59 protein-coding genes (2 of these 59 running past the window's edge) are annotated in these 56,133 nt (G+C 53.5%); 23 read left to right on the top strand and 36 right to left on the bottom strand.

Features of this window, described 5'->3' with window-relative positions:
* From pgeF to GOV45_RS12985, 3 genes are all read left to right on the top strand, one after another.
* Nucleotides 1–38, top strand: the final stretch of a protein-coding gene (pgeF, locus tag GOV45_RS12990) for a peptidoglycan editing factor PgeF (protein WP_170478449.1). It extends 721 nt beyond the left edge of the window; 38 of the gene's 759 nt are visible here — the last part of the coding sequence; its start codon lies off the left edge, out of view; its stop codon occupies nt 36–38.
* A 271-nt stretch (nt 39–309) separates the two neighbouring features.
* Complete coding sequence (locus GOV45_RS23485; protein ID WP_302477842.1) at nt 310–438, top strand: hypothetical protein; 129 nt, start codon at nt 310–312, stop codon at nt 436–438.
* 327 nt (nt 439–765) lie between these two features.
* Entirely contained in the window at nt 766–1,548 is a 783-nt protein-coding gene (locus GOV45_RS12985) for a Hint domain-containing protein (RefSeq protein WP_170478447.1), read from the top strand.
* A 118-nt stretch (nt 1,549–1,666) separates the two neighbouring features.
* Here GOV45_RS12985 and GOV45_RS12980 read toward each other — a convergent pair whose 3' ends face one another.
* Nucleotides 1,667–2,167, bottom strand: a complete 501-nt coding sequence (locus tag GOV45_RS12980) for an Lrp/AsnC family transcriptional regulator (protein WP_170478444.1) — start codon at nt 2,165–2,167, stop codon at nt 1,667–1,669.
* A 226-nt stretch (nt 2,168–2,393) separates the two neighbouring features.
* Between GOV45_RS12980 and trxB the strand changes: the two genes are divergently transcribed.
* The 3 genes from trxB (at nt 2,394) to GOV45_RS12965 (ending at nt 7,064) form a co-directional block, all read left to right on the top strand.
* Complete coding sequence (trxB, locus tag GOV45_RS12975; protein ID WP_170478441.1) at nt 2,394–3,335, top strand: thioredoxin-disulfide reductase; 942 nt, start codon at nt 2,394–2,396, stop codon at nt 3,333–3,335.
* Nucleotides 3,336–3,465: 130 nt separating this feature from the next.
* Entirely contained in the window at nt 3,466–5,151 is a 1,686-nt protein-coding gene (locus tag GOV45_RS12970) for an adenylate/guanylate cyclase domain-containing protein (RefSeq protein ID WP_170478439.1), read from the top strand.
* 197 nt (nt 5,152–5,348) lie between these two features.
* Nucleotides 5,349–7,064: a bifunctional sulfate adenylyltransferase/adenylylsulfate kinase gene (locus tag GOV45_RS12965; protein WP_170478436.1), complete on the top strand. Its 1,716-nt coding sequence runs from the start codon at nt 5,349–5,351 to the stop codon at nt 7,062–7,064.
* A 121-nt stretch (nt 7,065–7,185) separates the two neighbouring features.
* On the opposite strand, the gene GOV45_RS12960 is transcribed toward GOV45_RS12965, so the two are convergent.
* The 3 genes from GOV45_RS12960 to GOV45_RS12950 form a co-directional block, all read right to left on the bottom strand.
* Nucleotides 7,186–8,064: a PhzF family phenazine biosynthesis protein gene (locus GOV45_RS12960; RefSeq protein ID WP_170478435.1), complete on the bottom strand. Its 879-nt coding sequence runs from the start codon at nt 8,062–8,064 to the stop codon at nt 7,186–7,188.
* A 118-nt stretch (nt 8,065–8,182) separates the two neighbouring features.
* Entirely contained in the window at nt 8,183–8,407 is a 225-nt protein-coding gene (locus tag GOV45_RS12955; RefSeq protein WP_170478432.1) for a DUF1150 family protein, read from the bottom strand.
* A 5-nt stretch (nt 8,408–8,412) separates the two neighbouring features.
* Nucleotides 8,413–8,826: an Hsp20 family protein gene (locus GOV45_RS12950; protein ID WP_170478429.1), complete on the bottom strand. Its 414-nt coding sequence runs from the start codon at nt 8,824–8,826 to the stop codon at nt 8,413–8,415.
* 163 nt (nt 8,827–8,989) lie between these two features.
* Here GOV45_RS12950 and GOV45_RS12945 point away from each other — a divergent pair, with 163 nt between their 5' ends.
* From GOV45_RS12945 to GOV45_RS12935, 3 genes are all read left to right on the top strand, one after another.
* Nucleotides 8,990–9,214: a YdcH family protein gene (locus GOV45_RS12945; protein WP_170478426.1), complete on the top strand. Its 225-nt coding sequence runs from the start codon at nt 8,990–8,992 to the stop codon at nt 9,212–9,214.
* A gap of 75 nt (nt 9,215–9,289) precedes the next feature.
* A complete protein-coding gene (gene purE / locus GOV45_RS12940) occupies nt 9,290–9,778 on the top strand; it encodes a 5-(carboxyamino)imidazole ribonucleotide mutase (protein ID WP_170478423.1) in 489 nt (162 codons plus the stop codon).
* On the top strand, nt 9,771–10,838 hold the full coding sequence (locus GOV45_RS12935) for a 5-(carboxyamino)imidazole ribonucleotide synthase (protein ID WP_170478421.1): 1,068 nt from the start codon (nt 9,771–9,773) through the stop codon (nt 10,836–10,838). Before purE ends, GOV45_RS12935 begins: the two co-directional genes overlap by 8 nt.
* A 37-nt stretch (nt 10,839–10,875) precedes the next feature.
* Here GOV45_RS12935 and GOV45_RS12930 read toward each other — a convergent pair whose 3' ends face one another.
* The 6 genes from GOV45_RS12930 to GOV45_RS12905 form a co-directional block, all read right to left on the bottom strand.
* Complete coding sequence (locus tag GOV45_RS12930) at nt 10,876–12,027, bottom strand: alpha-D-ribose 1-methylphosphonate 5-triphosphate diphosphatase (RefSeq protein WP_170478418.1); 1,152 nt, start codon at nt 12,025–12,027, stop codon at nt 10,876–10,878.
* Nucleotides 12,024–12,797: an alpha/beta fold hydrolase gene (locus GOV45_RS12925; RefSeq protein WP_170478416.1), complete on the bottom strand. Its 774-nt coding sequence runs from the start codon at nt 12,795–12,797 to the stop codon at nt 12,024–12,026. Before GOV45_RS12925 ends, GOV45_RS12930 begins: the two co-directional genes overlap by 4 nt.
* A 38-nt stretch (nt 12,798–12,835) precedes the next feature.
* Nucleotides 12,836–13,678 carry a DMT family transporter gene (locus GOV45_RS12920; RefSeq protein ID WP_170478413.1) on the bottom strand — a complete coding sequence of 281 codons (843 nt, stop codon included), beginning with the start codon at nt 13,676–13,678 and terminating at the stop codon, nt 12,836–12,838.
* A 166-nt stretch (nt 13,679–13,844) separates the two neighbouring features.
* Complete coding sequence (gene groL, locus GOV45_RS12915) at nt 13,845–15,488, bottom strand: chaperonin GroEL (protein ID WP_170478410.1); 1,644 nt, start codon at nt 15,486–15,488, stop codon at nt 13,845–13,847.
* A gap of 54 nt (nt 15,489–15,542) precedes the next feature.
* Nucleotides 15,543–15,830, bottom strand: coding sequence for a co-chaperone GroES (gene groES, locus GOV45_RS12910; protein WP_170478407.1), 288 nt, complete (start codon nt 15,828–15,830; stop codon nt 15,543–15,545).
* A gap of 165 nt (nt 15,831–15,995) precedes the next feature.
* On the bottom strand, nt 15,996–16,670 hold the full coding sequence (locus GOV45_RS12905) for a DUF2161 domain-containing phosphodiesterase (RefSeq protein ID WP_170478405.1): 675 nt from the start codon (nt 16,668–16,670) through the stop codon (nt 15,996–15,998).
* 127 nt (nt 16,671–16,797) lie between these two features.
* Between GOV45_RS12905 and GOV45_RS12900 the strand changes: the two genes are divergently transcribed.
* From GOV45_RS12900 to GOV45_RS12870, 7 genes are all read left to right on the top strand, one after another.
* Nucleotides 16,798–17,778 (top strand): TraB/GumN family protein, encoded by a 981-nt coding sequence (locus tag GOV45_RS12900; protein ID WP_170478401.1) that lies wholly within the window; start codon nt 16,798–16,800, stop codon nt 17,776–17,778.
* A gap of 106 nt (nt 17,779–17,884) precedes the next feature.
* Nucleotides 17,885–18,805 carry a manganese-dependent inorganic pyrophosphatase gene (locus tag GOV45_RS12895; RefSeq protein ID WP_170478398.1) on the top strand — a complete coding sequence of 307 codons (921 nt, stop codon included), beginning with the start codon at nt 17,885–17,887 and terminating at the stop codon, nt 18,803–18,805.
* 218 nt (nt 18,806–19,023) lie between these two features.
* On the top strand, nt 19,024–19,899 hold the full coding sequence (locus tag GOV45_RS12890; protein ID WP_170478395.1) for an HAD family hydrolase: 876 nt from the start codon (nt 19,024–19,026) through the stop codon (nt 19,897–19,899).
* A 101-nt stretch (nt 19,900–20,000) separates the two neighbouring features.
* The gene (locus GOV45_RS12885) at nt 20,001–20,444 is read left to right on the top strand and encodes a MaoC family dehydratase (protein ID WP_170478393.1); all 444 of its coding nucleotides are present in this window, start codon (nt 20,001–20,003) and stop codon (nt 20,442–20,444) included.
* A gap of 190 nt (nt 20,445–20,634) precedes the next feature.
* Nucleotides 20,635–21,567, top strand: a complete 933-nt coding sequence (locus GOV45_RS12880; RefSeq protein ID WP_170478390.1) for a bifunctional riboflavin kinase/FAD synthetase — start codon at nt 20,635–20,637, stop codon at nt 21,565–21,567.
* On the top strand, nt 21,564–22,037 hold the full coding sequence (locus GOV45_RS12875; RefSeq protein ID WP_170478388.1) for a YcgN family cysteine cluster protein: 474 nt from the start codon (nt 21,564–21,566) through the stop codon (nt 22,035–22,037). The genes GOV45_RS12880 and GOV45_RS12875 overlap by 4 nt, the downstream gene beginning before the upstream one ends.
* Entirely contained in the window at nt 22,037–23,077 is a 1,041-nt protein-coding gene (locus GOV45_RS12870; protein WP_170478385.1) for a threonine aldolase family protein, read from the top strand. The genes GOV45_RS12875 and GOV45_RS12870 overlap by 1 nt, the downstream gene beginning before the upstream one ends.
* Before the next feature lie 56 nt (nt 23,078–23,133).
* On the opposite strand, the gene GOV45_RS12865 is transcribed toward GOV45_RS12870, so the two are convergent.
* Complete coding sequence (locus GOV45_RS12865) at nt 23,134–23,733, bottom strand: 2-hydroxychromene-2-carboxylate isomerase (RefSeq protein ID WP_170478383.1); 600 nt, start codon at nt 23,731–23,733, stop codon at nt 23,134–23,136.
* Between the two features lie 107 nt (nt 23,734–23,840).
* On the opposite strand from GOV45_RS12865, the gene GOV45_RS12860 reads away from it, so the two are divergent.
* On the top strand, nt 23,841–24,860 hold the full coding sequence (locus GOV45_RS12860; RefSeq protein ID WP_170478380.1) for a ribose-phosphate pyrophosphokinase: 1,020 nt from the start codon (nt 23,841–23,843) through the stop codon (nt 24,858–24,860).
* A gap of 51 nt (nt 24,861–24,911) precedes the next feature.
* On the opposite strand, the gene GOV45_RS12855 is transcribed toward GOV45_RS12860, so the two are convergent.
* From GOV45_RS12855 to GOV45_RS12825, 7 genes are all read right to left on the bottom strand, one after another.
* Nucleotides 24,912–25,226, bottom strand: a complete 315-nt coding sequence (locus tag GOV45_RS12855) for a hypothetical protein (RefSeq protein ID WP_170478377.1) — start codon at nt 25,224–25,226, stop codon at nt 24,912–24,914.
* Nucleotides 25,227–25,675: 449 nt separating this feature from the next.
* Nucleotides 25,676–26,086, bottom strand: coding sequence for a F0F1 ATP synthase subunit epsilon (locus GOV45_RS12850; protein WP_170478374.1), 411 nt, complete (start codon nt 26,084–26,086; stop codon nt 25,676–25,678).
* 12 nt (nt 26,087–26,098) lie between these two features.
* Nucleotides 26,099–27,523, bottom strand: coding sequence for a F0F1 ATP synthase subunit beta (gene atpD / locus GOV45_RS12845; RefSeq protein WP_170478371.1), 1,425 nt, complete (start codon nt 27,521–27,523; stop codon nt 26,099–26,101).
* An 18-nt stretch (nt 27,524–27,541) separates the two neighbouring features.
* Complete coding sequence (locus GOV45_RS12840; protein ID WP_170478368.1) at nt 27,542–28,417, bottom strand: F0F1 ATP synthase subunit gamma; 876 nt, start codon at nt 28,415–28,417, stop codon at nt 27,542–27,544.
* Between the two features lie 12 nt (nt 28,418–28,429).
* Nucleotides 28,430–29,968 carry a F0F1 ATP synthase subunit alpha gene (gene atpA, locus GOV45_RS12835; RefSeq protein ID WP_170478365.1) on the bottom strand — a complete coding sequence of 513 codons (1,539 nt, stop codon included), beginning with the start codon at nt 29,966–29,968 and terminating at the stop codon, nt 28,430–28,432.
* On the bottom strand, nt 29,969–30,529 hold the full coding sequence (locus GOV45_RS12830; RefSeq protein WP_170478363.1) for a F0F1 ATP synthase subunit delta: 561 nt from the start codon (nt 30,527–30,529) through the stop codon (nt 29,969–29,971). It lies immediately after the preceding gene.
* A gap of 312 nt (nt 30,530–30,841) precedes the next feature.
* On the bottom strand, nt 30,842–31,576 hold the full coding sequence (locus GOV45_RS12825) for a class I SAM-dependent methyltransferase (protein WP_170478360.1): 735 nt from the start codon (nt 31,574–31,576) through the stop codon (nt 30,842–30,844).
* A 61-nt stretch (nt 31,577–31,637) separates the two neighbouring features.
* Here GOV45_RS12825 and gloB point away from each other — a divergent pair, with 61 nt between their 5' ends.
* Together gloB and clpA are read left to right on the top strand one after the other, a co-directional pair.
* On the top strand, nt 31,638–32,405 hold the full coding sequence (gene gloB, locus GOV45_RS12820; RefSeq protein ID WP_170478356.1) for a hydroxyacylglutathione hydrolase: 768 nt from the start codon (nt 31,638–31,640) through the stop codon (nt 32,403–32,405).
* A gap of 171 nt (nt 32,406–32,576) precedes the next feature.
* Nucleotides 32,577–34,901 (top strand): ATP-dependent Clp protease ATP-binding subunit ClpA, encoded by a 2,325-nt coding sequence (gene clpA, locus GOV45_RS12815; protein ID WP_170478353.1) that lies wholly within the window; start codon nt 32,577–32,579, stop codon nt 34,899–34,901.
* Between the two features lie 69 nt (nt 34,902–34,970).
* Here the strand turns inward: clpA and GOV45_RS12810 are convergent, their stop codons facing one another.
* The 3 genes from GOV45_RS12810 to GOV45_RS12800 form a co-directional block, all read right to left on the bottom strand.
* Nucleotides 34,971–36,692, bottom strand: coding sequence for a peptidoglycan -binding protein (locus GOV45_RS12810; protein ID WP_170478351.1), 1,722 nt, complete (start codon nt 36,690–36,692; stop codon nt 34,971–34,973).
* A gap of 3 nt (nt 36,693–36,695) precedes the next feature.
* On the bottom strand, nt 36,696–37,874 hold the full coding sequence (locus GOV45_RS12805) for a biopolymer transporter ExbB (protein ID WP_170478349.1): 1,179 nt from the start codon (nt 37,872–37,874) through the stop codon (nt 36,696–36,698).
* 69 nt (nt 37,875–37,943) lie between these two features.
* Nucleotides 37,944–38,474 (bottom strand): gamma-glutamylcyclotransferase, encoded by a 531-nt coding sequence (locus GOV45_RS12800; protein ID WP_170478347.1) that lies wholly within the window; start codon nt 38,472–38,474, stop codon nt 37,944–37,946.
* A gap of 66 nt (nt 38,475–38,540) precedes the next feature.
* On the opposite strand from GOV45_RS12800, the gene GOV45_RS12795 reads away from it, so the two are divergent.
* On the top strand, nt 38,541–39,542 hold the full coding sequence (locus tag GOV45_RS12795) for a DUF2125 domain-containing protein (RefSeq protein WP_170478345.1): 1,002 nt from the start codon (nt 38,541–38,543) through the stop codon (nt 39,540–39,542).
* On the opposite strand, the gene GOV45_RS12790 is transcribed toward GOV45_RS12795, so the two are convergent.
* The 4 genes from GOV45_RS12790 to GOV45_RS12775 all read right to left on the bottom strand — a co-directional run bounded on the left by GOV45_RS12790 (nt 39,539) and on the right by GOV45_RS12775 (nt 43,866).
* The gene (locus GOV45_RS12790; RefSeq protein WP_170478342.1) at nt 39,539–40,387 is read right to left on the bottom strand and encodes an extensin-like domain-containing protein; all 849 of its coding nucleotides are present in this window, start codon (nt 40,385–40,387) and stop codon (nt 39,539–39,541) included. The genes GOV45_RS12795 and GOV45_RS12790 overlap by 4 nt on opposite strands.
* Nucleotides 40,384–41,304, bottom strand: coding sequence for a prephenate/arogenate dehydrogenase family protein (locus GOV45_RS12785; RefSeq protein ID WP_170478340.1), 921 nt, complete (start codon nt 41,302–41,304; stop codon nt 40,384–40,386). Before GOV45_RS12785 ends, GOV45_RS12790 begins: the two co-directional genes overlap by 4 nt.
* Complete coding sequence (hisC, locus tag GOV45_RS12780) at nt 41,301–42,386, bottom strand: histidinol-phosphate transaminase (protein WP_170478337.1); 1,086 nt, start codon at nt 42,384–42,386, stop codon at nt 41,301–41,303. The genes GOV45_RS12785 and hisC overlap by 4 nt, the downstream gene beginning before the upstream one ends.
* A gap of 64 nt (nt 42,387–42,450) precedes the next feature.
* On the bottom strand, nt 42,451–43,866 hold the full coding sequence (locus tag GOV45_RS12775; RefSeq protein ID WP_170478334.1) for an aminotransferase class V-fold PLP-dependent enzyme: 1,416 nt from the start codon (nt 43,864–43,866) through the stop codon (nt 42,451–42,453).
* A gap of 101 nt (nt 43,867–43,967) precedes the next feature.
* Here GOV45_RS12775 and GOV45_RS12770 point away from each other — a divergent pair, with 101 nt between their 5' ends.
* The gene (locus tag GOV45_RS12770) at nt 43,968–44,429 is read left to right on the top strand and encodes an Lrp/AsnC family transcriptional regulator (protein WP_170478331.1); all 462 of its coding nucleotides are present in this window, start codon (nt 43,968–43,970) and stop codon (nt 44,427–44,429) included.
* On the opposite strand, the gene GOV45_RS12765 is transcribed toward GOV45_RS12770, so the two are convergent.
* From GOV45_RS12765 to GOV45_RS12750, 4 genes are all read right to left on the bottom strand, one after another.
* Nucleotides 44,426–46,066 (bottom strand): N,N-dimethylformamidase beta subunit family domain-containing protein, encoded by a 1,641-nt coding sequence (locus tag GOV45_RS12765; RefSeq protein WP_170478328.1) that lies wholly within the window; start codon nt 46,064–46,066, stop codon nt 44,426–44,428. The two genes, GOV45_RS12770 and GOV45_RS12765, sit on opposite strands and share 4 nt — an antisense overlap.
* Nucleotides 46,067–46,177: 111 nt before the next feature.
* A complete protein-coding gene (gene rpsD, locus GOV45_RS12760) occupies nt 46,178–46,798 on the bottom strand; it encodes a 30S ribosomal protein S4 (protein WP_170478325.1) in 621 nt (206 codons plus the stop codon).
* 206 nt (nt 46,799–47,004) lie between these two features.
* Nucleotides 47,005–47,508: a hypothetical protein gene (locus GOV45_RS12755; protein WP_170478313.1), complete on the bottom strand. Its 504-nt coding sequence runs from the start codon at nt 47,506–47,508 to the stop codon at nt 47,005–47,007.
* A 160-nt stretch (nt 47,509–47,668) separates the two neighbouring features.
* Entirely contained in the window at nt 47,669–49,951 is a 2,283-nt protein-coding gene (locus GOV45_RS12750; protein WP_170478311.1) for an adenosylcobalamin-dependent ribonucleoside-diphosphate reductase, read from the bottom strand.
* 129 nt (nt 49,952–50,080) lie between these two features.
* Here GOV45_RS12750 and GOV45_RS12745 point away from each other — a divergent pair, with 129 nt between their 5' ends.
* Nucleotides 50,081–50,512: a DUF1489 family protein gene (locus GOV45_RS12745; protein ID WP_170478308.1), complete on the top strand. Its 432-nt coding sequence runs from the start codon at nt 50,081–50,083 to the stop codon at nt 50,510–50,512.
* Here GOV45_RS12745 and hisG read toward each other — a convergent pair.
* From hisG to hisS, 3 genes are read right to left on the bottom strand one after another with little or no spacing between them, the layout of a single operon-like run.
* Nucleotides 50,509–51,204 carry an ATP phosphoribosyltransferase gene (hisG, locus tag GOV45_RS12740; RefSeq protein WP_170478306.1) on the bottom strand — a complete coding sequence of 232 codons (696 nt, stop codon included), beginning with the start codon at nt 51,202–51,204 and terminating at the stop codon, nt 50,509–50,511. The genes GOV45_RS12745 and hisG overlap by 4 nt on opposite strands.
* Nucleotides 51,201–52,289, bottom strand: coding sequence for an ATP phosphoribosyltransferase regulatory subunit (locus tag GOV45_RS12735; protein ID WP_170478304.1), 1,089 nt, complete (start codon nt 52,287–52,289; stop codon nt 51,201–51,203). Before GOV45_RS12735 ends, hisG begins: the two co-directional genes overlap by 4 nt.
* 3 nt (nt 52,290–52,292) lie before the next feature.
* Complete coding sequence (hisS, locus tag GOV45_RS12730) at nt 52,293–53,780, bottom strand: histidine--tRNA ligase (RefSeq protein ID WP_170478302.1); 1,488 nt, start codon at nt 53,778–53,780, stop codon at nt 52,293–52,295.
* Nucleotides 53,781–53,915: 135 nt separating this feature from the next.
* Here hisS and GOV45_RS12725 point away from each other — a divergent pair, with 135 nt between their 5' ends.
* The gene (locus GOV45_RS12725; protein ID WP_170478299.1) at nt 53,916–54,110 is read left to right on the top strand and encodes a SlyX family protein; all 195 of its coding nucleotides are present in this window, start codon (nt 53,916–53,918) and stop codon (nt 54,108–54,110) included.
* A 79-nt stretch (nt 54,111–54,189) separates the two neighbouring features.
* Here GOV45_RS12725 and GOV45_RS12720 read toward each other — a convergent pair whose 3' ends face one another.
* From GOV45_RS12720 to dnaE, 4 genes are all read right to left on the bottom strand, one after another.
* Nucleotides 54,190–54,618, bottom strand: a complete 429-nt coding sequence (locus tag GOV45_RS12720) for a GFA family protein (RefSeq protein ID WP_170478296.1) — start codon at nt 54,616–54,618, stop codon at nt 54,190–54,192.
* 89 nt (nt 54,619–54,707) lie between these two features.
* Complete coding sequence (locus tag GOV45_RS12715) at nt 54,708–55,076, bottom strand: hypothetical protein (RefSeq protein ID WP_170478293.1); 369 nt, start codon at nt 55,074–55,076, stop codon at nt 54,708–54,710.
* 14 nt (nt 55,077–55,090) lie between these two features.
* On the bottom strand, nt 55,091–55,309 hold the full coding sequence (locus GOV45_RS12710) for a hypothetical protein (RefSeq protein ID WP_170478291.1): 219 nt from the start codon (nt 55,307–55,309) through the stop codon (nt 55,091–55,093).
* An 86-nt stretch (nt 55,310–55,395) separates the two neighbouring features.
* Nucleotides 55,396–56,133, bottom strand: the final stretch of a protein-coding gene (gene dnaE, locus GOV45_RS12705; protein ID WP_170478288.1) for a DNA polymerase III subunit alpha. It continues 2,763 nt past the right edge of the window; only the last 738 of its 3,501 coding nucleotides appear in the window; the start codon falls outside the window, past its right edge; its stop codon occupies nt 55,396–55,398.

The following is a 56,133-nucleotide window of genomic DNA, read 5'->3' as shown; positions in this document are numbered from 1 at the left end:
CAGACTATGGGCGCTTGATTGCGGCGATAAGACTTTAATTTCGGGCGTAAATATGGCAACTCCGCCACTTTTCCGCCACAATTATTGTGTTTACCTGACTCAGAATCGTTTCAATTTTTCACAAGTGGTCAGGGTGTTACCTTGGATTTTGGTCTGAGAGTACCCGTCAGGTTAACAAAGAGGTACACGAAACCTTCAATTTGTCCTCAATTCATCCCGGATCAGCCTTATCCCTGCCGCAAACCCGCGTCAGATTTAGTGTTGTAACGGAAACAAGGGCGCTAGCCCGATGCAGAGCAGGACAAGAAAATGAAGCCAAAATCACGCTTTCTGACCGCCGTTGTTGCGGCCGTAATGGCGCACGAACCGGAAATGCCATGGAAGCGGGTTTCAAGCCATTCTGCCAGAGTTGCGCGCCGCTTGGCAGGTCGGCTCTGATGCGGGCCCCTTCGGAACTAAGCTGTCAGTTCCAATGGGCAAAACGCACGCCAAACTGTGCTCCGGTCTGGTGTGCGACGTCGCAGATGGGTTTGCGTCGTTTTTTTTCGGAGCATGTGCGCGCAGGTGGTCAAAGCCTGCAGTTAAAGAGTTTGTCTGGGGAGTCATTAAATTGGCCAAAACAAAGTGTTTCTTTTTGCGGTTCGGTTTCACTGTGAAATCCGTTCTGCGGCTGCCCTGTTGATCGAAGGCAATGAACAAGACCGTCTGGCGGGTATGCGAGGGGTTCAGCCCGCCTGCACGGAAGTACAAGAGGGGACGGAATAAATGGCTATTCCAAATTCACTGGCCCGCGCGGCGAGAAACGCCGTCGAGACATCGCCTCTGCTGCGCGAAGCACCTCAGCCAGGGGCAAAGCAAAAACCGCAACTGCGGCGCTATGAAGTCAGTGCGTTACTGGAAAACGGGGACGTTTCGCAAACACGCCACATTGCACCCGCATTGCCAATGTTCGAAGATGCATTCTGTGCCTTCACGCGCGGTTCCTTAGTGGAAACGCAACAAGGGCCTATGGCTATCGAAGATCTGTTGCCCGGCGATTCAGTTCTGACGCATGGTGGATCATCTGAAACGGTGTTGTGGAAAGGCTCCGTTACGCTGATTCCGGGGCGCGAAGACTCACGCGGCCGAACTAGGCCTCTGACGCGAATCATGGCGGACACCTTTGGGATGCAAAAGCCGATGTCTGGCGTTATCGCTGGCCCAGCTGCTCGACTATTGAGCACACCGCCTCATCTGCGGCATTTGAATGGTGGTCAGCCGATGCTTACCCCAGTAAGCGAGTTTCAGGACGGAATGGGTGTAATCCAGACCCTCCCGCCGACGCCTGTCGAACTGTTTCACATCTGCTTGCGAAGACACTCTGTGATCCGCGTCGACGGACTGCAGTTTGAAACCTATCACCCTGGCTCAAATGCCGTTCGAACGATCAGTCATTCCTTGCGCTCCATTTATCTCAACTTATTTCACCACATAGATTCGTTGAGTGATTTCGGGCCGTTGCTGGTGCCGCGCGCCGGAGACGGCGAAATTGATGCAATAACCGCGTAATGCATTGATCATTAATGCTAGTGCGGGGGCATGATGCAGATTTTATTTAGTTGGGTGATCTATTTGACTGTGGTTTCATTGCTGCCGCCCTGCAAAGCTGACCAAACAAAAAACACGGTCAGGCGGTCCGGTTCATCCGTTCTTCCAAGACGTCAAATGGCACGCCTGGCTCGTCTTTTGCGCCTCGGATAACAAGTGACGTTTTTACGCTGGCCACATTGGGTGTCGTCAACAATTCACCCGTTAGAAACTGTTGGAAGCTGCTTAAATCTGGCGCTACGCATTTCAGGATAAAGTCCACTTCGCCATTCAACATATGACATTCCCGAACCAGCGGCCATGCGCGGCATCGTTCTTCAAAAGTGCTCAGTTCGGTTTCAGCCTGGCTCTCCAGTCCAACCATAGCAAAAACCTGAACTTCAAAACCCAATTCGCGGGCATCAACCTCAGCGTGATAACCACGTATATACCCTGCGTCTTCCAACGTGCGCACGCGCCGCAGGCATGGAGGTGCGGAAATACCAACACGTTTTGCAAGCTCGACATTAGTCATTCGACCGTCGGACTGCAGTTCAGCCAGAATTTTTCGATCGATCTCATCCAGCCGCGTCGTAACCATCAATGACTCCTGAAATGTACCAGTTCTTATAACAGCGCCCTGCTAATGCGCAATAATCTTTCGCCTCAGCGCAACATTCTGCATTTTGATCGCATTCCATCTCTTTTCTACGAAAACCTGGCATATCAACTTCATTGTTCAAAAGGGCTTTAAGCCCCCTGCTGCCGTCGCTATATCCAATCGCGGCGGGCTGCAGCCCGAGGCAGGCAGATTGAGTGGGGGCACCATGGCAGAGACACGACACACGAAGGTTCTGATTATTGGATCAGGGCCGGCCGGATACACCGCAGGCGTTTATGCAAGCCGCGCAATGTTGGAGCCCATATTGGTACAAGGAATTGAACCAGGCGGCCAATTGACCACCACGACCGAAGTGGAAAACTGGCCAGGCGACACCGAAGTCCAAGGCCCGGACCTGATGGTACGCATGCAGGATCATGTCAAGGCAATGGGCTGTGAGGTCATCGGCGACATCATCAATGACCTAGACCTAAGCAAACGCCCTTTCACAGCCACTGGTGACAGCGGTACGATTTACACTGCTGATGCGGTGATTTTAGCCACTGGCGCCCGTGCAAAGTGGCTCGGCTTGCCATCCGAAGAAAAATTCAAGGGCTTTGGAGTTTCAGCTTGTGCCACCTGCGACGGGTTCTTCTATCGGGGAGAGGAAATCGTGGTAATTGGGGGTGGCAACACTGCCGTCGAAGAAGCTTTGTTTCTGACAAATTTTGCCAGCAAGGTGACCTTAATACACCGCCGTGACGAATTGCGCGCCGAAAAGATCCTACAGGATCGGCTCTTGAAGAATGAAAAAATAGAACCTCTTTGGTTCCATGAGCTGGAGGAGGTCGTCGGCACTGATACACCGTTGGGTGTCGAAGCAGTTCGTGTGAGAAACGTGAATAGTGGGGAAATAACAGAGATACCCTGTAAAGGTGTCTTTGTCGCGATCGGTCACGCACCTGCGAATGAGCTGGTTAAAGACAGCCTCGAGACGCACATGGGCGGCTATGTCGTGACTAAGGCGGGCTCGACCGAAACATCGATTCCGGGCGTTTTTGCGGCGGGTGACTTAACGGATCATATTTATCGGCAGGCGGTCACCAGTGCCGGGATGGGCTGTATGGCCGCGTTGGATGCGGAAAAGTTTCTGGCGGAGCACGATTAAAAATTTTTCCTGCGCCTAATAGCAGGTTCACTGACCCAAGTGCGTCGGCAAACTGCGGTTGGGGTCTATTGACCCCTGCCCTTCACCATATCAGACTCGGCGTTAGTAGGGCACGATATGGATGATTTCATTGGAAAACGCACTTTGGCGCGGCGGATGGGCAACCCGACTTAGGATCGCAACTGGCCTGGTGCTGTTTGTGTTCGCGTTTTTCCACTTTATTAACATAGGCTTGGGACTGTTTCATACCGACCTGTTGCATGGGATGCAAGAAAGTCGTCAGTTGGTCTCGCGACATAATGTGTTCAGTGCCATATTTTATGTTGCTTTATTTATCCATGCTGCACTGGCTTTGCTATCTTTGGCCCAACGTCGGACGCTTCGGATGCCATTCAGTATGGCGTTGCAAGCTGTTCTCGGATTACTGATTCCCGTTCAGCTGATCGCGCATATTGTGCAAACGCGTTACGCTCATGAAATCTATGACGTCAATGACGAAATGGGATACATCATAATCTTGATGTGGCCCAGCACTGCCATCTGGATGCAGAGTTTGCTGATCCTACTGGTTTGGATACATGGGTGCATTGGCTTGCATATGTGGCTTCGTTTAACCGCTTGGTGGCGGGCAATTGTGCCATACCTAATTGGATTTGCCGTTTTTGTTCCGGGTTTTGCGCTCGCAGGGGTGTTGACCGAGGGGCGCCGATTGTGGGCAGACTTTGCCGACCCGTTATTACGCGAACAATATATTGAGCATTACAATTGGCCTTCTCCAGAAGAGTTCGATGCATTATTTGGCGTCACCGACACATCGATGACGGTATTCTGGTTGGCACTGGCTTTGACCGGATTGACTTATCTAGGACGCAAGTTTTGGCGCCGACGGCATTCCGTTCGGGTGCGTTATGTTAATGGCCCCGAGGTCGTTTCAGAAAAAGGCATGACCTTGCTGGAAATATCCCAGGCAAATGGCGTGCCCCACACGGCGTTGTGCGGCGGCAAGGGGCGTTGCACCACTTGCCGAATATTTGTCGAAGACGGCGGAGACCAATTACCGGCACCAAGTGACATTGAGGCCCGAAGCCTGTCGGCCGTCGGCGCACCAGATGGTATGAGACTGGCCTGTCAGGTACGCCCGACTGCACCTTTGACTGTGTTCCGAGTTTTTCGTCCTGACGGAGGGCGCGGCAGGGCTCATGCCAGTCAAGGGCAGGAAAGGCAGCTAGCGGTTCTTTTTTTGGATATGCGCGGCTTCACCGCCCTAACTGCCGGGCAGTTGCCATATGATATCGTCTTTCTGCTGAACCGGTTTTTCGACGCCATCGTACCTGCGATCACCGCAAATGGGGGCACAGTAGACAAGTACATGGGCGATGGTCTGTTGGCGATGTTTGAAACCCGAGACGCGGCCAGCTCCGCGTTGGCAGGCCTGAATGCCGCAGCGGGGGTTGGGCATGCCCTTGAGCGTTTCAATCAACAACTAAAGGCTGAGGGTAGTCCAGAAATCAGAATAGGCATGGGACTGCATTCAGGTGATCTGGTTCTGGGTGAGATTGGCGCAGCCAAACACGCGCCCCGAACAATAATCGGAGACGCAGTCAATGTGGCCAGCCGCCTCGAAGCAGAAACCAAAGCCCTGCGGGTCGAACTCCTCGTTTCCCAATCGGTCTTGCTTGCAGCTGGCCTTGATACAAACCCAGACGAACTGCGCGATTTCCAGCTTCGCGGCGTTTCCGAATCTGTGCCAGCGTTACCGGTAGAGAGGGCCTCGGATCTTGAACTACGATTAAAGCAAGAAGAACAAATTGCCTAACAGACGACCCCCAAGCTGAAAACAAGGGAAAATTCACCTGTCAAAAACTCCAGGTTTAGGAATTTTTCCCAAGTCCCGTAAAAACCTCATATTTCATCCTTTGTTTCGGGGGTTCTCTGGACTTTGTCGAAAGTCCGGGGCACATCGTTTGGCAACACTTCGAAAAACGTGAAAATCTAACAGATACGAGTATTCCTATGACGATGTTAAGCAACCTGGCACCAATCCCTGAGCTTTACGTGTCTTATGAGTCAGCTCAAAAACTTAAGGCCGAAGCAGCAGATCTGACAGGCTGGGATCTGACGCCGCGCCAGATCTGCGATCTGGAGCTGTTGATGAATGGCGGTTTCAATCCATTAAAAGGGTTCCTGAGCGAAGCTGACTACGACAACGTCGTAGATAATATGCGGCTTGCTGACGGTACCTTGTGGCCGATGCCAATCACGTTGGATGTCAGCGAGGATTTTGCCGAGCGGATTCAACTGGGACAGGACATTGCTTTGCGCGATCTCGAAGGGGTTATCCTGGGCACAATGACCGTGACCGACCGCTGGATGCCGGACAAGCATCACGAGGCCAAGATGGTCTTTGGCACAGATGACCAAGCGCACCCTGCGGTGAACTATCTGCACAATGCGGCCGGGAAAGTTTACTTGGGCGGCCCAGTTACAGGTATCCAACAGCCTGTCCACTATGACTTCAAAGCTCGCCGGGACACACCGAACGAGTTGCGTGCTTATTTCCGTAAACTGGGTTGGCGTCGCATCGTGGCATTCCAAACGCGAAATCCACTGCACCGGGCGCATCAGGAACTGACTTTCCGCGCTGCAAAAGAAGCTCAGGCCAACTTGTTGATCCATCCTGTCGTTGGGATGACCAAACCGGGCGACGTAGATCACTTTACCCGCGTGCGTTGTTACGAGGCCGTTTTGGACAAGTACCCTGCATCCACGACCTCAATGTCTTTGGTGAACCTAGCAATGCGCATGGCCGGCCCACGTGAGGCCGTCTGGCATGGCCTGATCCGCGCCAATCACGGTTGCACCCATTTCATCGTTGGCCGCGACCATGCTGGCCCTGGCAAAAACAGCAAGGGCGACGACTTTTACGGCCCGTATGACGCTCAGGATTTGTTCCGCAAATTCCAAGATGAAATTGGCGTCGAAATGGTTGATTTCAAACAGATGGTTTATGTGCAGGAACGGGCGCAATACGAACCTCATGACGAAATCCTGGACAAAGACCAGGTTACGATCCTGAACATCTCAGGCACTGAACTACGTCGCCGTTTGCGCGAGGGATTGGATATTCCGGAATGGTTCTCTTTCCCCGAGGTCGTACAGGAGTTGCGCAACCGCTTTCCACCACGCTCGCAACAAGGCTTTACCGTCTTTTTCACCGGTTTTTCCGGCTCGGGTAAATCCACTATTGCCAATGCGTTGATGGTCAAGCTGATGGAGATGGGTGACCGCCCAGTGACGCTGTTGGATGGCGATATAGTCAGGAAAAACCTTTCGTCCGAGTTGGGCTTTTCGAAAGAACATCGCGACCTGAACATCCGCCGGATCGGCTATGTCGCCAGTGAGATCACCAAAAATGGCGGAATTGCAATTTGCGCCCCAATTGCACCCTACGAGACCACCCGTCGCGCGGTTCGTGAAGAGATTGAGAAATTTGGCGCTTTCTGTGAAGTGCATGTTGCAACAAGCATTGAAGAATGTGAACGCCGCGACCGTAAAGGTTTGTACAAACTTGCCCGCGAGGGGAAAATCAAGGAATTCACCGGAATCTCTGACCCTTATGATGTTCCAGCAGATCCTGAGTTGCGCGTTGAAACAGAAAATGTCGAAGTGGACAATTGCGCCCATCAGGTTCTGCTTAAACTGGAGAGTATGGGCCTGATTGCAGGGTAAAATTAGGGTGGTGTCTTCATAGACACCCTTTTCAGGACAAAGCGACAGCATGGTACCAAGCGTTGGACATGCATCGGTGACTGTGCTGATGAAAAGGAACAGGCTGCTCTTGATATGTTGCCTAAACCGGGAGATCCACCTGCCCACGCATCAGGACGAATCCTTGACCAGCTACCTTTACGCCAGTCATTGCATCTGTTGGTCCTACACGGGTCACCGTTGCTTGCCCAGGCCGACCCATATCGTGTCCTTGCTCGGCTATGAAGGTATCTTTTTGCATTAAACCGTGACGCCAAAGATAGGCGGCCATGGCTCCAGTAGCGGAACCTGTAAAAGGGTCCTCGGGCGGGCTGGGCGGTACCATAAGAAGGCGTGAAAAGGTATCCCCTGCGATAGTCGCACCTTTCAGTGTCACCAGGAAAGGTTCGGCCAAATCCGAACCGGAAAGACCTACCGACTCTGCGATTTTGGACAATGGGTCCAAAGCAAGCCGCGCGGCGCGCAAGGCATCGTGGTCGCGCAGAATCGTGACGCAACAGGGCAGTCCGGTAGAAACAAATTGCGGTGGTGAAATTATAGCCTCTGCGGGTAGGCCTATCGCAGCAGCGACAAGATCAACCGGGACATAATCACCAAACTCGGGCGCGACCTGCGTCATCTCAATTTCATCACCTTTCAGGTGGATAGAGACGATTCCCGCACCTGTCTCCAGAGTTAAACTGTCGCCTGAAAACAGGTTACGTGCACGAAGTGCTTGAACCGTGGCAATCGTTGGATGCCCGGCGAAAGGAATTTCCCTGCTGGCCAAAAAATACCGGACACGAACATCAGCGATGTCGGATGGTCCGGTAAAGGTGCACTCCACCAAAGAGGTTTCGCGCACGAATGACGTGCAAACGTCATCCGGCAGATGCGCCGCATCATGAACCACGGCGCACCCGTTTCCACCAAATGGGCGGTCGGTAAACGCATCTACCCAATCAAAATCAAACCAGCTCATGATTATTCCCGCGTCTCCTTAAGTTGGCTCGGGGTCGCACCCCATCAGGGCACATCCATTGCCCGACCCGGCAGGAATGTCACGTCATTTATATAGTGAATTTTACCTCGTCGACGATTCAGTGTACCGGGACAGGAGACATATCATTCTGGCGCGCCAAAACGAATGCAAGCTTTCGGTCCGCTACCAGCGCCAATCGTTGTCCATCAGAATCGTGTACGGCATAAAGTTGGTCCAAATCGCCCGCCTGATCCCTAAGATCGCTTGGCAGGTCAGCAACCTCGACCGTTTTGACGTAAACGATGCGGTCACCTTCGGTGTTGAGTTCAATAGGTGTATTCATAGCCCTTACCCCTTTTTTATGTTGATTGTTTGCACCACGGTTTCAGGAACGGCGCGGGTCAGATCCACGTGCAACAGACCATTTTCCATTATCGCTTCGCCCACTTCGACCCCGTCGGCCAACACAAACATGCGCTGAAACTGACGTGCCGCAATACCACGATGCAAGAATATACGACCCTCGCTGTCGTCGTTTTGACGGCCACGGATCACAAGTTGACGATCCTCGATCGTAATCGACAGGTCCTCTTCGGCAAACCCTGCCACCGCCAGAGTAATTCGATATGAAAAATCAGAAGTCTGCTCGATATTGTAGGGTGGATATCCTTCGTTTCCGGCCTTTGCTGACCGCTCCAAAAGGCGTTCCAACTGCTCGAACCCCAAAAGATGCGGGTATGAGCCAAGAGTAAGTTTCGACACGTATATTCGTCCTTTTTTGCCAAAGCGACGTATGTGGCGGCCCCGTTCTGGCAACCGCTTGCAATAACATATGGGAACAATTCAGGATGTCCACAAGGGCTGGCCCGATTCAAATCAAGACACTATCTTGTGTGGGAAGCACCGCCAAAAACATGAGTCGCCCATGAATGCGCCCACTGACATTTCCATGAAGACTGACGAGGTTTTGAGGGTCGAACTCGAAGTATTTCGACGGCAACACCGCGATCTTGACGAAGCGATTGAAGCACTGCAGGCCAAGGGTACATCAGATCAATTAACAATAAAACGGCTGAAAAAGCAGAAACTTCGCCTCAAAGACATTATTAGATTGATCGAGGATCGTCTGACCCCAGATATCATCGCCTGAAAACCCTGCTCTACATTGCCACCAAGGTGGATTTGGCTATAGTGCGCGCTCTTTCTAAGGGCGGAGTGCTGGCGGATGGGCGAGATCAAAGTTGGAATCATCATGGGCAGCCAGTCGGACTGGTCCACCATGAAGGAAGCCGCCAATATTCTTGATGAACTGGGCATCGCTTATGAAAAACGCATTGTCTCAGCTCATCGTACCCCGGATCGGTTATGGGAATACGGAAAAAGCGCTGTGTCACGCGGGTTGCAGGTGATAATCGCCGGCGCAGGAGGAGCAGCCCATTTACCCGGCATGATGGCTTCGAAAACACGGGTACCGGTTCTCGGTGTTCCTGTGCAAACCCGCGCGTTGTCGGGCGTTGATTCACTTTATTCAATCGTTCAGATGCCCAAGGGCTTCCCGGTTGCAACAATGGCCATTGGATCGGCTGGAGCATCAAATGCAGGGTTGATGGCAGCAGGCATTCTTGCCTTACAGGACGAAGAGCTCGCCAAACGGCTGGACGCCTGGCGTGACGCGTTGTCCGCTTCTATTCCTGAGGAACCTGTTGATGAGTAAGGCACTGCAACCAGGGGCGAAAGTCGGGATTTTGGGTGGTGGTCAGCTTGGGCGGATGCTCTCGGTTGCTGCAGCCCGACTGGGATTTGCAAGCCACATCTACGAGCCCGGCCCTAACCCGCCTGCGGGCCAGGTGGCTGCCCATGTAACAACTGCCGCGTATGACGATGCCGATGCGCTGACATCCTTTGCTGCTTCGGTGGACGTCATCACTTACGAGTTCGAAAACATCCCGACCGAAACCTTGGACCTGCTGGAGGCTCACCGCCCAATCCATCCGGGACGCGAGGCTTTGCGTGTTAGTCAGGATCGTCTGACCGAAAAAGCCTTTCTGCAGGGTCTTGGGCTCCGAACAGCACCGTTCGCCGATGTCACCGATCTCGAAAGTTTGCGTATTTCAATTGAACAGATTGGTGCTCCAGCAATTCTAAAGACCCGCAGGTTTGGCTATGATGGAAAAGGTCAGGTCAGGCTGCTAAGACCCGAAGATGCTGAAACAGCGCTTTCGGAGATGGCCGGAGCGCCTGCCATCCTCGAAGGTTTCATCGACTTCAGCCATGAAATTTCAATTATTGCCGCGCGGGGATTGGACGGCCAAGTTTCATGTTTCGATCCGGGCGAAAACGTTCACCGCAATGGCATCTTGCATACGACGACAGTCCCGGCTCGTCTCCCACCCGCGATGCGCACAGACGCGGTTTTACTTGCGGCCAACATATTGAACGCGTTGGATTACGTGGGCGTAATGGGAGTCGAGCTGTTCGTGACAGCAGAAGGCCTGATCGTGAACGAGATCGCGCCTCGGGTGCATAATTCTGGACACTGGACGCAGAATGGATGTGCTGTGGATCAATTCGAGCAGCATATTCGAGCGGTTGCAGGGTGGCCTCTGGGCGATGGACAGCGTCATTCGGATGTGGTGATGGAAAACCTGATTGGCGACGACATGAATAGGGTGGCTGACCTTGTGCGGGAACGAGATGTGGCCTTACATCTTTATGGCAAGGCTGAGGTCAAGGCCGGTCGAAAGATGGGACATTTCAACCGCGTCATTCGCTGACGCGCCCTAAGAATACCCAGTAGGCCGTCATTGGATTTTAGGCAGCAAACCGTGTGGCAATGTCGCCCGACATATAACTTACCCGCCCAGCGGACAAAGTGGCCGCAACCCGGAACGTTTTGGAGTCCAATATCACCAAATCTGCACGTTTTCCGGTTGATAAAGACCCTCGATCAGTCTTTCCCAACACGCGCGCGGGGCCAGAAGATACGAGATTCCAAGCGCCAGCCAAATCCATAAGCCCGCTATTTGCCAACATCAGAGCCGCGCGACGCGGGCTTGGGTAATGGTAATCAGAAGCAAGGGCATCGCACAGACCCATCGAAATTAAGTCAAGCGCGCTCACGTTTCCTTTGTGCGATCCCCCGCGTACTACATTTGGGGATCCAAGTACGATGAAATCCCCTTCTTGCCGCGCCGCTTCTGCGGCAACAAGTGTTTCAGGGAACTCAGATATTCGTACTCCGCGCGTACGCCATTGCGATCTGGTTTCAGCGGTCGCGTCGTCGTGGCTACCCAATCGGACACCATTCGCGGCAAGGGCCATGCAAAGTTCATCCAATGCCGCAGGAACTTCGTTTCGGCGCGCATGTAAGGTCTTCAGCAACTCAAAGTGGTTCTCTGGACTGCGACCAGCTTTCAATGCTTGCCCGGTAAGTCGCGGTGGCGTGCGCCCTTCGGCCAGTCGGTCATGCGGCAAGTGATCATTGAAAACCAAATAGGGAACCTCCCACGCGGCGACGCGTTCAGGTAGTCCCGCGAAATCGTCAAGCATATGCGTTTCAAATCGCAACTGCGGGATCAGATCGGTAACAACACTATCTTTGACCTCAGAGATACCCCTGAAAACTTGATCAGCAAATTCCGGGCCGCGAACCCCGCCCTCCCAGCTGTGGAATTGGGCCAAGACAGCAGTCGTAATTCCATTTGCGGCCAGTTCCGCCTCAACCGAAAGTATGCCTTCGGCAATCTGCTTCATTGCTCCACGTCGCGGAGCAATATGGCGCTCGAACCCGTCACCATGCAGGTCAACTATTCCGGGTAAAACGATATACCCGGATAAATCTATGCAACGCCCAGTTTGTTTTGACTGCACCAAACCATCAGCAATGCTAAGGTCAGCGCGAGCTAAGCCATACTCCGGCAACAGCACATCTGCACCGGAAAACGTCAACTCCAGTGCCGTCATCTAGTCGAATCCGAAGCTGGTTCTGCACAATCTTGGCCAATACAGATTTCGTCGATCACGTCCAAAACCCCATCCAGCCAAGTAATTTGGGGGTCGAACTCTCCAAACTCGATAAAGTGAAGCGCTTGCGCCATCACACGTGGGTTATTCATCATAAAAGTATGTGTCACCGGCATTACGATGTGATCGGACATGCCGTCGACCTTGGTGGTCTCCACTGAGACTTTGCCATCATCTGGTCCATCAATCAGCGAGGAAAAGAAGGGATTCAGCGAGTTTTCACCGGCAATTACCCCGAGCTCAAATTCAACCGGCGGCAGGAGGCGTGGAACGCCTTCTGGACCGGTCCCCAATGCCAGCCCCGCAGGGCCGTGCAGCAGGCCAAAGACTTCCCAGTCCCCCAACTCGTCTACCAATTGACTACCCTGATTTGGCGGACCCAACATTACCACTCGGCCCAGATTTTCCGGCTGATTGTCTTGCATCCAGTAACGCAAAAGGATGCCGCCCATGGAATGCGCAACCACGTTGGCTTTGTCGTCCCCACAACCCATAAATGCTTCGGGCAACGTCTGGTTGGCCAAATCATATATCGGCAGGTCTGTCGAAGGATATCCGGGCCGCACAACTGTGTAGCCGTGCGCTTTGAAGAGCTGCTCCATAACAGAAAATGAAGCCTCAGTGCGTGCCAAGCCGTGCAACAGGACAACGCATTTCGCGCTGACCGCTGCCGGAACTAAAAAGAAACACGTGGCGAGAAGCAACTTCATGCCCGCTAGTTAAGGGCTGCGCCGTCCTGATGGAAGCCCTAGCGGCGCGGCAAGCGGCCCACCGCCAACCCAATACCGCCCAAAACCATGACTGCACCGAGTAACAGTTCAAAAGATGCGACCTCGCCTAACAACAGCACGCCTCCGATGATGGCAATGACGGGAACACTAAGTTGTACGACCGCAGCTATTGCGGGCGAAAGTCCGGGCAGAACACTATACCACAAGGCATATCCCATCCCAGATGTCACTGCGCCAGACAAGGCAGCCAGGACAAAACCCATACCTGTCATTTGCCAGTACATGCCCGAGATTTTCAAAGCGATGGCGGTCACTGGCAACGCCACGACAAAGTTTGCCGCAGTGCCAGACAACGCATCAGGTTCGGACCGCCCAGCCAACGAATACGCCGCCCATCCTATGCCAGCACTGGTCATTAAAAGAGCGCCTTTGGTGTCAACTTGCACAGCGCCGGTCGGCCATAGAACGTATGCAAGCCCGAACAAGGCTATACCCGCGCCGATCAGTTGACGGGACGTGGGCACCAGCCCAGTCAATGCCGTAAAAGAAAACATAGAAATCTGCACGACCCCAAACAGGATCAGTGCGCCCAGGCCTGCATCAAGCGTTACATAAGCCAATGAGAAACCGACCATGTAGACAGACAGCGCGCCTGCTCCGATCACGCGTCGACGATGTAGCACGGGCAGTTTTTTACCGCTCCAAAGCACCAACGCAGCAAGCGTCAACGCACCTGTAAGAACCCGAACCATCGCAAAACCAGAGGGATCGGCCGCCCCGCTGTCAATCGCCAAGCGATTGAGGATAGAGTTCGCCGCAAATGCACACATAGTCAAAGCGGTCAAAAGGAACAGTCTCATATCCACCACATATCGGTTCAGGCCACCTTTGCACACTCTGAATCGGCGGACAGCGATGCCGGTTTGATTGTTGGTATTTCGGAACTTAATCTGAAATCGGTTGTGCCAAAAACGAAACGGGGCCGCCCAAGGGCGACCCCGCGGACAAGTCTGAGACCTGAGCAGATTACATCATGCCGCCCATTCCGCCCATGTCAGGCATACCGCCGCCTGGCGCTGCACCTTCTTTGGCAGGTTTGTCTGCAACCATCGCTTCGGTGGTAACCAACAGGCCCGCAACCGATGCCGCATCTTCCAGAGCGGTACGGACAACTTTGGCCGGGTCGATGACGCCGAACGAGAACATGTCGCCATATTCTTCGGTCTGTGCGTTGAAGCCGAACGCGGCATCTGAGGACTCGCGAACCTTGCCAGCAACTACGGCACCGTCCACGCCAGCGTTTTCAGCGATCTGACGCATCGGCGCCTCGATCGCCTTGCGGACGATGTTGATACCAGCGTTCTGGTCCGCGTTTGCGCCTTCCAGTTCGTTCAGTGCTTTGCCTGCCTGAACCAGCGCAACACCACCGCCCACAACAACACCTTCCTGAACGGCAGCGCGGGTTGCGTTCAGAGCATCGTCAACACGGTCTTTACGCTCTTTCACTTCAACTTCGGTCATGCCGCCGACGCGGATAACAGCAACACCTCCTGCCAGTTTGGCAACGCGTTCTTGCAGCTTCTCACGGTCGTAGTCAGAAGAGGTTTCTTCGATCTGGGTGCGGATCTGAGCAACACGTGCTTCGATCTCGGCTTTCTCGCCTGCACCGTCAACGATGGTGGTTTCGTCCTTGGTGATTTCGATCTTCTTGGCAGTGCCCAGCATGTCCATTGTGACATTTTCAAGCTTCATGCCCAAGTCTTCGCTGATGACCTGACCACCGGTCAGGATCGCGATATCCTGCAGCATGGCCTTGCGACGATCGCCAAAGCCAGGTGCTTTGACAGCCGCGATTTTCAAGCCGCCACGCAGTTTGTTCACAACCAAAGTTGCTAGCGCTTCGCCTTCAACGTCCTCTGCGATGATCAGCAGCGGCTTTTGCGACTGGATCACCTGCTCAAGCAGCGGAACCATTGGCTGTAGCGAAGAGAGTTTCTTTTCATGCAACAGGACGATGCAGTCGTCGAGTTCTGAGATCATCTTGTCTGCGTTGGTGACAAAGTAAGGCGACAGGTAACCACGGTCGAACTGCATACCTTCGACAACGTCGGTCTCGGTTTCCAGACCTTTGTTTTCTTCGACGGTGATAACACCTTCGTTACCAACCTTCTGCATCGCGTCTGCAATCTGCTGGCCGATCTCTGCTTCGCCGTTGGCCGAGATGGTACCGACCTGTGCCACTTCTGCCGAGTCTTTGACTTCGCGCGAAGCCGCTTGGATTCCCTCAACAACCTTGGCGGTCGCCAGGTCGATACCGCGCTTCAGGTCCATCGGATTCAGTCCGGCAGCAACCTGCTTCAGGCCTTCTTTGACGATAGCCTGAGCCAGAACGGTTGCCGTAGTGGTACCGTCACCGGCTTCATCATTGGTGCGGCTGGCGACTTCTTTCACCATCTGCGCGCCCATGTTTTCGAACTTGTCTTCCAGTTCGATGTCCTTGGCGACAGTTACGCCATCTTTGGTGATGCGAGGTGCACCGAAAGACTTGTCCAGAACCACATTGCGCCCTTTAGGGCCCAGGGTCACTTTTACCGCGTCGGCCAGGATGTTTACACCCGCCAGCATACGGTTACGGGCATCGGTGTCGAACTTGACGTCCTTTGCAGCCATTTCGTTTCTCCTTGAGAAATTATGTTGTGATGAAGATCAGAGAAAGCATTCGGCTTACTCAATGATCCCCATGATGTCGCTTTCTTTCATCATCAGTAGCTCTTCGCCGTCGATCTGAACCTCGGTGCCCGACCATTTGCCGAACAAAATCTTGTCGCCAGCTTTAACAGCCATCGCGATCAATTCGCCGCTGTCCTTGCGTGCTCCCTCGCCGGTCGCAACGACTTCGCCTTCACTTGGCTTTTCTTTTGCGCTGTCGGGAATGATCAGGCCGCCTGCGGTTTTTTCTTCGCTTTCCACGCGACGAACCAGCACACGGTCATGAAGCGGTTTCAATGCCATCTTTGCAGCTCCTTGGGCTCAAAGTTTGTTTATCCTCCCCTCGCCAAAATGCGAGGCGTTAGCACTCGACGTCTCCGAGTGATAACGACGCATAGCTAGGGGTTGATCGGGGACGAGTCAACAATGTCAGGAAAATTTTTTAGTGTACGCTCGTCAACGGATTGCTCAGCTGGTTTCTTCCCAGCTATAAGCCCAGTGTTTCAAACCTTCGGACCCGGCGGCGGTCAGGGTATAGATGCCTATTTCTACCTTTTCAAACCATCCGTAGTGATTGTCACGCATCAACCGAGTCGCTCCACTTACACCGGTTGAGCCTGCGACTTCTGAGCCTTTTGTCGCCCCATGTTCGGCCAAATAAGCGGCGCACTTCAGAGCATCCTGACGATACGCCGTCACAATTCCATGCCGCGTTGCCCCTCCCGCGTTCGGATCGCCTGAGAGCCGGTCAAATTCGCGTAACAATCGGACAGACTTGCTTCGATTTTTACGCGGCGCATATGGTCCGGGGTCACATTGTACTTCGACCCTGCCATCGGGTTTAACTGTAATCAGCCCAAGCCCTAGTCGACGGCACAAAGACAGATTATCTCGGAGAGCACGCCGAGCAGTGCGACCTTTAGGTTTGCAAACCGCTATATATACCTGATCCGTTATCGTGAGTCGCGAAATTGCCTGATGAAACAAGGCCAAAGTGAACCTCAATTTCAACTCTACAATAATGGGCGGATCATCGCCCTTGACGGCGACGATATCTGCAGCGCCAACCTCGCCTTTAACTGTGTACCCCTGACGCTCTAACAGAGCCTTGACGGGGGGATAGAGATCCTGCTCGCGGTCCATGGGACCATGCTAGGCAGATTGGCAGGGAATGCCAGACCCGGTCCTGAAAACATATCGTCTTGCATGGATTAAAGTCAGGGGGCTAAAACCTCACTGTGACCATCGTGGACAAGGCAGAAAGATAACTATGCGCGTGTTGACTCTACTCACTTGCTTACTTCTGCCGATTTCGGCTTACGGAGCCTGCGAAGGACGCGATCTGCGGCTGGAAATGTCATCTGAGGAAAGGGCAGCATTGGACAAAGCGTTGTCTTCAATTGTCTTCCCCGAAGGCAACCATTGGATAGCTCGGAAAGACAATACGGTGTTACATTTGATCGGCACGTTGCACACCAATGACGAAAGGATGGGCGACGTGGTCGAAAGGCTGACGCCAACCTTGTCAAAGGCAGATGCCTTCTACTTCGAAATCACTCAGGAAGAAATGGACGCTTTCGAGCGGGATCTGGCGCAGGATTTTAGCCCAGTAATGATTACCTCGGGCCCAACACTGATCGATCTGATGGCCGAAGAAGAATGGGCGGCCCTATCCGCAAATCTGGCAGAGCGTGGAATTCCAGGGTGGATGGCCGCCAAAATGCGGCCTTGGTTCCTGAGCATGATGCTAGGCATTCCACCTTGCCTGATGGAAACACCGGATTTCGACCGAGGCATGGATGCCCGCCTGACTGAGATAGCCAAAGAGCACGCGATCCCAAGACACTCTCTGGAAAGCGTCGAAGAGTTAATTGCCATGTTCGACAGCCATTCACTGGAAGAACAGGTGCAGTCTTTGGTCAGGCTGGCAGGCGCGCTGCAGTCAGGTGATAACCAACTCATAACCATGGCAAATACTTATCTCGAGGAAAAGCACGCGGAAATCATTCAATTGGCGAAAATACAGGGACAAAAGGCCTCAGGCCTGACGCCCCAGGAATTTGAGGCAGAGTGGGAAGGTTTTGAAGACCAGCTGCTTGTGCAACGAAACAACAATTGGCTGCAAAAAATTCTGCCTTTGAAAGACCAAACAGTAGTCATCGCAGTAGGCGCCGGGCATCTGGCGGATACTCACGGCCTGTTGCGCCAACTTGAGTTGGCTGGATACAAACTGGAAAGAGCACCGTTCTAACCTGCGGTCCAAGCCAGACCAACCGTCGCAGCCCCGTCCTGTCACGTGACAACAGGTTCTGCCAGCCCTATAAGGCCCGCAAATCGTACATCCTCAGGACACTGATATGACAATCCAAGTTTTTGGCCATAAATCACCCGACACTGACTCGACTGGTTCTCCTATAGTTTGGGCTTGGTATCTGAACGAAGTAAAAGGCGAACAGGCCGAAGCCGTGCTGTTGGGCGAACCCAACACCGAAGCTGCCTTTATGCTGGATCGTTGGGATCTGCCAAAGCCACGCATTATCGACGAGGTTACCGAAAGCGCGCCTGTTGTCATCGTTGATACGAACAATCCAGCAGAGTTGCCCGACAACATAAACCAAGCTGATATCCGCGCGATCATCGACCACCATAAGTTGGTTGGTGGGCTGGAAACGAAGGGTCCGATCGACATCACCGTACGCCCACTGGCATGTACAGCGACCATTCTGGTTGATCTGATGGGCGAAGACGCGGCTAAAATGCCTGACTGGGCCAAGGGCGCAGCGCTGACTTGCATCCTGTCCGACACTCTGGAGTTCCGCTCACCCACAACCACCCCGCACGATCGTAAAGTGGCCGAGAGCCTTGCAGCGGAACTTGGATTAGATATCTCGTCCTATGCCGCTGAGATGTTTGCGGCAAAATCCGATGTCTCTTCTTTCTCGGACGCCGAGTTGATCCGAATGGATAGCAAGGAATATGAGGTCGATGGAACCAAGTTCCGAGTCTCAGTTCTGGAAACTACCGCGCCTGGTGTCGTACTGGATCGCAAGGCGAGCTTGGTAGAAACTATGATCGAGGTGTCGAAAGAAGACGGTGTCGATCAAGTCCTTTTGTTCGTTGTCGACATCCTGAATGAAGAGGCAACCTTGTTGGTGCCCAACGACGTGGTCAAATCAGTGGCTCACAAGAGCTTTGGCGTGACAGTGGAAGGCGACTCTGTTGTTCTGCCGGGCATCATGAGCCGGAAGAAACAAATCATACCAAACCTTAAAGTGTAATACGCGATCTCAAAGCGCCCTACATGGGCGCTTAGTCTTCTTAATGCATCCGCGCGCGAAAGCCTTTCAGCATGATGAAAAAAGATTTCTCGTGAGTCTTTCTGAGTGCCAAAAAATTTCTGTTGTTGTGCGGAAGATAACAAGGCCTCCTATAGCCAATCATAGAAGCCTCTGTCATAGGGATCGGTACATGATACGTCCCGCCCCATGAGGAACCCATGACCCAAATCATCTCCACGCTTTCGGAAATCTCCAATCGATACAAAGCACTCTTTGTCGATTTGTGGGGCTGCGTTCACAATGGTATTACAGCCTATCCCGAGGCCGTAGCAGCATTGCAAGCCTATCGCGCAACAGGTGGTCGTGTAGTTCTGGTGACCAATTCCCCTAAGCCCCGCGCAGGTGTTGCAGAACAACTTGTCCAATTCAATGTGCCGCGCGACACTTATGATACCATCGCTACAAGTGGCGACTCGGCGAGGTCAGCAATGTTTCGCGGCGCGGTCGGTGAAAAAGTCTATTTTATGGGCGAATGGGAACGAGACGCCGGTTTCTTTGAACCGCTGAAACTGCTGGATCATCCATTGCATATTGAACGCGTACCACTTGACCAGGCTGACGGGATCGTCTGCTGCGGACCTTTTGATCCAATGGCAGACCCGGCGGTAAACAGACCGGACTTCCTTTATGCCAAACAGAAGGACATGAAGTTACTTTGCGCGAACCCCGATATCGTCGTTGACCGCGGCGAGGTGCGCGAATGGTGCGCGGGGGCGTTGGCAAAGCTTTACACCGAGATGGGCGGTGAGAGTCTGTATTTTGGAAAACCACATCCGCCTATCTATGATCTGGCGCGGCGCAGGCTATTGGAACTCGGGGCAGACATTCCGGACTCAGATATTCTTGTGATCGGAGACGGGCCGCAAACTGATATTGCTGGCGGCATGGGCGAAGGCCTCGATTCTTTGTTCATTACTGGCGGATTATCCGCTGTTGAAACGAAAACGTCGCTCCACCCCAACGAAGATGCCTTAAGATCCCACAACGAAAAAGAAAATATCAATCCAACTTACTCGATTGGGCGTTTGCGGTAGATAAAAAAGACTTGATTTTCTGCAACTGCGAAGTAATAAAGTTGCCAACTGAGCGCAATTGACGGTCTTTTGTTGCTCAGACCATTCTTGATGAGGGCATCATGTTGGACAATCTTCCTCGCGGGACGATCTGCATAGAAGACATCGAAATGGGTATGACCCGGTACCTGCGCAAAGTAGTAACCGACGAAGATATCGAGATGTTTGCGCAGGTCTCGACCGACAGAAACCCTGTGCATCTGGACGATGACTACGCGCGCGACACGATTTTTGAAGGTCGTATTGCTCATGGCATGCTAACAGCCGGTTTGATCTCAGCCGTAATTGGCGAACAGCTTCCCGGCCACGGAACGGTGTATATGGGCCAATCCCTGAAGTTCCTCGCACCCGTTCGCCCCGGAGACATGGTTTATGCCGAGGTCAAAGTGATCGATATCGACTTTTCCAAGCGTCGGGTTAAGCTGGATTGCCATTGTTCGGTTGACGGTAAGAAGGTATTGGTTGGCGAAGCCATGGTGCTTGCGCCTTCTCGCAAGTTCGACTGATTTTCGTACAAAACAACTTTGTTTTGGGCGCTTTAGACCCCGCAGGTTTACCCATTGCGGATGGATTATCCTTTCAAAGTTGGTCGATAAGACAGATAGTTTGGGTTTTGCGCCACAAATGCAAAATTCGGAGTGTGCTCAGCGCAATGAGATGCTTGAACCCTGTTCTCAGTCCCGCTAGGCAGTCGTTATGCAGATCATCCGTGACTTTCAGTTTGTCGAGCCAGAGAATCGAGGCGCAAGCGTAGCGATCGGGAATTTCGATGGGGTGCATTTAGGCCATCGGTCAGTAATTGAAATGGCTCGCAATGTGGCGCCGGATGCGCCACTGGGTGTTCTGACCTTTGAACCACACCCACGTGAATTTTTTGCGCCTGACGCGCCGCCATTTCGCTTGATGCGTGGCAATGCCCGGGCACACCGATTGGAAAAGTTGGGTGTCCAAAAGCTGTACGAGCTACCGTTTAATGCTGGGCTCGCCGGGCTCACACCTAAAGAGTTTGCACAAAACGTGATATGTAACGGATTAGGCTTGTCGCACGTGGTCGTTGGGGCCGATTTCTGCTTTGGCAAGGCAAGGAGTGGGACAGCGGCCGACTTGGTGAAGTTTGGGCGGGAAATGGACTTTGGGGTAACCATTGCTCCGCTGAAAGAACGTTCGGAAAACGTTGTGTCGTCGACAGCAATTCGGGAGGCATTGAGCGACGGGAGGCCGCGTGATGCTGCTGCAATGCTCGGACATTGGCATCGGATTGAAGGCGAAGTAATCGGTGGCGAGCAACGCGGGCGTGAACTTGGATTTCCTACCGCCAACATGTCAATTGAAGGACTTCATCCCCCAAGGTTCGGAGTATACGCCGTGTTGGTCGACGTACTCGGCGGTCCGCATCAGGGCAGCTATCGCGGCGCAGCGTCCGTCGGCACGCGACCTATGTTCAAAGGTGAAATTCCAAATATTGAGACTTATCTTTTCGACTTCTCGGGCGATCTCTACGGCGCGACTCTATCCGTTGCTTTAGTTGAATATCTGAGGCCGGAAATGACTTTCGACGGGCTTGATAATTTGATCGCAAGAATGAATGACGACTGCGCGCAAGCCCAAGATATTCTGGCGGCTCTATGACAGCTGATCCGATTGATCGATCTGGCCTGACCCCAAAGTTTTGGGAGCGTAAGCCCCTGCAGAAGATGAGCCCGAAGGAATGGGAGGCGCTGTGCGACGGGTGCGGGAAGTGCTGTCTGAACAAACTTGAAGATGAGGATACCGGTGAGGTTGCGCTTACTTGCGTAGCCTGCCGCTTATTTGATGATGAGACCTGTCGCTGCACCCAATACGATATTCGGCATCAATTTGTACCGGAGTGCATCGTAATGAGGCCGGACAATATTGACGATCACGCCTACTGGCTGCCGCAAACTTGCGCCTACCGTCTTTTGTGGGAAGGCAGGCCCCTTTATGATTGGCACCCGTTATTGTCTGGTACGCCGAACAGCGTTCACAAAGCCGGAATCTCGGTTCAACGTCGCACTGTCTCGGAATTTGAGACCCCCACAGAGGAATGGGAAGATTACATTATTGAGGAGCCGACCTAATGCATTTCGCCTCTGACAATTCCGGCCCAGTTCATCCCGAAGTTCTGGTTGCCCTGGCCAAAGCAAATGATGGCTATCAGATGGCCTATGGCGCCGATACTTTGATGAACGAAGTTCGAGATCGAATTCGCGGGATATTCGAGGCCCCCGGCGCGGCGGTTTATTTGGTTGCTACTGGCACCGCAGCGAATTCTCTGGCTCTGGCCACTCTTTCCAAACCATGGGAGACGGTATTCTGCTCTCCCGTAGCTCATATACACGAGGATGAGTGCAACGCGCCGGAATTTTACAGCGGTGCAAAGCTGACCCTCGTGCCTGGCGGCGACAGAATGGCACCCGATGCCCTGCGCCAATCCATCACTGGCGAAGAAACCCGTGGCGTGCACGGGCCGCAACGTGGGCCGGTTTCGATCACTCAGGTAACGGAACGGGGAACGGTGTATACTCTGGAAGAGCTGCAATCACTTTGCTCGGTAGCCAAGGAATTCAACCTGCCCGTTCATTTGGATGGTGCCCGATTTTCTAACGCCTTAGTCGCGCTGAATTGCTCGCCCGCAGATATGACATGGAAGGCCGGAGTTGACGCGGTTAGTTTTGGCGGTACAAAAAATGGGCTGATGGGGGTCGAAGCCGTTGTTTTCTTTGACGAAAGTAAAGCCTGGGAATTCGAATTGCGCCGAAAGCGCGGGGCACATCTGTTTTCGAAACATCGCTATTTGTCGGCGCAGATGGCAGCCTATCTAAAAGATGATCTTTGGCTGAAGTCCGCGCGTCAGGCCAACGCCAATTGTAACAGGCTAGCAAATGGCCTACGCGACGCGGGTGCTGAATTTCCGTATGAACCGCACGCCAACATGATTTTTGCAAACCTTACTCGTAAACAGCACAAACGCCTTCACCAGGCTGGTGCGGTTTACCATTTGTGGGCCGGTACGCTAGATGGCTCTGACGAAGAAGAATTGCTGACATGCAGATTGGTTTGTGACTGGTCCAATACAAACGAACAGATCGATCAATTTTTGAGCCTGTTGCAGGGGTAAGGGGCTTTACCCCCTACCTGATCAGTTGTTCGGTTGAACACGTCCGAAAACAGGGACTACTTCATCTCGGCCAAGTGCCGGTCCAAATCGTCCAGACGATCCTGCCCCCAAAACCTCTGGTCATCCGGGGTGATGTAAAAGGGCGCACCAAAGACTCCCCTGTCTACAGCCTCTTCCAAATTGGCTGCATAGGTTTCCGCACCAACCAAAAGACCACTGTCGGCAAGATTCGGGTCAAAGCCTGCTTTTTCAAGGCAATCACGAATGACCGCGTCGTCGGCAATGTCTTTATCCTCGGCCCAGCACGCCCGCAAAAGCGAGTGGCAAAGTTTACCGACGTCGCCTGATCCATCCTTAATCGCGGCAATCACCGCATAGGATGACGGTGCAGCGTTGGTCGGCCAATGTGCTGGTTGCAAATTGAAATCCATCCCAAGATTTTTTGACTGACGCAATAACTCTTGTGCCCGGTATTCGATCCGCGAAATATGCCTGTCTTTGGGTGGGGTCCCTCCGGTGCGACCAAACAACGCGATGATATCCAGCGGTTTGTAGTTGATCGTCGCACCATGTTTTGCGGCAATTTCTTCCAGCCTTGTTCCTGCCAAATAAGTATACGGCGACAGTGTCGCAAAAAAGTAGTCAATCTGGGCCATGTTCAATTTCTCCGCTGCGTTATCTTTGCGGGACGGTAAGGCCATGCTAAGCGGTGTCAACATCACGAATCTGTCACATAGCCATTGCTGCCGGGGATAATCAGCCGATGCCGACACTTCACGAACCCAAGCTAATTGCTGGGAACGCCAATCTTCCGCTTGCCGAAACCATAGCACGACGTATGAGCCTGCATCGCGGCGTTGACCAAGGCCTAGTTGATGCAAGGGTTGAAAGGTTCAATGACGGTGAGATATTTGTCGAAGTTTTCGAAAACGTCCGCGGCGAGGATATGTTCATTGTCCAGCCGACCTCAAACCCGGCAAACGACAACCTGATGGAGCTACTGATTATCGCAGATGCCCTGCGCCGATCTTCGGCTTCGCGGATTACTGCTGTGATTCCTTATTTCGGCTATGCCCGGCAGGATCGCCGTACCAAAGCCCGAACACCAATCAGCGCCAAGCTAGTCGCGAATATGTTGACTGGCGCAGGAATTGAGCGGGTTTTGACCATGGATCTGCATGCGGCGCAAATTCAAGGCTTCTTCGATATTCCCGTCGACAATCTTTATGCGTCACCGATCTTTGCGCTGGACGTGAAAACTCAGTTCAAAGGCCGAATGGAAGACCTGATGGTTGTATCGCCTGACGTTGGCGGTGTGGCTCGTGCCCGCGAGCTGGCAAAACGGATCGAAGCCCCCTTGTCTATTGTTGACAAGCGACGGGAAAAAGCAGGGGAAGTGGCCGAAATGACAGTGATCGGCGACGTAAAAGACAAAATCTGCCTTATCGTTGACGACATGTGCGACACCGCTGGAACGCTCTGCAAAGCCGCTCAGGTACTAATCGATAATGGTGCAAGTGAAGTACATTCGTACATTACACATGGCGTGATGAGCGGTCCGGCGGTTGAACGTGTGACCAACTCGGTCATGAAATCTCTGGTTCTGACGGACACAATCCAACCTAGACCTGAAGTCGCAGGCGCCTCGAACATCCGCATTGTGCCTACTGCCCCGATCTTTACCCAAGCGATCCTCAACATCTGGAATGGTACGAGTGTTTCTTCGCTGTTCGAGGATAAGACGCTGACACCAATCTACGAGTCGCTGTATCATATGGATTGATCGTCGCAATTTGGCCGGCGGCCGCCGTTTGATGGCCGCCGACTGATTAAATCAATATGTTTCGAGCGAGACGTTCAAGTCCATTTCGGCCTCGGGGTCATAGTCGCTGAGGTCCATTACCGAAAAGAACTGTGCGCATACAGGTGACTCCATTTCCTTTTTCAGGACATCTTGGAAATCTTCCGAGCTTTTGAACTGTATGATTTCCAGATAGGTGCCGTCTGGTTTACGGACGAGTTCACGACGTAATACTCCGGGCTCGTGCGCGACGAATTCTTTCTGAAAAGTCTGGGATGCGGCCAGCAAATCTGCTTCTGTTTTACCCTCGGCGAGTTTGATTGGGACCAAAACTGTAACAGGCGACATAACACTTCTCCTTTGTTATTTTATGTCGCTTCCGTCTTAGGTGTATATAAGACGTTATACGTCTTATTTGATAATCAAAGTGATCCATTTCCTTCATCGATGATATCTAAGGTGTCATCGGATATTCACTTGAAACATCCTTTGCTTACAATAACTGCTCCCTTTAGCCGGAATCACGGAAATACCGGAAATGCGTAACCATTCCTGCGTTTTGTAGAGTCATTGCGTCTCAAATTTCGTTGACCCAACCAGTGAGCGTCCAACCGGCCTAGCCTAGTTTCGCGGAAACATCTCGACAACGTTCCAAGGCAAGGGAAACAATTTGAGTTTCCAGCGCGGCGTCGACATGCCTTCAAAACGACACCGAAACTTTTCCCACCAACGTGATCAGCAAAAAAGGGCCCCGCTATTGCAGGGCCCTTGATTTAATGTCCACTTTTTGAGTGCCTTTACAGGCTCATATGCGTTCCCAAGGCTTCCATATCAGCTAGCATCTTCGCAGCATCATCAACGATGGTTTGATCATCGCCATTCTTGGCTGCATCGTGCGACGCGCGCGCCTCGGAGATCAATTCATCCAGATGCGAGCGGGTCACTTCTGCAACCGGAATCGCTTTCTCTGCCAGAACCGAGAGGCCATCGCCATTGATTTGCGCAAAGCCACCGGTGACCAGATACTCGCTGGAACCTTCAGGTGCATCAACTTTCAGAATGCCAGGTCGTAGCGTCGTTATGGTGGGGGCGTGATCCGGCATCGCCGTCATGTCCCCATCCGCGCCGGGAAGCTGAACCGCTGTAGCCGCAAGCGAAGCAAGGCTCCGCTCTGGGCTAACAAGGTCGAATTGCATGGTGTTTGCCATCAAGGATTCTCCTTAGGCGGCTTCTGCGGCCATCTTCTCCGCCTTGGCAATAACTTCGTCGATGCCACCGACCATAAGGAAGGCCGCTTCGGGAAGGTGATCGTATTCGCCAGCCACAACAGCTTTGAACGAGGAAATGGTAACATCCAGCGGGACCTGAACACCAGGCGATCCAGTGAAGACTTCGGCAACGTCGAATGGCTGCGACAGGAAGCGTTCAATCTTACGGGCACGCGCCACGGTCAGCTTGTCCTCTTCCGACAGTTCATCCATGCCAAGGATGGCGATGATGTCCTGCAGTGATTTGTAGCGCTGGAGGATCTGCTGAACGTCGGTTGCAACCTTGTAGTGCTCTTCTCCAACGATCGCCGGGTCAAGCAGACGCGAGGTCGAGTCGAGCGGGTCAACCGCAGGGTAAATACCCTTTTCCGAGATCGCCCGGTTAAGAACAGTCGTCGCATCCAAGTGAGCGAATGAAGTCGCTGGCGCAGGGTCAGTCAAGTCATCCGCAGGTACGTAGATGGCCTGAACCGACGTAATCGAACCAGCTTTGGTCGAAGTAATACGCTCTTGCAGAGCGCCCATGTCCGTGGCCAGCGTCGGCTGATAGCCCACCGCCGAAGGAATACGGCCCAGTAGGGCTGACACCTCAGAACCTGCTTGCGTGAAGCGGAAAATGTTGTCGACGAAGAACAGAACGTCAGTACCGGACTGATCGCGGAACTGCTCCGCCAGGGTCAAACCGGTCAGAGCAACGCGGGCACGTGCTCCCGGAGGTTCGTTCATCTGACCGTAAACAAGCGCCACCTGCGATTCCGACAGGTTGTCCGGCTTGATAACGTTCGATTCAATCATCTCGTGGTACAGGTCGTTCCCTTCACGAGTCCGTTCACCAACTCCCGCGAACACCGAGAAGCCCGAGTGCACTTTCGCGATATTGTTGATCAGTTCCATGATCAGAACGGTTTTACCCACACCAGCGCCGCCGAACAGACCGATCTTACCGCCCTTGGCGTAAGGGGCCAGCAGGTCAACAACCTTGATACCGGTGACCAGAATTTCCGACTCGGTCGACTGTTCGTCGAACTCGGGTGCCGGTTGGTGAATCGCGCGGGTTTCAGTCGCAGCTACGTCACCCTTTTCGTCGATCGGCTCACCGACGACGTTCAGGATTCGACCCAGGGTGGCGTTACCCACCGGAACCGAAATCGGACCGCCTGTATCTGTCACGTCGGCGCCTCGAACCAATCCTTCGGTTGCATCCATCGCAATGGTGCGGACAGTGTTTTCACCCAGGTGCTGGGCAACTTCCAGTACCAGACGCTTGCCGTTGTTTTCGGTTTCCAGCGCGTTCAGAATTTCAGGCAGCTGATCTTCGAAGTGTACGTCGACGACGGCCCCGATGATCTGTGTGACTTTGCCTTTTGCATTCGCCATGTTTCGTCTCCGGTTTTCTTACAGCGCTTCGGCGCCGGAAATAATTTCAATCAACTCGTTGGTGATCACAGCCTGACGCGAACGGTTGAACTGGATCGTCAGCTTGTCGATCATTTCACCCGCATTGCGCGTCGCGTTGTCCATCGCGGACATCCGTGCACCTTGTTCAGACGCTCCGTTTTCGAGCAGAGCCGAGAAGATTGCAGTCGCAACCCCCTTGGGCAGCAGTTCGGCCAGAATGGCCTCTTCGCTTGGCTCGTAATCGAAAACAGCGCCACTTTCGTCCCCCTCAGTTTCTTCGAACGAAGCGGGGATGACCTGTTGCGCGGTCGGGATTTGGGTAACGACGTTTTGGAACTTCGCGTAGAAGATCGTTGCAACGTCGAACTCATCTCCGTCAAAGCGGGACAGAATGTCCTTTGCAATGTCCTGCGCATTGACATAACCAATTCGCTTGACCTCGCTCAGGTCGATATGTCCTACAAACAGATCGCTAAAGTCGCGCTTAAGGGCGTCGCGGCCCTTTTTGCCAACAGTCAATATCTTGACCGTCTTGCCTTTGCCGCGCAGTTCTTCTGCTTTGGCGCGGGCCAGCTTGGCAATGTTGGCGTTGAAACCGCCACACAAGCCACGTTCAGCTGTCATAACAACCAGCAGATGGACATCATCACTACCCGTACCACGGAGCAGCTTAGGGGCGCTGTCGCTGCCGCCAACCGAAGACGCCAACCCCGCCATCACGGCATTGAACCGCTCGGCATAAGGGCGCGAGGCTTCGGCAGATTCCTGGGCGCGGCGCAATTTTGCTGCCGCGACCATCTGCATGGCCTTTGTGATCTTGCGGGTCGATTTGACCGACTCGATCCTGTTCTTAAGGTCCTTCAGACTAGGCATCAGAACCTCCTCTTATGCGAAGGTTGCGGCGTATTCGTCGATCGCTGCTTTGATCTTGTCAGACGCTTCACCTTTTATCTTAGGATCTTCGTCAGTAATCCACTGAAGCAGGTCGGCATGCTTTCCGCGCAAATGCGCCAGCAAGCCGGCTTCATAACGGCCGACATCCGATACGTCGATCTTGTCGAGGTATCCGTTGGTGCCAGCAAAGATGACGCAGACGATTTCCGCATTGGTCAGTGGCGAATACTGCGGCTGTTTCATCAGTTCGGTCAGACGCGCACCACGGTTCAGCAGCTGCTGGGTTGCGGCGTCGAGGTCCGAACCGAACTGCGCAAACGCAGCCATTTCGCGGTACTGAGCCAGTTCCAGCTTAACCGGACCAGCTACCGATTTCATTGCGTCGGTTTGCGCTGACGAACCCACCCGCGAAACTGACAGACCGGTATTCACGGCAGGGCGGATACCTTGATAGAAGAGTTCGGTTTCCAAAAAGATCTGACCGTCGGTGATCGAGATCACGTTCGTCGGAATAAAGGCCGAAACATCACCGCCTTGGGTTTCAATAACAGGAAGGGCGGTCAACGAGCCCGCACCAAAATCCTCGTTCAGCTTCGCAGAACGCTCCAGCAGGCGGGAGTGGAGGTAGAAAACGTCGCCAGGATAGGCTTCTCGTCCGGGCGGACGACGCAGTAGCAACGACATCTGGCGATAGGACACAGCCTGTTTCGACAGATCGTCATAAATGATCAGTGCGTGGCGGCCGTTGTCACGGAAGTACTCGGCCATCGCGGTGGCGGCATAGGGTGCCAGGAACTGCATCGGCGCCGGATCAGACGCGGTTGCTGCCACGACGATCGAGTAGTCAATTGCACCGGACTCTTCCAGTTTCTTGACCAGCTGCGCAACAGTCGAACGCTTTTGACCAACCGCTACGTATACGCAGTACAGTTTCTTCGACTCGTCGTCGCCAGCTGCGTCGTTGTAAACTTTCTGATTTAGGATGGTGTCCAAAGCAACAGCGGTTTTACCGGTTTGGCGGTCACCAATGATCAGCTCACGTTGGCCACGGCCGATCGGGATCATCGCGTCAACGGATTTGAGGCCAGTCGCCATCGGTTCATGGACCGATTTACGCGGGATAATTCCAGGGGCTTTAACGTCTGCAACGCCACGCTTGGTTGCGTTGACTGGACCTTTACCATCAATCGGGTTGCCCAGGCCGTCAACCACACGACCCAAAAGTTCGTCCCCAATAGGAACGTCCACGATCGAGTTTGTGCGTTTGACCGTATCGCCTTCTTTGATGTCACGGTCTGTACCGAAGATAACGACGCCAACGTTGTCGCTTTCAAGGTTCAGCGCCATGCCCATGATGCCGCCGGGAAATTCGACCATCTCACCGGCTTGCACATTGTCCAGGCCGTAAACACGGGCAATCCCGTCACCGACGCTCAGCACGCGGCCGATCTCGGCCACTTCGGCTTCCTGACCAAAATTCTTGATCTGGTCCTTCAGGATTGCAGAAATCTCTGCAGCTTGGATTCCCATTTATCCGACCTCTTTCATTGCATTCTGTAGGGAGTTGAGCTTCGAGCGGATCGAGCTGTCGATCATCTGCGAGCCCACTTTTACGACAAGACCGCCGATGAGACTTTCATCAACGATCGCATTTATTGTGACTGATTTGCCCACACGCTCAGACAGCGTTTTGGACAGTTTATCCAACTGAGTCTTGGTCAAAGCCTTGGCCGAAGCGACATCCGCTGTCACTTCACCGCGCTCCTCCGCCAACATGTCCCGAAGGACCTGAACCAGCTGCGGTAACACAAACAGGCGCCGTTTTTGCGCCATCAGGCCCAGCGTGTTGCGTAGAATCGCGTGGAGACCCATTTTTTCGGCTATCGCGGTAATCGCGCCTTCTTGATCTGTGCGCGAGATCAGCGGCGAAGCAATCAGGTCGCGCAATTCTGCACTTTCACCCAACGCTGCTGCCAGATCATTGATGCCGGTTTCCAGACCTGCGAGGTCTTTGTTCTCTTTGGCGATCTGGAAGATCGCTGCGGCATAGCGCTCGGCAATGCCTGTGGAAATCGAAGCTGGTTCGGACACGTCCACCCTTCCGATATTTTAGGCCCCGAATTCGCGTTGCGGCAGCTACCCCGGGGGCGTGAAGACACCCCGTCCTTAAGGCCGGGGATCAAAATCACCGGGGATGTAGCAGAGCCGAACCAAGCTAGCAATATAATATAGTGGTATCGCATTTATCCACAAATACTTTATTTTCAATAAGTTACGATAAGTGCGACCCTTTGAGCCGCCTAGATTGATTGAAAAATGTCACGAAAGTGCAGCTTTTTGCGATTCCTGAGGCCTATTTCCCACAAATCCTAAGGCCATTTAACAAAGTTCGCTTTGCACAAATCAGGCTGGTTTCAGTAATCCATCCAGTGCCTTTATTGGACGCTTTGCAGCATCTTTGGTCACGCTTCCACTTGGCGGTCGAATATGCTTACTGGCTTCAACCATCAGCACCCCACCTGCCATAACAGTTGGAATCCGCTGTCCGGTCTTTTCAATAAGTCCGCCGGATTTCAGCCAGAACCTTCTGTAAGTTGGTGGCAGATACAATGCTGAAAAGTGTTTCTCTGGCGCAAAATGATGCTCGCGCAGCTGGCTTTCAAGTTGGCCAGCAGTATAGGGGCGACCAAATCCGAATGGCGTGCGATCGGACCGCGACCAAAATCCGGCGCGGTTCGGCACGACAAACAGAACCCTTCCTCCCGGGCCTAAAACCCTCCAACATTCATCCAGCAGTTGGCTGGGTCTTTCCGAAGTTTCCAGCCCATGCATCACCACGAGCTTGTCAATATGCCCTGTCTCAATAGGCCACATGGTTTCTTCGGTCAGAACCGAAACATTGGGCATGCCCGCAGGCCAGGGCATCACACCTTGAGGCCCCGGCATCAAACCGATTACCCGACGCGCATCTGCAAGATACGGACGCAGCAACGGGACAGCAAAACCAAACCCAGCCACTGTCTGGCCTTTGGCTTCCGGCCACAATTCCACCAATCGCGTGCGTATCGCCGCCTGTGCCGCTCGCCCAAGGGTGCTGCGATAGTAAAAATTCCTCAGATCCTGCACATCAAGATGCATTGCGGACACCCGATCAATCGGCTTAGCTGTGCGCAGTCTAGCAACGAAAGGGCAAAAGACCATGCCTCTTGAAATCATCACCATCCCATGCCTCAGCGACAATTACGCCTTTCTGGCACATAACGACGCAAGTGGTGAGACCGCATTGATCGACGCTCCGGAATCCGGCCCAATTCTTGCTGAATTGGCAACTCGTGGCTGGCAACTCAACCACGTTTTGCTTACGCATCACCACTGGGATCACGTTGACGGACTGTCTGATATTCTGGACCATTATCCAGCCCAAGTGATCGGTGCGGCTACAGATGCACATAGACTGCCCCCGTTGGACGTTCAAGTTTCCGAGGATGAGACATTGCAGATATGCGGCGAACGGGTGCACGTATTCGATGTATCCGGACACACAATCGGTCATATCGCATATTATTTTCCCGAAAGCAGCGCGGTATTCACAGCCGATAGCCTAATGGCTCTTGGATGTGGCCGGTTGTTCGAAGGCACTGCCGACCAGATGTGGGGATCCCTATGCAAACTTGCAGCGTTGCCAGATGAGACAATGGTGTATTCAGGCCATGAATATACACAGTCAAATGCAAAATTTGCGGTAACAGTGGACTCTGATAACCCGGCGCTCATTAAACGGATCGCTGAAATCGACAAAGCTCGCGCCGCTGGAATACCAACTGTCCCGTCACAATTGGCGTTGGAAAAGGCCACCAACCCGTTCCTGCGCGCGGATAATCCAGCGATTCAGGCTAAATTGGGTATGAAAAATGCCCGACCCGAATCTGTTTTTGCCGAGATCCGGTCTAGAAAAGACCGATTTTAGTGCCTATCTGTCGATCTTCATGGTCACGGTCACAAGAAATGTGACTGTCAAGTGAAAGAAAACCCTTGAAGCCGAGCCACTATCAACCAAACTCTAATAGTATGAGGACATGGTTGTAATGGGGTTGCGGCCTTTGCTGCCCTTTTCGACCCAATACAGAGGAGCACCCGCGTGCCTTCATTCTCGAGCACACTAGAACAAGCCATACACGCGGCCTTGGCGGCCGCGAATGAACGGCGACATGAATTTGCGACGCTGGAACATCTTCTTCTGGCGTTGCTGGAAGAGCCAGACGCCATTCGGGTTATGAAGGCCTGCAGCGTAGATCTGGACGAGCTACGTGGCACTTTAATCGAATTCATTGACGAAGATCTGTCAAATCTTGTGACCGACATAGACGGGTCCGAGGCAGTGCCTACAGCGGCTTTCCAGCGGGTCATTCAACGCGCTGCCATTCACGTTCAAAGTTCTGGCCGAACAGAAGTGACCGGTGCGAACGTCCTGGTCGCCATTTTTGCCGAGCGAGAAAGCAATGCGGCATATTTCCTGCAAGAGCAGGATATGACGCGCTATGACGCGGTGAATTTTATCGCCCACGGTGTGGCCAAAGACCCGGCTTATGGCGAAAACCGTCCAGTTACAGGTGCCGACGAAGCCGAAGAAGAGACGCAGTCCTCCTCTAATGACGCTGAACAGAAGGAAAGTGCGCTTGGAAAGTATTGCATCGACCTGAATGCCAAGTCACGAGCTGGCGATGTAGATCCTTTGATCGGTCGTGCGGACGAGGTGGAGCGCTGCATTCAGGTTCTTTGCCGTCGTCGGAAAAACAATCCACTGCTTGTGGGTGATCCCGGCGTTGGCAAAACTGCGATTGCTGAAGGTCTTGCGCACAAAATCGTGGCTGGTGAAGCACCTGATGTCCTGTCCAACACAACAATCTATTCACTGGATATGGGAGCCCTGCTTGCTGGGACCCGATATCGCGGTGATTTTGAGGAACGCTTGAAAGCAGTCGTTACCGAGCTGGAAGACCATCCAGACGCGGTTCTTTTCATCGACGAAATTCACACTGTGATAGGCGCCGGTGCGACTTCGGGCGGCGCTATGGACGCGTCCAACCTCCTGAAACCTGCTCTGCAGGGCGGAAAACTGCGCACCATGGGTTCGACCACTTACAAAGAGTTCCGTCAGCACTTTGAAAAGGACCGTGCGCTGAGCCGCCGTTTCCAAAAGATCGACGTGAACGAGCCTTCGGTTGAAGACAGCGTAAAAATACTGCGCGGTCTGAAGCCCTACTTCGAAAAGCATCACGAGATTAAATACACTGCGGATGCAATCAAAACCGCGGTGGAGCTGTCGGCGCGTTACATAAATGACCGCAAACTACCGGACAAAGCGATCGACGTGATTGATGAGGCCGGTGCGGCTCAACACCTGGTCGCCGAAAGCAAACGTCGCAAGACCATCGGCGTCAAAGAGATTGAAGCCGTTGTCGCCAAGATCGCGCGTATCCCACCCAAGAACGTCACAAAAGACGATGCTGAAGTTTTGAAAGATCTCGAAGCTTCGCTGAAACGTGTGGTATTCGGGCAGGATGAGGCTATCGAGGCGCTTTCCAGCGCGATCAAGCTGGCCCGCGCAGGTCTGCGTGAGCCTGAAAAACCCATTGGCAACTACTTGTTCGCAGGTCCAACCGGTGTGGGTAAGACAGAGGTAGCAAAACAACTGGCGGATACGCTAGGTGTGGAACTGTTGCGCTTCGACATGTCGGAATACATGGAGAAACATGCTGTCAGTCGCCTGATTGGCGCACCCCCAGGTTATGTCGGCTTTGACCAGGGCGGTTTACTGACCGATGGCGTTGACCAGCACCCGCACTGCGTGTTGTTGTTGGATGAGATCGAGAAAGCACACCCAGACGTGTTCAACATCCTGCTGCAGGTGATGGATCATGGTGAGCTTACCGATCACAACGGCCGTACGGTGAATTTCCGCAATGTCGTGTTGATCATGACTTCGAACGCCGGCGCTCAGGAACAGGCCAAGGCCGCCATCGGTTTTGCACGTGATCGTCGCGAAGGCGAAGATACTGCCGCCATTGAACGTATGTTCACACCGGAATTCCGTAACCGTTTGGATGCCGTAATCTCCTTTGCGCCGCTACCGAAAGAGGTCATCCTGCAAGTGGTCGAAAAATTCGTCCTTCAGCTTGAGGCTCAACTGCTGGATCGGGGCGTAAGCATCGATCTGACGCCAAAAGCCGCTGAGTGGTTGGCTGACAAAGGATATGACGACAAAATGGGCGCTCGTCCACTTGGTCGAGTGATCCAAGAGCACATCAAAAAACCACTAGCCGAAGAATTGCTGTTCGGCAAACTGGCAAAGGGTGGCGTTGTTAGGGTTTCGGTCAAGAAAGGCGAGCTGAACCTCGAAATTCTGGGCCCAGACCAACCGCGTATTCCGGGAGACAAACCACCGTTATTGACGGCGGATTAGCGACCACACAAAACCCGACAAAATAAGGCCCGCCAGGTTTGGCGGGCTTTTTTGTAAGGTAAAACGTAGTTACCGCTCTGTTAATTTGAGCTCAATCCGACGGTTTTGTGCCCGTGCCTCCGGCGTGTCTGCCGGATTTACAGGTTGAAACTCGCCAAACCCATTTGCTGCCAGCCGAGAGGGTGGAATGCCAAGCGCATCAACCATGTAACGCACGACGGACAGCGCACGCCCTTGGCTAAGCTCCCAATTGTCCCGATAGCGCCCCGCCCCGCCCAATGGCTGGTTGTCGGTGTGCCCATCCACACGGATCACCCAGTTCAAACCTTCGGGAATTTCTTCTGCCACGCTGCGCAAAATGTTGGCGACCTTTGCGACCTCAAGCTGACCTTCGCCCGAAAGAACCGCCGATCCCGTATCGAACAGAACTTCGGAGGAGAAAACAAACCGGTCGCCTTCGATTCGCACACCTTCCTGGTCACCCAAAACATCACGCAATCGGCCAAAGAACTCAGATCGGTATCTTTGTAGGTCTTCCGCCTGTGCGGTCAGTTCCTGATTTTGGCCTGCAAGCGCCTCGGCTTCCGCCTGCAAACGGATTCGTTCGGCTTCTTCCAGCAAACGGCGGCGGCGCTCTTCGGACGCTGCTCGAGCTAGCGCGGCATTCAGATCCTGACCCAGAGTTTGAATTTGAATCTCCGCAGCCGCGTTACGCTCTTCATAGTCATCCAGCAGAGCTTGCAATGATCCAAGTTGCCCCCGCAATGCCGACATCTGCTGGTTCAATAAGGCCGTTTGTCGTTGCGCTTCGGTCGATGCTTCTTTTTCTGTATCCAACGTGTCTTGAGCAATAGCCAGCAAGGCAGCTCGCTCTTCCGCCAGCGTGCGTTGTTCAGCAGCGTCCGCTTGCGCCTGGGACTGCGCCTCCAGCGCCGCCTGTAACTGCGCCTTAAGCTCATCGGGTTTCAATTCACCGAACTGTCTTTCCAGTTCGGCGCGGGCTGCCTGAGCGGCGGCAAGCAATGTCAGCGTCTCTTCAGCCTCTTTTCGTTGCGTTTCGAGAGCCAATGTCATGGCTGTCAGTTCTGCATCAGCATTTTTCAATCGGTCGCGCAGGGCCTCCGCGGCGGCGGCTTCGGCCAACCGTGCAGCTTCCTCATCCGAAAGCTGTTGTTCAAGTTCAGCAATCTGTGCAGTTTGCACTGTATCGCTGCTCTCAAGTTCAGCAATCTGTGCAGTCTTCGCTGCATCTCTGCTCTCAAGATCGGCTACTAACGCCTCCAGCGCCTCGCGTCTGGCGGCAGCAAGCCTTGCGGCCTCGGTCTGCGCATCGATCTCATCTCGACTTTGGGCAAGCGCAAGGTTCAACGCATCCTGTTCTGAAAGAAGATCATCCCGTTGCGCCTCAAGTTCTGCAATATCACCGCGCGCCTGCTGTTGTTCTGCCAGCAGAGCGGCGACCTGTGCCTCGAAATCCGTAATACGGGTCTGTGCCTGCGCCAGATCGTCCTCTACTCGTGTCAACGTAGTGTTCAATGCACCAAGGCGTGCTTGAAGGCGGCTGTTTTCCCGCTCTTCCAGTCCCAAAGCCCCAACAAGGGCCGCGACCTCGTCAGACAGAGCTGTCAGCTCATCTTCCTGCCCCGATATCGTTTCGCGCAATACGAATTGCACGATCATGAAGATGGTAAGGACAAAAGTCAGAACCATCAGCAACCCCGTCATCGCGTCGACAAAACCGGGCCAAACCGAGCCCTGAAAACGTTGGCCAGTACGTCGGGATAAGGCCATCCGTTAATCTCCTTCCGGAGGTGTGCGAACGGCGCCACGGGGAAGGGTCAGGGCCTTGACCAATAGCTCAAAGTCTTTTCTCAGCTCGTTCATGCTGTCTTGCCGACCAGCAGAGATCTCTTCGAGGATGCGAAGCAACTGCACGTCCATCGACCGCAAGCGCATACGGCTTTCCGCATCGATCCCTTCGCCTGCACCATGTTCGCGCATATGATCCAGCAGAGCGTCCTGACCCAAAGCTACGCGTTCAAGAGCCGCAGTAACACCTTCGCTTTCGGCCTGACGCCGATTCATATTACCAATCACATCAACAAGTTGACCCAGCTTTGCGGATACGTCAGCCCTTTCCGCTTCCTGAGCCGAGAACATATCTTGAAGGGCGTCCATTTGTTCTGCCATCGTATCCAAGACAGGCGTAAGAACAGCCAGTTCCGCGCCACCCTCTTCCGAAGCACCAAAACCAACACGGGTGATGCCTGACAACCACTCTTCCAACTCGCGATAAAATCTGTTCTGGCCGTGACCTGCAAAGAGTTCCAACAGGCCCACGATCAACGATCCCGCAAGCCCCAACAGAGACGAGCCAAATGCCACGCCCATTCCCTGCAATTGCGCTTCCAACCCCGTCATCAAGCGGTTGAAAACCGTCAGGCCTTCTTCGCCTTCCTGCGGGTTTAAACTGCGGATCGTATCGACAATGGCTGGAACGGTTGTTGCCAGACCAAAAAACGTCCCCAGAAGACCCAAGTAAATCAAAACGTTAGTGATGTACCGCGTGATCTCACGCTCTTCTTCTATTCGCTCAGCCACCGAATCTAGAATGGATCGACCCGAACTGGAACTGATGTGCGAACGGGCACCTCGCGACCTGAGCAAAGCGGCCAGCGGCGCCAATAATTGCGGCGGGCGAACGTCATCACGCTCGACACCGCCTGCAAAAGCCTCAATCCATCGAACCGATCCGATCAACTGCGTCACTTGATAAAAACACGCAAGCACACCTATGACGAACACAAGCAAAATGAATCCGTTCAGATACAGGTTCGCCTGAAATACAGGAAGGACATACGGCAAAGCCAGGAAAACACCCAGCCCTGACAGGCCGATAGCCACCAACATCAAAAGGATTTGACGGATAGGGTGCGAGAAATGCGGTCTCGCGCTTTGCTGTGCCTGCGCCATGCGCGTTTTTCCCGATTTTTGCCTGCTTTGCGCCAAATCTAACGAAAACCAGTCCAGGACGCCAAGGTTTTATGCGGTAAGACTGCGCACCCGTTGCGACAACCACTCAAGGTCAGGGTCACGCAGGCCGATTTCCGATAAATGTTCTGCTGTGTTGTAAAGATATTCTGTGTTTGGGCCGCGCCCGCCTATGGCGTAGGCAATAATTTGGGCCTGCTCCTCTAGCGAGATCCCACCGCAATATTGCACGTGGTGAGGATCAATTACATAAGTCACCGCGTTCACGATCCGACCGTCATCCAGATGAACATCCAACATCCGCTCGAGATATGCTGACGAGATAAGTTCTCGCTCTCGCAGTTCATCCAATGTCCGTTGTTCGTAACCAGCCTCGACCGCAAAGGCCAACCCCGTGCAACGTGCATTTTGCTGCTCGTCCAAAGCCAGTACCAGCCCTGGCTTCTCCTCGGTTCCGCGATGATGGATCGAGCTCATGCAGAATGACCGGGCATAACCCATCAATGTGGCGCGTTCGCTACTGGCAACCGGGAAACCAGGATTCCACAACAAAGACCCGTATCCGAAAACCCACATTGTCATTGCACTGGTCCTTGCCTGTTTGCGCCTATAAACATCAATTCCAAAGCAGGAAAAAGGGCATTTCTCATGCGCCGCCTTATACGAGTACTGATTTTTGTAGCCATTGCTTGGAGCGCTTATTGGTTCACCGCTGGATACGGCCTGCGTGCGGCGTTAACCGGATGGTTCGACCAACAGCAAGAACAGGGTTGGCAGGCCGATTTTTCCGGAGCTTCAACAGGCGGGTATCCGACGCATCACATCACACGGCTTACGAACCCTGCCCTTGCCGATCCTGTTAACGGAACAGCGTGGAGCGCGGACTGGATCGAGTTTCAGAGTCCTGCGGTTTGGCCTGGCAGTCAGCTTTTGCGGTTCGCAGAAACGCCACAGCGGCTGTCATACTTTGACCAAACGGCCACGATCCAAGCCGATGCGTTGCAAGCAGAACTTCAGTTGCAACCCGGTGTCGCGCTGGTGCTGGAGAAAATGGCCGTAACCAGCGGTGCATGGTCGGTTGCGGAAAACGGCGATGCCCAGGCCGGTGGCGATAATCTTTTCATGGTCATGGCGCAAACTGATTTTCCTGAGGCATACACTATTTCAGCCCGGGTCGAAGGGTTTACACCCGGCGACGACCTGCGAAATCTTATGCGATCGGCTACTACGTTGCCCCAGGCTTTCGATACACTGGAACTGGACATGGCGGTAACTTTCGACAAACCTTGGGACCGCTCCGCTCTGGAACAACGCAGGCCACAGCCTGTTGCAATCGATCTGCAGCTGGCCGAGATGAAGTGGGGAGAGTTGAGCCTCTTTGCAGCAGGAGAACTCGATGTTGATGAGCAAGGCATCCCAACCGGAGAAATCGCTGTCAAAGCCGAGAACTGGCGGGATATGATCGCTATGGCCAATGCTGCCGGAGCCCTGCCCGATCAAGCGGTTGATCCCGTAACACGGGCCTTGAACTTCCTCGCCGGATTGGGGGGTAATCCGAATGCGCTGGACCTTCAGCTCAACTTTCGGGACGGTTTTGTTGCGCTGGGTCCATTACCGCTAGGCCCCGCGCCACGGCTAATATTGCGTTAGCGGCAATACGGGCCGCTTCGATGACGGGCCGTATCCAGATGGAAATGGTCCCGGTGATATCGGTCCGAATTTGGACCCAATACTGTGCCAAACGGCCCGCAGGCTCCGCGCCAGACCTTTTTCAGTTGCTTTTGTGAAGGGTTTTTCCGCCAACCATCCAAGACTGTCACGACTTCTCCATCCGCCATTTTGAAGCCGGAAATGTCGATAGCCCTGCCTTTTCCGTGTTCGGAGATACGCGCCCCTTTTCGGTTGTTGCGGGTACGACACGCGTAATGCGCCGCAACCTGAAGTTCAACAACCGGACCACGTCGTTTGAAAGTTGGTTTGACTGATTTGTCTACCCATTTGTTCAGAGCGATGGCCGTGCCGCAATCCATTGTAGACGGGCGGCTGAGCACCACGCCAGAGACGGACGTAATCTGAACCGCATCTTTGATCCCACAGGCTTTGACCCGACTTGAGACCGATCCGACCGCTTTGCCCTGAATCTCAATTTCTCCGCATACTGATGATTTGCGTAGTTTGCGCTTTTTGAACAAGACCTGCTGTTCCAATGCTTTGGGTCTTTTAAAGGGTTTGGGCGATATGTCCGGCCCCAACAAGGGCAAGTCAGTTGCCCTTGCGGCAGCAGCGACTTCCTGTGGCGATGCGGGGCGCAATTGCGGTCGCATATTCGGTAGGGTCAAGGGCAAAGCTGCGGCAATGGTGGCAGCAGGAGTGGCGCTGGCTGTCCTGTCCGGTCGCGGCAACGGATGCAGCGACGTGGAAGGCGAAGCAGACTGGACAGGTTCACCGAACCAGGTGGCAAAACATAATATAAATGCCCCCCAACCCGTTTTCATACCGGCGCCTTTCCGCGACCAAAGTCCGGCGCGTCCGTGTCTTGTCCCGCGTCGATAATTCCACGACGAATAGCGCGAGTACGTGTGAAATAGTCGAATAATTGCTCACCATCTCCGGTGCGGATCGCACGTTGCAACGCAAACAATTCCTCGGTGAAGCGTCCTAGTATCTCTAGCGTGGCATCCTTATTCGTCAGAAAAACATCCCGCCACATAGTAGGGTCTGACGCGGCAATCCGTGTGAAATCCCGAAAACCGGCGGCCGAGTATTTGATCACTTCGGAATCCGTTACGCGGCGCAGATCATCCGCTACACCAACCATAGTGTAAGCGATCAGGTGCGGCGCATGCGAAGTAACTGCCAAAACAAGATCATGGTAATCAGCTTCCATTTCATCGACATTGGATCCCATACCCTCCCACAGAGCTCGCAAACGTGCGACTGCGTCAGGATCGGACCCTTTAACGGGAACAAGCAGGCACCAGCGATTGTCAAAAAGCTCGGCAAATCCAGACTCAGGCCCCGAATGCTCGGTGCCTGCCAAAGGGTGCGCCGGGACAAAGTGAACACCTTCTGGGATCGCAGGTCCAACATCCTGAATGACATGGCGTTTGACCGAGCCAACATCCGAAACCGTTGCACCGATTTTAAGGACGGGCGCAATGTCGCGTGCCACGGCCCCCATGGCACCTACAGGTACGCACAGCACTACCAGATCAGCGCCTTCAACCGCTTCTTGCGCCGTATCGCATATGCGATCACAAAGTCCGATGCGGCGTGCCGTGTCTCGGGTTTCCCTAGACTTTGCGTAGCCCGTCACTTCGCGAGCAAGACCTCCGCGTTTGATCGCCCAGAACATAGAAGACGCAATCAAGCCCAGCCCGATTAGAGCCACGCGGTCGTATATTTGGCTCATTCGGCGCCCCTCTTGAACTCTGAAATCGCAGCGACCACGCGGCGGCATGCCTCCTCGTCGCCCACGGTTATCCGCAATGCGTTCGGCAGGTTGTATCCCGCAACACGCCGAACGATCAAACCTCGAGTTTTCAGAAAATCGTCGCAAGCCTCAGCCTCGACCTGGTCGGCAAAGCGAGCAAGGATAAAATTGGTGCTGGAAGGATCCGAAGGCACGCCAACTTTTGCCAGTTCATCAGACAGCCACGACCGCAACCGCGCATTTTCTGAACGGCAGAAATTCAAATACTCTTCATCCTGCGCAGCCGCTTCTGCCGCAGCCAGGGCGGTCAGTGACAAGTTAAACGGTTGACGGACCCGGTTAAGCACTTCGATGATATCCCGCTGGGCGTAGCCCCACCCAACGCGCATGCCGCCAAGGCCGTATATCTTTGAAAACGTCCGAGTCATGATCACGTTTTGGTATTGGTCAACCAGCGCTGCACCGCCGTCAAACCCATCGACGAATTCGGCGTATGCGCCGTCAATGACCAAGAGGCACTCGTCAGGAAGATTGTCCGCCAAGCGCTTTAGTTCATTCTGTGAGATCATTGTTGAAGTGGGATTGCCCGGGTTGGTTACAAAAACAACCTTGGTACGTTTTGAAACCGCCGCAAGAATGGCATCCACATCGACTTTACGTTCACGCTCTGGAACCATCACGGGCTTTGCTCCGACCATGCGGGCAATGATTGGGTACATGGAGAATCCATGTTCAGTGTGAATGACTTCATCACCACAACCAGCATAAGCTTGTGCAACAAATTGCAGCACCTCGTCGCTACCGACGCCACAGATGATCCGCTCGGGATCCAGCCCTTGTCGCTCACCGATCACATGGCGAAGGCTTCGATGATCTGTGCTGGGATAACGATGCAGATTCGCTGCGCTGTCGCGGACGGCCTCAATCGCCTTGGGACTCGGCCCAAAGGGATTTTCATTGGAACTCAACTTGATAACGTGCTCCACGCCCGCCACATGCGACTGTCCGCCTTGATACAGCGCGATGTCCATAATACCGGGTTGCGGGGTGATCTTGTTCATGAGAGGCTCCGTTAACTGGGCCTCTCATACCTGTCTCAACGCGATGAGAAAAGCAGCAATTCCATTAGGCCGCTTTGAAGCGAGCAGTCGCCGGGTCAGCGTTATAGAAACGGACGAATTCTTCGGTCCTGCAGGACAGGTCGTTAACGCTGTCGATAATGAACTGAACCGTCTCCTCGCTCATCAGATATGAAAAGTTCAGGCGAACCCAACCTGGTTTTTTCATCTCTTCCCCAGCGGTCAATGCGGTGTGCAGGTTTTCCGAGGTTGAGCGGTCAATTCCCAACAAACGATGGGCATAGGGACCTGCGCAAGCACATCCGCCCCGCGCTTGAATGCCGTAAATATCGCTAAGCATCCGAGTGAACAGCTGCTGATGAACCGGTTGTCCCGATTGGTCACGAACAAGGAACGAAAATATTGGCAAACGATGAGAGTTTTCAATACCTAGCAAGGTCAAATGCGGGTTATCCCCCCACCCGGCCAACGCCATTTCGTTGTATTTGGCTTCGCGACTTGCGATTTCGTCTGTGCCTACAACGTCCTTAACGATAAAGGCCAAGGCAGCGCGAATATCACCGATTACATTCGGGGTGCCGGCTTCTTCACGTGTGGCCAAATCTTCGCTGTAGTCATGGCGCCATGGCGAGACAAAACTGACTGTGCCGCCTCCTGGCCAACTGGGGCTGGTGCGTTTCACGGTTTTTTCGCTGACAATCAGTATACCAGAAGCGCCAGGGCCTCCGGGGAACTTGTGAGGGGACACAACGACCGCATCTTTACGCGCTGAGCCGCTTCCCATGTCTAAAGGCAAATACGGTCCACCCCCCGCATAATCCCAAACTGACAACGCTCCGTACGATTTAAGCAACCTGGTAACAGGATCGGGATTTGTGACAATCCCCGTAACGTTCGACGCTGCCGAGAACGACCCAATCACCAAATCTGAATCCGCGTGATCTACCAATGCTTGTTCAAGTGACACCAAGTCAGGCCCACCATCTGCACCTTCTGGAATTTCGACGACCCGCGCCTTGCTTTCACGCCAGGGTAAAATGTTTGAATGATGTTCATACGGACCGATCAAGACAACCGGCCGGTCAGCCTCTTCCACTCCCATCAAGCTGACCAGCCGGTTGAGTCCCGCCGTGGCGCCCGAACCGGTGAAAATCACCGCGTCCTCTCCCCTTGCGCCGACGATACGGGCTATTTCTGCGCGCGCTTCACGGCGCAATCGCGTCATGTAAGAACCGCAATAGGAGGCCTCGGTGTGGCTGTTGGCGTAGAACGGCAAGACCTGTTGGGATATAAAGTCTTCGACTTGCCGCAATGCACGACCCGAAGCGACATAATCCGCGTAGACAAGCGGCACGTCCCCATGCAGACCAGGGATAAGAACGTTCTCACCAATCAAACCATCACACAGTTCAGAATTGCGAACGGCGGCTTGGATATCTGCACGAAACTTGGACAAATTCATTGCGTTGGCTCCTTTTGCAACACCAATGTGATTGATGGAGGGCCCATAATCATCACAAATTTTTGCCTGTTCGTTACGAAATTTGTGTCATATGATTAAGAATGGCCAAGAACATAGATCATATTGACACACGCATCTTAAAAGAGCTTCAAAAAGACGCGACTCTTTCGCAGCGTGAATTGGCCGATCGGGTCGGGCTTTCGCAGAATGCATGCTGGCGGCGACTCAAAATGTTAAACGACTATGGTGTTCTGCAGGGGTCAACAGCCCGGATAGCGCGTGAGAAGCTGGGGTTGTCCCTTGTCGTGTTTGTAATGCTTCGCACACGCCACCATTCTGCGGAATGGCTTCAGGCCTTCCGCAGTCACGTTCTAACAATTCCCGAAGTGGTCGATTTCCACCGGATTGGGGGCGATTATGACTACCAGCTTAAGGTGGTAACGCAGGATATGGCGTCCTACGACAAGGTTTACCAACGTTTGATCGAAAAGGTCGAACTGGACAGCGTGACCTCGTATTTCGCCATGGAGGCTATCGCCGAAGGGCGCCCTTTGCCAATCTAGGACCGACCGCTAAATCGGTCCAAAACGTTTCGCGTGATCATTTCGACCTGAAAATCTTTTCGGGCTAGCCCCATAACCCATTCACACGTAGCTGCATTGAAAATTTCACCTTTGCCGCGTTGCCAGTGGACCATGACTCCGTTACCCCTCAGGGCCGTATCGTAAGTTTCCGGGGTAAGCGAACCGTACATTGCTCGCGCCTTCCATTCCGCATCACTTTTGCCGATATATAGCGTTTCGCCGGTAACACCGTGATCTGTTTCGGCGTTTGTACCCAGACCCAATCCAATGATCTCGATATTCGTTGAGGCGCCGTCTTTACCGGTAGCGAAAGGCAAACCATCTCGGATCACGTGATCCAGCCCATCCACCTCATAGCCATAAATCCGCGAACTGGCGCCCAGAACATCGCCATACCCCAAGTGGGCGCCGTTCAAAGCCCAGTGACCGGGTCGGTATATTGTGAACCCCCCGCTCCCGCGTCCAACGCAATTGCCGAGGCCTGCATATACACCCTTTGAACCGTTGGCTCCGAAAGTTTGCGCACCAGGCCAATTCACCTCTGGTTGCTCCCAAGCTCCAGTCAGAAGATGGCTGTCATTAGTATCCCTGACAGGATCGGTTTCAGTTGCGATGTATTTGTAGCAGATTTGGGTACGTCCGTATTCCTCAAGACGAATCTGCCACAGAAAATTCCCAGCAAAACGCGCAACATGTCCGCCATTTTCGACATAAGTGTCGATGGCCAGTCGCATCTCGCGACTCCAATATTCGTCATGCCCCACACATACGACACATTCGTAGCCGTCAAGTAATTCTGGATCGTCGTGCAAATCGTGCAAAGTCGCGTAATCGAGTGTATAGCCCTGAGTCTCAGCCCACTTTGCGAAATGACGTTCGTAGCTTGCCCAACCAGCCGATGCGTATTTCTTGGAATACCCATAAGCGTACGCCCATTCCATGTAAGGGTATCGAACCATGTCGCCTACTCTTGGCGGAGCTTCCGGCAAGGCTCGTGGTGCGCCAGTGGGCAGCCAACAAAATCCCCGCGACCAAGGACGCTGTGACGAAAGTATAGGCGAAAATTGTTTTCCGTCTGCGCCGGTAATGCCTTCGTAGGCATTTGATCCCCCCCAGCAATTGTAGGCAACCCAGGTTCCGGTTGCGCACAACAAAAGGATCGGTGCTTGTTTCGTCGCCTGCGCACGTCGGACAAGAATAAGGTGGTGTTCTTGAACTTCTGCAGCTCCCTTTCGTCCAGTCAATTTGAATAGATAGCCGCCAGGTTTCCAATCAAGTGGAATTTCAAAACTGTAAGCCGTCGGCCAATCGCAACCCTTGACCGAGCAGTCCTCAGGCGTTTCGTGAAACACGCCGGGTAAGTTTTGAACCGTCAAAACCGACTGGAGTTTACCTCCATCCCTTGAAATTTCCATATCCCAGGTTTCTGCCGTGGTGCTAACACGCAAACCGACAGTTTCACCCGGTTCGTAACTGAAACGTTCTGTATAAGCCCAAATCTCAAGAATACTCGCGTCGCGTGCCGGTCCGATGTAATAGTTGTCCAGGATATGTCTGGCTCGCGCTCGTGAACGTGGCGAGGGGCAAGATTCCTTGGCGTTTGTTTCGTCCGACACACGAGTCCCTTCTTTGAGTTGTTTTTCAAACTGTCCAAGGGCTATTTGTTGATTGCAAGAAAAAAGGCCGCGCTAAATGCGCGGCCTTTGCAATAACTCGGTTTGCGAAGATTAGTTCTTGGCGTAAAATTCGACGACGAGGTTTGGCTCCATCATAACCGGGTAGGGAACGTCGCCGAAACCGGGAGTGCGCACAAAAGTCGCGGTCATTTTCGAATGGTCAGCCTCGATATAATCAGGCACATCACGCTCAGCCAGTGCAGCGGCCTCTAAAACGATTGCCAGTTGCTTAGAACGATCACGTACCTCAATCACGTCACCTTCTTTGACGCGGTAGCTGGGAATGTTCACCCGCTTGCCGTTCACTTTAACATGACCGTGGTTCACGAACTGACGTGCAGCAAACACTGTCGGTACGAACTTGGCGCGGTAAACGACCGCGTCTAGGCGGCGCTCCAGCAGGCCGATCAGGTTTTCACCAGTATCGCCCTTTACACGCTCGGCTTCGGCATAGATACGGCGGAATTGTTTTTCGGTCAGATCGCCGTAGTAACCCTTCAGCTTTTGCTTTGCGCGAAGCTGCAGGCCAAAGTCAGACAGCTTACCCTTGCGGCGCTGCCCGTGCTGGCCCGGACCATACTCACGGCGGTTGATTGGGGATTTCGGACGACCCCAGATGTTTTCACCCATCCGGCGGTCAATTTTGTACTTGGCAGACGTGCGTTTGGTCACGGCTGATCTCCTTCGCAAAGTCGAGGCCAGTGTTGGCCACTATGAAGGGCGTTGTCCTCTTGGGATTTCCCATGACAGGCATCCCCTTGCGGGGGCCACCAACACCAATGAAGCCGCGCTTATATATGTGCAATCGCTAGAGTCAACACGGCAAATCGGACCTGAACAGAATATTTACTTCCAATCAGCACACGAGGAATGTCAGGTTACTTGGCCAACGTCTCAGCCAGTTGGTCAAAATACTCGGGCTCGGCCTGAACAGCAACGGCCGGCACAGGAAAAGCAACGACGGTATCGTCAGTTCGTTCGAACGCCGAAGGCTTGGCGGCCAGAGTGACCGAACTTATCCAAAATTCCTCATCTCGCGGTGGGCATCCGTTTTCAAACATTAATACCAACCTGTCGTCACCATGTATCCAAATCAAATCCGCGGAAAAACTTTGCGCGCCATTCAAGAGCTCGAGGCTTGCATAAACCCTTGTCGCAATCACCGGCCGCGTAGCCGCGGAAACCTGTGCATTCAACATGTTTGTTTCTTGAAATCGATGGCTCTGGTAGCCCATATCAGCATCTGACAAGTAGTCGACGATGAAACCCCTCCAGGACCATGCAACCCCAACGCATAAATGGGATAAGGGTGCAGCCTCTAGCCCATCCAGTTCAGTTTGTGACCAATATACCGCTACTCGACCGTTTTGACCGGTTCTCATCTGTCTGCCCGCACTTTTGAACATCCCACCTGTAACGTGTTCTGTCTATCAATGGTGGCGTTGGCAGAAAAGAGAACAAAATACAGCATTCACGAACGTGTTGCATTCGAGTCAATCAAGGCACATAGGTGCCTTGATACGGGTTGCTAAATCTTGGGTGTCAACCACATTTGGAATGGCCGCAACTGCGACACGTCATACAACCTTCGATCATCACCATGTCATATTGACCGCAGGACGGGCAGGCTTTGCCGCGCGGGGCGTCGATGTTCACGACTTGGGCTTGTGGATCGGCCTTTAACCCCATTCCTTCGCCTTCCAGAAAGCCGATATTGATCATGTGTTGTTCAATGACGCCACCAATCGCAGCCAAGATCGAGGGGATGTATTTCCCTTGTACCCATGCACCGCCACGCGGGTCGAAAACTGCCTTCAACTCTTCCACCACGAACGAAACGTCTCCGCCCCGACGAAACACAGCCGAAATCATTCGGGTCAATGCCAGCGTCCACGCGTAGTGTTCCATGTTCTTCGAATTTATGAACACCTCGAAGGGGCGTCGACGGCCACCAATCACGATGTCATTGATAGTTAGATAGATCGCGTGCTCACTATCCGGCCACTTTAACTTGTATGTCGATCCCTCCAGAGACTGAGGGCGGTCCAGCGGCTCTGACATGTAGATAACTTCGCCACCATCTACGTCATGCGGTGCATTGGCGCTTTCTCCGGGAACTTTATCCTCGCTTTCTGAAACGGTCAGCACAGAGCCGGTCACGTCATTTGGACGATATGTCGTGCAGCCTTTGCAACCTTGGTCCCAAGCCTGCATATAGACATCTTTGAAGGCATCAAAACTGATATCTTCGGGACAGTTGATCGTCTTAGAAATCGAGCTGTCGATCCACTTTTGCGCAGCGGCTTGCATCTTGACGTGGTCGGCTGGGGGCAGTGTTTGCGCATTGACGAAATAGTCCGGCAACTCAACATCGCCGAACTTGTCCCGCCACATCTGCACCGCGTAGTCCACCACTTCTTCTTCAGTGCGCGACCCATCCTTTTGCAATACTTTGCGGGTGTAGGCATACGCAAAGACAGGTTCAATTCCCGACGAAACATTCCCTGCATAAAGCGAGATCGTCCCAGTCGGAGCAATCGAAGTCAGCAGTGCGTTACGAATGCCGTGTTCACGGATCGCTTCGCGCACGTCTTCGTCCATCTGCTGCATCGTGCCACTGGCCAGATACTTCTCGGCATCGAATAAGGGGAAAGCCCCTTTTTCCTTGGCTAATTCCACCGACGCCAAATACGCCGCGCGGGCGATTGCGTGCAGCCATGTCTCGGTCTGATGCGCCGCTTCGTCCGATCCATATCGCAGACCCAACATCAACAAAGCATCAGCCAGACCGGTTACGCCTAAACCGATACGGCGTTTGTCCTGCGCTTCCGCCTCTTGTTCCACCAAAGGGAACTTGGACGCATCCACCACATTATCCATCATGCGTACGGCTGTGGCCACCAATTGCTGCAGAGCGGTTTCGTCCAGATGCGCTGCGGCCTCGAATGGTTCTGCTACCAGCCGTGCCAGATTGATCGAACCAAGCAAGCAAGCACCATACGGCGGCAACGGCTGCTCGCCACATGGATTGGTTGCCGCAATGGTCTCTACATAATTCAGATTGTTGGCTTGATTGATCCTGTCGATGAAGATCACTCCAGGCTCGGCATAGTCATATGTCGCCTGCATAATCTTGTTCCATAAGTCGCGTGCCTGAACGGTGTGATAAACTTTGCCATCAAAAACCAGTTCCCAAGGACCGTCTGCTTTGACTGCCTCCATGAACGGATCGGTCACCAGAACCGACATGTTGAACATGCGCAGACGGGCCGGATCGGATTTGGCCGTTATAAAATGTTCGATGTCTGGATGATCACAACGCATAGTAGCCATCATCGCGCCACGGCGCGATCCGGCGGACATAATCGTTCGGCACATTGCGTCCCAAACGTCCATAAAGCTCAGCGGTCCCGAAGCATCCGCTGCGACCCCTTTTACATCTGCTCCCCGAGGGCGGATGGTCGAAAAATCGTATCCAATCCCGCCACCCTGTTGCATGGTTAAAGCAGCCTCTTTCAACATATCGAAAATTCCGCCCATGCTGTCCGGAATTGTGCCCATCACGAAACAGTTGAACAGAGTCACCTGACGCGCGGTACCCGCACCTGCAGTGATGCGTCCGGCCGGCAGGTATTTGAAATCTTCCAGCGCCTCATAGAATTTTTCTTCCCAATGTTCCGGGTCTTTTTCCACTCGCGCCAAATCCCGAGCGATGCGCCGCCAACTGTCTTCGACTGTTAGATCAATGGGCGTTCCATCCGCCTTCTTGAAACGGTATTTCATGTCCCAGATCTGCTCGGCGATGGGGGCGGCAAAGCGGCTCATTGGTGATTCCTTGTCTTGAAAGAGAAATACAGGATACCCTAAATCGCACCCTTACCACAACACCTTGATGACAGCGTTCATCAAGCTACAATATGAAGATGGGCTTAGGGACGACTCTGTGGGAAAGCTGTGGATAAGTACGTAAATCTCATAAAACTATCTGTCGGATCAGAGAGTGTTGACACGCTGATGGCTTGGCAGGACAGCCGTAAGCCTCTTTACCCAGACGGTTTACCGCGCCACGTAACCCGCATGTGGCCCAAGCGCGAATCCGAGATTCTTAATGGCGGATCAATCTATTGGGTGATCAAAGGCACTGTCCAGTGCCGTCAACGCATACTTCGTTTGGACGAGGTCAGGGGCGACGATGGTATCCGCCGTTGCGCGATCATTCTTGACCCCAAGATACACCGCACTCAAAACGCATTGAAGCGACCGTTTCAGGGCTGGCGTTACCTCAAACCTGAAGACACGCCTGCCGACCTTCCCAAGTCCAGATCAACAGACGATACCTTGCCGGATGACTTGAACCGCGCACTTGCCGAGATCGGTGTTCTCTAACCTGATTTCAGCCGATCCAAAAATTCCGACAGAAACGCCTTTTGTTGCGGTGTGTACGTCGCTTCGCGACTGCGCCACAACGTCGCTTGCGATTTAAGGACAAGGCCATCCGACAGTATTTTCAAGTGGTTGGCCCGCAAAGTCTCCCCAGTCGAGGTGATATCAGCTATCGCTTCGGCAGTTTCATTCACCACGGTGCCCTCAGTCGCGCCTTGACTGTCGACTAAAGCGTAATCAGCTACACCCGCATCGGTCAGAAATTCACGAACCAACCGATGGTACTTAGTAGCGATCCTCAATCGGTGCCCATGTGTCTTGCGAAACGCAGCAGCCACAGCATCCAGATCATCCAAAGTGTCCACGTCGACCCAACAAGCAGGGGCGGCGATGACCAAATCAGCCCTGCCAAAGCCAAGTCGGGAAATTTCTTCAACCTGTTGTTCCCAGCGCGGCAGTTTTTCCTGCACCAAGTCGATCCCAGTTACACCTAGATGAATTCGCCCCGCCGCCAATTCGCGGGGAATCTCACCTGCGGACAACAGGATCAGCGAGACACCTTCGATCCCTTCAACACGACCAGCATATTCCCGATCCGAGCCGCTTCGCGATAAAGTAATGCCGCGCTTTTCGAACCACGAAAACGTTTTTTCCATCAACCTGCCTTTGGAAGGAACGCCAAGTTTCAGGCTCATTGCGTAGCCTCCTCGATCTCCAGCATCAGATCTGGACGCAGAACGCCACCAACTGCCGGGATTTCAGCTCCGTTTCCTAACAGCCGCGTCAGCGCATCATAACGCCCACCGGTCGCAATAGGCGGCAGATCGGGGCGACCCTCGGCATAGAAACCAAAGACGAACCCGTCATAATACTCCATGGATGTCCGGCCATACGCGGCCTCAAAATCCAACCGCTCGACATCGACACCCCGCGTCTGCAAGGCAGCTACCCGATCCTCCAGCCGATCAAGAGCTGGGGCAATCTGGGGTAAGTCCACGGCAACATCCCGCAGCTGCTCCAGTGCAAAGGGCATGGTTTCACGTACATTCAAAAGTGTCTCCAGCCCCGCCAACTCTGTGTCGGTGATCGGAGGCGTTTCGCGGTCTTCGCGAAGCGCGTCAATCCTCGCTTCGATTTCCGAAGCGCGTCGTTTTCCAATCATTGGCACGCCAATATCCAACGGGCCTTTGGCGTCCAACAGAGCGTCGCGACCCTCGGGTCCGGGTTTTCGACCAGCAAACCGTTCGATCAATAGCCGAAACCGACGAGGGCGCCACAGATGCCGCATAAGCGCCGCCTTGCGCCGTTCAGTCGTTTTCATACCTTGAACCGCAGCCGTAAGGATACCGATGTCACCAGTTGCGGCCCGCAACGGCAAACCGCTAAGTTGCAGCGCAAAAAGTGAGAAAACTTCTGCGTCGGCGCCCGCTGGATTGTCTCGGTCAAATACCTCGTACCCAACCTGAACATATTCATTGGATCGTTCGGGGTCGTGCTCCTGACGTCGAAAAACCTCGCCTGAGTAAGTGTAGCGCGCTGGCTCGGCTCCATTGGCCATGTGCATTTGCACGACAGGCAAGGTGAAATCAGGGCGTAGCATTTGTTCGCCCCGCAACGCGTCCGAGGTCACATAGGCCCGTGCACGGATGTCTTCGCCGTAAAGATCAAGCAAGGTTTCTGCCGGTTGCAGCAAGGGCGGGTCAACGATCTGGGCGCCTGCGGCCTCAAAACGGACACGCATCATCGCAGCGCGGGTCAGTATCTGGGAACGGCTGGGCATAGATCAGTCCTGACTGTCCAGAATTTCACGCACCTTGGCGATTAGATCGCCGCGTGGCACTTCGAACTGGCTGGGGCGTTCTTTCCATTCTTGCACTGTCGCGCTTTCTGCAATCTTGGCGCCAAGAATCAAATCTTTGATCTGCACGACACCTTTCGCTTTTTCATCGCCACCCTCGATCACCGCGATTGGTGAGTTTCGCTTGTCTGCATACTTCAGTTGATTGCCAAAGTTCTTTGGGTTGCCCAGATAAACTTCTGCTCGAATGTCGGCGTTGCGCAGTTCAGCCACCATTGTCTGGTAATCGGCCATTCGATCACGATCCATGACGGTCACAATTACCGGGCCCTTGGCTTGAGTATGGATACGGCCTTTTTCGCGTAAAGCCGCCAACAGACGATCCACCCCGATGGAGATGCCAGTTGCAGGAACTTCCTGCCCGGTAAAGCGCTTTACCAAGTCATCGTAGCGACCACCACCAGCGACAGAGCCAAATTGTCGCTTGCGGCCTTTTTCGTCAAAAATCTCGAAGGTCAGCTCGGCTTCGTAAACCGGACCGGTGTAGTAGCCCAAACCTCTGACTACAGACGGGTCAATTTCAACCCGGTCAGAGCTATATCCACCTGCTTCCAGTAGCGCGCCTATTTGCTCAAGTTCAAGAATACCATCTGTACCAATTTTGCTGTCCCCGACGGCCTCGCGAAGGTTTGTCAAAGTTTGGGCTGTATCAACTGCCTTTGATGTAAGAAACGCGATGACCGGCTCGGCTTGATCTTCGCTTAGGCCTACGCCATCGATGAATGCGCCTGAGGTGTCCAGGCGTCCCGTTGTCAACAACTCGCGAACACCTTTTTCGCCCACCTTGTCGAACTTGTCGATGGTGCGTAGGACGTTGTTCCGTGCAGAAGCATCTTCTCCAAGACCCATCGCCTCAAGCACGCCATTAAGAACCTTTCGGTTGTTCACTCGCACAAGGTAATCACCACGGGGAATGCCCACTGTCTCAAGAGTGTCCGACAGCATCGCACAGATCTCGGCATCTGCTGCCATTGATGCCGTGCCGACAGTATCAGCATCACATTGATAAAACTGACGATACCGTCCCGGTCCCGGTTTTTCATTTCGCCAGACTGGCCCCATAGCGTAACGACGATAAGGCGTTGGCAGGTCGTTGCGGTGCTGCGCATACACTCGCGCCAAGGGAGCGGTCAGATCGTAGCGAAGGGCCATCCAGTCGCCCTTGTCGTTTTCATCCACTTCCTGCCAAGCAAACACGCCCTCATTTGGACGATCAACATCCGGAAGGAACTTGCCCAGCGCTTCAACCGTTTCGACTGCGCTGCTTTCAAGCGCATCGAAACCATAATGATGATAGACACCCGCAATATTCCGCAGCATCTCGGTGCGTTGCGTTACTTCCTCGCCGAAATAGTCTCGGAACCCTTTCGGCGTGATCGCCTTTGGGCGGGGCTGTTTCTTGGGCTTGGCCATATGGGGCGTCCTCGGGCGTGTAGTGTTCCGCGCGCGGTCTATCCCATGGCCTGTGCCGGGGCAAGCATGGTGCTTGCTTTCTGTTGTTAAGGGCTTGTAGGGCAACTATGACCCGCGCCACTAACAGGAGCCGCAATGCAACATCTGGAAGAACAGATCGCCCATCTATCCCGCACTGTCGAAGAACTGAACACGATTGTTACTCGCCAGCAGGACGAGATCGACCGCCTGACCCGCCGGGTCGAGATGTTGATGCAGCGAGAGGCTGAACGCGCGCAAGAGGGATCGGGAGGCGTCGTATTAGGAGACGAACGTCCCCCACATTATTGAGTTGGTTTCCGCAGCCAAAGAACCAAAAAGAAAACCTCGGCCTTTCATTACTGACGGCAATACCAAAAATTTAAAGTTTTTACCTCAATAGTTCTATTCCAGATTGCGCAGCGTCCTGAAGCCCCTTTTCGTGCTTGGGCAGATCATCGGAAACCTGTACCCAGGGCAGGCGCTCTGACCAGAAAATATGGGCAGTCGGCTTGCACAGATTGGTGTCCTCAAGTGTTGCAGCATATAAATGAACCTCCTCCGGAAACACTTCGGTTTCAAAGGACGCAGGCGCACCACATTCGCTGCAGAAACTACGCATCACCTTAGGCGAAGACTTGAAAAATGACCTTGGTCCTGACCACGTCAGCCCCGAGCGCAGAACACCGAACCAACTTACATAATCGGAAGAGGCGGCGCGGCGGCAATCTTCACAATGGCAGATTGCACTCCAAAGCATTTCGTTAACAGACTGCCAGGTCAGTGAACCACAGAAACAACGACCTGCAATTTTCGGCATAACGAAATTTCCAAAATAATGTTCTGTTTAAGCATTGGCATCACGATAAACACGCTGTTTTGTGGATGCATCCGGCCTGCATAGTTTTTTCACAAACCCAGCGTTGTCTTTACCGCGTTGTCAACAACCCCGCCAAGCAGAGCGTCCTTGTCCTCTGCACATCCTTCTGTCAAAGCAGTCAAAAATGCCTCGCGCAATTTGGCGTTTTCTTCATCCGAACTGGCGTGATCCTCGATGTTGACTTGACGATTGTACAACGACAGCGCTGTCATCTTACCTACCACTTCCAGAACGTACTCATCGTTCCCGTCGGCCTCCTCAATGACAGAGGCACAGGTGTGGTACATGACCGGCAGAGCCTCTTTCATCATTTGTTCGGCTTCCTCATCAGCCAGGGCAAAGTTTGAGCCGGCAAACAGGGCAGCGGTGGCAATTAACTGAATGGACTTCAAATTCATCGCTATTCCTCCGTCTACTTGGCATTGGCACCGATTAATGCGCCAACCACCGCACCCGCGGCGGCCCCCTTGCCATCGCCTACCAAAGCTCCGACCCCAGCACCGATCAACGCGCCTTTGACAGTGTTTTCTTTCTTTTTATCGTCCGCCAGTCCGGCCGTAGCCGTGGCCAAACCCAGCAACACAGTCGCAGCAAATGCAAACTTGCCGATTTTGAGAGCTGCAATCGTCATTTAAACGTCCTCCCGTGACATAACCCAAGAAATCTTGACGCTCCAAGCCTAGCGGGGCGGTAACCTTCTGGCAACAAAGCAAAGCCTCAGATCTCTTCAACGGTTATCACGCCATCAAGGGATTTTATCGCGCCCTTAATCTGCGGATTGATTGGGAAATCCTGCCCCAACTCCATTTCGACATCCCAGGGCAGGCTTGGATCCATCAGGCACAATTGAATCGGCCCTTTGGACGCGCCTTTGGCGGCACTGGTGGCATCTTCGAGCACCCTTGCAACCGTTGATAAAACTTGCGCCTCGTCAACAAATATCCTCAACCCGGTCGATCCTGCATCTGCCACGACTGAGTCTGCTGGCCCAACGGAACGACCCAGAAGTTTCAGTTGGTCAGCTTCCATTGTTGCCTCGGCGGTAAGCACCACCTGAGCGCCCGTCTCCAAGAATTCGCGCGATTTCTCCAGCGTTTCCGAAAACAAGGTAACCTCGTAGGCTCCGGAAGGGTCAGAGAGTTGCGCAAAAGCAAACCTGTTGCCACGCGCGGATTTCCTTTCCTGCCGCCCAGCTACCACTCCTGCCATCTTGGCGATCAAGGGTCCAGACCGCGCCCTTTCGGTTACCTCATCCAGGGTCAGCACCTGCTTTCGCTTCAAAGCCGGCATATAGTCATCCAACGGATGACCAGAGAGGTAGAACCCGATGGCTTTAAATTCCTCACTCAGACGTTCACCCGGCAACCAGTCCGGGCTGAGAGACAGACGCGGTTCAGGCAAATCATCTCCAGCTTCGCCAAACAACGAAACTTGGTTTGAGTGTTTCTGGTCATG

Source organism: Ruegeria arenilitoris (assembly GCF_013035425.1).
GTDB classification, from domain to species: domain Bacteria; phylum Pseudomonadota; class Alphaproteobacteria; order Rhodobacterales; family Rhodobacteraceae; genus Ruegeria; species Ruegeria arenilitoris_A.
Note: the sequence above shows the minus strand (reverse complement) of the source record. Positions and strands in the feature narration are given on the sequence as shown.

What these genes read in the sequence shown, in the direction of transcription:
- GOV45_RS12725 (WP_170478299.1), top strand. Translation starts at nt 53,916, where the DNA reads ATGCAACATCTGGAAGAACAGATCGCCCATCTATCCCGCACTGTCGAA.
- GOV45_RS12965 (WP_170478436.1), top strand. Translation starts at nt 5,349, where the DNA reads ATGACGATGTTAAGCAACCTGGCACCAATCCCTGAGCTTTACGTGTCT.
- GOV45_RS12825 (WP_170478360.1), bottom strand. Translation starts at nt 31,576, where the DNA reads ATGCATCTTGATGTGCAGGATCTGAGGAATTTTTACTATCGCAGCACC.
- hisG (WP_170478306.1), bottom strand. Translation starts at nt 51,204, where the DNA reads ATGAGCCTGAAACTTGGCGTTCCTTCCAAAGGCAGGTTGATGGAAAAA.
- trxB (WP_170478441.1), top strand. Translation starts at nt 2,394, where the DNA reads ATGGCAGAGACACGACACACGAAGGTTCTGATTATTGGATCAGGGCCG.
- GOV45_RS12875 (WP_170478388.1), top strand. Translation starts at nt 21,564, where the DNA reads ATGACAGCTGATCCGATTGATCGATCTGGCCTGACCCCAAAGTTTTGG.
- groES (WP_170478407.1), bottom strand. Translation starts at nt 15,830, where the DNA reads ATGGCATTGAAACCGCTTCATGACCGTGTGCTGGTTCGTCGCGTGGAA.
- GOV45_RS12945 (WP_170478426.1), top strand. Translation starts at nt 8,990, where the DNA reads ATGAATGCGCCCACTGACATTTCCATGAAGACTGACGAGGTTTTGAGG.
- GOV45_RS23485 (WP_302477842.1), top strand. Translation starts at nt 310, where the DNA reads ATGAAGCCAAAATCACGCTTTCTGACCGCCGTTGTTGCGGCCGTAATG.
- GOV45_RS12920 (WP_170478413.1), bottom strand. Translation starts at nt 13,678, where the DNA reads ATGAGACTGTTCCTTTTGACCGCTTTGACTATGTGTGCATTTGCGGCG.
- hisS (WP_170478302.1), bottom strand. Translation starts at nt 53,780, where the DNA reads ATGGCCAAGCCCAAGAAACAGCCCCGCCCAAAGGCGATCACGCCGAAA.
- GOV45_RS12895 (WP_170478398.1), top strand. Translation starts at nt 17,885, where the DNA reads ATGACAATCCAAGTTTTTGGCCATAAATCACCCGACACTGACTCGACT.
- hisC (WP_170478337.1), bottom strand. Translation starts at nt 42,386, where the DNA reads ATGAACAAGATCACCCCGCAACCCGGTATTATGGACATCGCGCTGTAT.
- GOV45_RS12710 (WP_170478291.1), bottom strand. Translation starts at nt 55,309, where the DNA reads ATGACGATTGCAGCTCTCAAAATCGGCAAGTTTGCATTTGCTGCGACT.
- GOV45_RS12980 (WP_170478444.1), bottom strand. Translation starts at nt 2,167, where the DNA reads ATGGTTACGACGCGGCTGGATGAGATCGATCGAAAAATTCTGGCTGAA.
- GOV45_RS12855 (WP_170478377.1), bottom strand. Translation starts at nt 25,226, where the DNA reads ATGTCGCCTGTTACAGTTTTGGTCCCAATCAAACTCGCCGAGGGTAAA.
- GOV45_RS12865 (WP_170478383.1), bottom strand. Translation starts at nt 23,733, where the DNA reads ATGGCCCAGATTGACTACTTTTTTGCGACACTGTCGCCGTATACTTAT.
- GOV45_RS12770 (WP_170478331.1), top strand. Translation starts at nt 43,968, where the DNA reads ATGGCCAAGAACATAGATCATATTGACACACGCATCTTAAAAGAGCTT.
- GOV45_RS12880 (WP_170478390.1), top strand. Translation starts at nt 20,635, where the DNA reads ATGCAGATCATCCGTGACTTTCAGTTTGTCGAGCCAGAGAATCGAGGC.
- GOV45_RS12870 (WP_170478385.1), top strand. Translation starts at nt 22,037, where the DNA reads ATGCATTTCGCCTCTGACAATTCCGGCCCAGTTCATCCCGAAGTTCTG.
- GOV45_RS12985 (WP_170478447.1), top strand. Translation starts at nt 766, where the DNA reads ATGGCTATTCCAAATTCACTGGCCCGCGCGGCGAGAAACGCCGTCGAG.
- GOV45_RS12860 (WP_170478380.1), top strand. Translation starts at nt 23,841, where the DNA reads ATGCCGACACTTCACGAACCCAAGCTAATTGCTGGGAACGCCAATCTT.
- gloB (WP_170478356.1), top strand. Translation starts at nt 31,638, where the DNA reads ATGCCTCTTGAAATCATCACCATCCCATGCCTCAGCGACAATTACGCC.
- GOV45_RS12930 (WP_170478418.1), bottom strand. Translation starts at nt 12,027, where the DNA reads ATGACGGCACTGGAGTTGACGTTTTCCGGTGCAGATGTGCTGTTGCCG.
- GOV45_RS12960 (WP_170478435.1), bottom strand. Translation starts at nt 8,064, where the DNA reads ATGAGCTGGTTTGATTTTGATTGGGTAGATGCGTTTACCGACCGCCCA.
- GOV45_RS12735 (WP_170478304.1), bottom strand. Translation starts at nt 52,289, where the DNA reads ATGCCCAGCCGTTCCCAGATACTGACCCGCGCTGCGATGATGCGTGTC.
- GOV45_RS12925 (WP_170478416.1), bottom strand. Translation starts at nt 12,797, where the DNA reads ATGAAGTTGCTTCTCGCCACGTGTTTCTTTTTAGTTCCGGCAGCGGTC.
- GOV45_RS12775 (WP_170478334.1), bottom strand. Translation starts at nt 43,866, where the DNA reads ATGAATTTGTCCAAGTTTCGTGCAGATATCCAAGCCGCCGTTCGCAAT.
- GOV45_RS12795 (WP_170478345.1), top strand. Translation starts at nt 38,541, where the DNA reads ATGCGCCGCCTTATACGAGTACTGATTTTTGTAGCCATTGCTTGGAGC.
- groL (WP_170478410.1), bottom strand. Translation starts at nt 15,488, where the DNA reads ATGGCTGCAAAGGACGTCAAGTTCGACACCGATGCCCGTAACCGTATG.
- atpA (WP_170478365.1), bottom strand. Translation starts at nt 29,968, where the DNA reads ATGGGAATCCAAGCTGCAGAGATTTCTGCAATCCTGAAGGACCAGATC.
- GOV45_RS12720 (WP_170478296.1), bottom strand. Translation starts at nt 54,618, where the DNA reads ATGCCGAAAATTGCAGGTCGTTGTTTCTGTGGTTCACTGACCTGGCAG.
- GOV45_RS12840 (WP_170478368.1), bottom strand. Translation starts at nt 28,417, where the DNA reads ATGCCTAGTCTGAAGGACCTTAAGAACAGGATCGAGTCGGTCAAATCG.
- GOV45_RS12900 (WP_170478401.1), top strand. Translation starts at nt 16,798, where the DNA reads ATGCGCGTGTTGACTCTACTCACTTGCTTACTTCTGCCGATTTCGGCT.
- GOV45_RS12955 (WP_170478432.1), bottom strand. Translation starts at nt 8,407, where the DNA reads ATGAATACACCTATTGAACTCAACACCGAAGGTGACCGCATCGTTTAC.
- GOV45_RS12890 (WP_170478395.1), top strand. Translation starts at nt 19,024, where the DNA reads ATGACCCAAATCATCTCCACGCTTTCGGAAATCTCCAATCGATACAAA.
- GOV45_RS12755 (WP_170478313.1), bottom strand. Translation starts at nt 47,508, where the DNA reads ATGAGAACCGGTCAAAACGGTCGAGTAGCGGTATATTGGTCACAAACT.
- GOV45_RS12715 (WP_170478293.1), bottom strand. Translation starts at nt 55,076, where the DNA reads ATGAATTTGAAGTCCATTCAGTTAATTGCCACCGCTGCCCTGTTTGCC.
- purE (WP_170478423.1), top strand. Translation starts at nt 9,290, where the DNA reads ATGGGCGAGATCAAAGTTGGAATCATCATGGGCAGCCAGTCGGACTGG.
- GOV45_RS12805 (WP_170478349.1), bottom strand. Translation starts at nt 37,874, where the DNA reads ATGGCGCAGGCACAGCAAAGCGCGAGACCGCATTTCTCGCACCCTATC.
- atpD (WP_170478371.1), bottom strand. Translation starts at nt 27,523, where the DNA reads ATGGCGAATGCAAAAGGCAAAGTCACACAGATCATCGGGGCCGTCGTC.
- GOV45_RS12885 (WP_170478393.1), top strand. Translation starts at nt 20,001, where the DNA reads ATGTTGGACAATCTTCCTCGCGGGACGATCTGCATAGAAGACATCGAA.
- GOV45_RS12750 (WP_170478311.1), bottom strand. Translation starts at nt 49,951, where the DNA reads ATGAGCCGCTTTGCCGCCCCCATCGCCGAGCAGATCTGGGACATGAAA.
- GOV45_RS12935 (WP_170478421.1), top strand. Translation starts at nt 9,771, where the DNA reads ATGAGTAAGGCACTGCAACCAGGGGCGAAAGTCGGGATTTTGGGTGGT.
- GOV45_RS12790 (WP_170478342.1), bottom strand. Translation starts at nt 40,387, where the DNA reads ATGAAAACGGGTTGGGGGGCATTTATATTATGTTTTGCCACCTGGTTC.
- GOV45_RS12800 (WP_170478347.1), bottom strand. Translation starts at nt 38,474, where the DNA reads ATGACAATGTGGGTTTTCGGATACGGGTCTTTGTTGTGGAATCCTGGT.
- GOV45_RS12785 (WP_170478340.1), bottom strand. Translation starts at nt 41,304, where the DNA reads ATGAGCCAAATATACGACCGCGTGGCTCTAATCGGGCTGGGCTTGATT.
- GOV45_RS12905 (WP_170478405.1), bottom strand. Translation starts at nt 16,670, where the DNA reads ATGGACCGCGAGCAGGATCTCTATCCCCCCGTCAAGGCTCTGTTAGAG.
- GOV45_RS12850 (WP_170478374.1), bottom strand. Translation starts at nt 26,086, where the DNA reads ATGGCAAACACCATGCAATTCGACCTTGTTAGCCCAGAGCGGAGCCTT.
- GOV45_RS12810 (WP_170478351.1), bottom strand. Translation starts at nt 36,692, where the DNA reads ATGGCCTTATCCCGACGTACTGGCCAACGTTTTCAGGGCTCGGTTTGG.